The 40709-nt window shown below is 68.3% G+C and carries 41 protein-coding genes; all 41 read right to left on the bottom strand.

Annotated features, from left to right (window positions below):
* The coding region (locus AC5P7I_RS20710) for an MCP four helix bundle domain-containing protein (protein ID WP_308307060.1) at window positions 1-1437 on the bottom strand (1437 nt) is incomplete at its 3' end.
* A 371-nt stretch (window positions 1438-1808) separates the two neighbouring features.
* Window positions 1809-3797: a chemotaxis protein CheA gene (locus AC5P7I_RS20705; RefSeq protein ID WP_014647024.1), complete on the bottom strand. Its 1989-nt coding sequence runs from the start codon at window positions 3795-3797 to the stop codon at window positions 1809-1811.
* A gap of 45 nt (window positions 3798-3842) precedes the next feature.
* The gene (locus AC5P7I_RS20700) at window positions 3843-4208 is read right to left on the bottom strand and encodes a response regulator (protein WP_005409521.1); all 366 of its coding nucleotides are present in this window, start codon (window positions 4206-4208) and stop codon (window positions 3843-3845) included.
* On the bottom strand, window positions 4205-4513 hold the full coding sequence (locus tag AC5P7I_RS20695) for an STAS domain-containing protein (protein ID WP_014647026.1): 309 nt from the start codon (window positions 4511-4513) through the stop codon (window positions 4205-4207). The genes AC5P7I_RS20700 and AC5P7I_RS20695 overlap by 4 nt, the downstream gene beginning before the upstream one ends.
* 285 nt (window positions 4514-4798) lie before the next feature.
* Complete coding sequence (locus tag AC5P7I_RS20690) at window positions 4799-6064, bottom strand: chemotaxis protein CheW (protein ID WP_180834700.1); 1266 nt, start codon at window positions 6062-6064, stop codon at window positions 4799-4801.
* Window positions 6061-6843, bottom strand: a complete 783-nt coding sequence (locus AC5P7I_RS20685) for a ParA family protein (protein WP_014647028.1) — start codon at window positions 6841-6843, stop codon at window positions 6061-6063. Before AC5P7I_RS20685 ends, AC5P7I_RS20690 begins: the two co-directional genes overlap by 4 nt.
* Window positions 6844-6847: 4 nt before the next feature.
* The gene (gene motD / locus AC5P7I_RS20680; protein ID WP_014647029.1) at window positions 6848-7864 is read right to left on the bottom strand and encodes a flagellar motor protein MotD; all 1017 of its coding nucleotides are present in this window, start codon (window positions 7862-7864) and stop codon (window positions 6848-6850) included.
* A 1-nt stretch (window position 7865) separates the two neighbouring features.
* On the bottom strand, window positions 7866-8606 hold the full coding sequence (locus AC5P7I_RS20675) for a flagellar motor protein (protein ID WP_005409527.1): 741 nt from the start codon (window positions 8604-8606) through the stop codon (window positions 7866-7868).
* A 90-nt stretch (window positions 8607-8696) separates the two neighbouring features.
* Window positions 8697-10541 carry a chemotaxis protein CheA gene (locus AC5P7I_RS20670; protein WP_262088244.1) on the bottom strand — a complete coding sequence of 615 codons (1845 nt, stop codon included), beginning with the start codon at window positions 10539-10541 and terminating at the stop codon, window positions 8697-8699.
* Between the two features lie 2 nt (window positions 10542-10543).
* The gene (locus tag AC5P7I_RS20665) at window positions 10544-11149 is read right to left on the bottom strand and encodes a protein phosphatase CheZ (protein ID WP_049441909.1); all 606 of its coding nucleotides are present in this window, start codon (window positions 11147-11149) and stop codon (window positions 10544-10546) included.
* Window positions 11149-11541 carry a chemotaxis response regulator CheY gene (gene cheY / locus AC5P7I_RS20660; protein ID WP_262088243.1) on the bottom strand — a complete coding sequence of 131 codons (393 nt, stop codon included), beginning with the start codon at window positions 11539-11541 and terminating at the stop codon, window positions 11149-11151. The genes AC5P7I_RS20665 and cheY overlap by 1 nt, the downstream gene beginning before the upstream one ends.
* 57 nt (window positions 11542-11598) lie before the next feature.
* The gene (locus tag AC5P7I_RS20655; RefSeq protein WP_014647032.1) at window positions 11599-12345 is read right to left on the bottom strand and encodes an RNA polymerase sigma factor FliA; all 747 of its coding nucleotides are present in this window, start codon (window positions 12343-12345) and stop codon (window positions 11599-11601) included.
* A complete protein-coding gene (locus tag AC5P7I_RS20650) occupies window positions 12342-13229 on the bottom strand; it encodes a MinD/ParA family ATP-binding protein (protein WP_032959426.1) in 888 nt (295 codons plus the stop codon). Before AC5P7I_RS20650 ends, AC5P7I_RS20655 begins: the two co-directional genes overlap by 4 nt.
* Window positions 13216-14832, bottom strand: a complete 1617-nt coding sequence (gene flhF, locus AC5P7I_RS20645; RefSeq protein ID WP_014647034.1) for a flagellar biosynthesis GTPase FlhF — start codon at window positions 14830-14832, stop codon at window positions 13216-13218. Before flhF ends, AC5P7I_RS20650 begins: the two co-directional genes overlap by 14 nt.
* Window positions 14833-14977: 145 nt before the next feature.
* A complete protein-coding gene (gene flhA, locus AC5P7I_RS20640) occupies window positions 14978-17038 on the bottom strand; it encodes a flagellar biosynthesis protein FlhA (RefSeq protein WP_153643679.1) in 2061 nt (686 codons plus the stop codon).
* Window positions 17039-17082: 44 nt separating this feature from the next.
* A complete protein-coding gene (gene flhB / locus AC5P7I_RS20635) occupies window positions 17083-18213 on the bottom strand; it encodes a flagellar biosynthesis protein FlhB (RefSeq protein ID WP_049441911.1) in 1131 nt (376 codons plus the stop codon).
* Window positions 18214-18419: 206 nt separating this feature from the next.
* On the bottom strand, window positions 18420-20552 hold the full coding sequence (locus AC5P7I_RS20630; RefSeq protein ID WP_262088242.1) for a putative bifunctional diguanylate cyclase/phosphodiesterase: 2133 nt from the start codon (window positions 20550-20552) through the stop codon (window positions 18420-18422).
* 275 nt (window positions 20553-20827) lie between these two features.
* A complete protein-coding gene (fliR, locus tag AC5P7I_RS20625) occupies window positions 20828-21619 on the bottom strand; it encodes a flagellar biosynthetic protein FliR (protein ID WP_014037103.1) in 792 nt (263 codons plus the stop codon).
* Between the two features lie 13 nt (window positions 21620-21632).
* Entirely contained in the window at window positions 21633-21902 is a 270-nt protein-coding gene (locus tag AC5P7I_RS20620) for a flagellar biosynthetic protein FliQ (RefSeq protein WP_005413254.1), read from the bottom strand.
* A gap of 66 nt (window positions 21903-21968) precedes the next feature.
* Entirely contained in the window at window positions 21969-22748 is a 780-nt protein-coding gene (gene fliP / locus AC5P7I_RS20615; protein ID WP_014647039.1) for a flagellar type III secretion system pore protein FliP, read from the bottom strand.
* 1 nt (window position 22749) lies between these two features.
* Window positions 22750-23169: a flagellar biosynthetic protein FliO gene (gene fliO, locus AC5P7I_RS20610; protein WP_014037105.1), complete on the bottom strand. Its 420-nt coding sequence runs from the start codon at window positions 23167-23169 to the stop codon at window positions 22750-22752.
* Window positions 23166-23501, bottom strand: a complete 336-nt coding sequence (gene fliN / locus AC5P7I_RS20605; protein ID WP_005409543.1) for a flagellar motor switch protein FliN — start codon at window positions 23499-23501, stop codon at window positions 23166-23168. Before fliN ends, fliO begins: the two co-directional genes overlap by 4 nt.
* Entirely contained in the window at window positions 23498-24502 is a 1005-nt protein-coding gene (gene fliM, locus AC5P7I_RS20600) for a flagellar motor switch protein FliM (RefSeq protein ID WP_014647040.1), read from the bottom strand. The genes fliN and fliM overlap by 4 nt, the downstream gene beginning before the upstream one ends.
* A gap of 10 nt (window positions 24503-24512) precedes the next feature.
* Window positions 24513-25028 (bottom strand): flagellar basal body-associated FliL family protein, encoded by a 516-nt coding sequence (locus AC5P7I_RS20595; RefSeq protein WP_049441913.1) that lies wholly within the window; start codon window positions 25026-25028, stop codon window positions 24513-24515.
* A 192-nt stretch (window positions 25029-25220) separates the two neighbouring features.
* Entirely contained in the window at window positions 25221-26390 is a 1170-nt protein-coding gene (locus tag AC5P7I_RS20590; RefSeq protein WP_262087554.1) for a flagellar hook-length control protein FliK, read from the bottom strand.
* Window positions 26390-26857, bottom strand: a complete 468-nt coding sequence (gene fliJ / locus AC5P7I_RS20585; protein WP_014647043.1) for a flagellar export protein FliJ — start codon at window positions 26855-26857, stop codon at window positions 26390-26392. Before fliJ ends, AC5P7I_RS20590 begins: the two co-directional genes overlap by 1 nt.
* 3 nt (window positions 26858-26860) lie before the next feature.
* On the bottom strand, window positions 26861-28246 hold the full coding sequence (locus AC5P7I_RS20580; protein WP_262087555.1) for a FliI/YscN family ATPase: 1386 nt from the start codon (window positions 28244-28246) through the stop codon (window positions 26861-26863).
* Entirely contained in the window at window positions 28243-28884 is a 642-nt protein-coding gene (locus tag AC5P7I_RS20575; protein WP_014647045.1) for a FliH/SctL family protein, read from the bottom strand. Before AC5P7I_RS20575 ends, AC5P7I_RS20580 begins: the two co-directional genes overlap by 4 nt.
* A complete protein-coding gene (gene fliG, locus AC5P7I_RS20570) occupies window positions 28881-29867 on the bottom strand; it encodes a flagellar motor switch protein FliG (RefSeq protein WP_024958226.1) in 987 nt (328 codons plus the stop codon). The genes AC5P7I_RS20575 and fliG overlap by 4 nt, the downstream gene beginning before the upstream one ends.
* Window positions 29868-29874: 7 nt before the next feature.
* Window positions 29875-31521, bottom strand: coding sequence for a flagellar basal-body MS-ring/collar protein FliF (gene fliF, locus AC5P7I_RS20565; protein WP_262087556.1), 1647 nt, complete (start codon window positions 31519-31521; stop codon window positions 29875-29877).
* A 13-nt stretch (window positions 31522-31534) separates the two neighbouring features.
* Window positions 31535-31900, bottom strand: coding sequence for a flagellar hook-basal body complex protein FliE (gene fliE / locus AC5P7I_RS20560; RefSeq protein ID WP_262087557.1), 366 nt, complete (start codon window positions 31898-31900; stop codon window positions 31535-31537).
* Between the two features lie 453 nt (window positions 31901-32353).
* Window positions 32354-32770: a hypothetical protein gene (locus tag AC5P7I_RS20555; protein ID WP_262087558.1), complete on the bottom strand. Its 417-nt coding sequence runs from the start codon at window positions 32768-32770 to the stop codon at window positions 32354-32356.
* Window positions 32771-32955: 185 nt separating this feature from the next.
* Complete coding sequence (locus AC5P7I_RS20550) at window positions 32956-34461, bottom strand: sigma-54 dependent transcriptional regulator (protein WP_262087559.1); 1506 nt, start codon at window positions 34459-34461, stop codon at window positions 32956-32958.
* Window positions 34458-34835, bottom strand: a complete 378-nt coding sequence (locus AC5P7I_RS20545) for a response regulator (RefSeq protein WP_010485922.1) — start codon at window positions 34833-34835, stop codon at window positions 34458-34460. Before AC5P7I_RS20545 ends, AC5P7I_RS20550 begins: the two co-directional genes overlap by 4 nt.
* Before the next feature lie 14 nt (window positions 34836-34849).
* Window positions 34850-36259: an RNA polymerase factor sigma-54 gene (gene rpoN / locus AC5P7I_RS20540; RefSeq protein ID WP_227864560.1), complete on the bottom strand. Its 1410-nt coding sequence runs from the start codon at window positions 36257-36259 to the stop codon at window positions 34850-34852.
* A 321-nt stretch (window positions 36260-36580) separates the two neighbouring features.
* Window positions 36581-37213, bottom strand: coding sequence for a response regulator (locus AC5P7I_RS20535; protein WP_032959406.1), 633 nt, complete (start codon window positions 37211-37213; stop codon window positions 36581-36583).
* 92 nt (window positions 37214-37305) lie between these two features.
* Window positions 37306-37884, bottom strand: coding sequence for a PilZ domain-containing protein (locus AC5P7I_RS20530; RefSeq protein WP_014647052.1), 579 nt, complete (start codon window positions 37882-37884; stop codon window positions 37306-37308).
* Window positions 37881-38174: a hypothetical protein gene (locus tag AC5P7I_RS20525; RefSeq protein WP_032959403.1), complete on the bottom strand. Its 294-nt coding sequence runs from the start codon at window positions 38172-38174 to the stop codon at window positions 37881-37883. Before AC5P7I_RS20525 ends, AC5P7I_RS20530 begins: the two co-directional genes overlap by 4 nt.
* Window positions 38171-38587 (bottom strand): flagellar export chaperone FliS, encoded by a 417-nt coding sequence (fliS, locus tag AC5P7I_RS20520; protein ID WP_005416447.1) that lies wholly within the window; start codon window positions 38585-38587, stop codon window positions 38171-38173. The genes AC5P7I_RS20525 and fliS overlap by 4 nt, the downstream gene beginning before the upstream one ends.
* A gap of 127 nt (window positions 38588-38714) precedes the next feature.
* Window positions 38715-40130, bottom strand: coding sequence for a flagellar filament capping protein FliD (fliD, locus tag AC5P7I_RS20515; RefSeq protein ID WP_014647054.1), 1416 nt, complete (start codon window positions 40128-40130; stop codon window positions 38715-38717).
* Window positions 40131-40571: 441 nt separating this feature from the next.
* A partial coding sequence (locus AC5P7I_RS20510; protein WP_279923195.1) for a flagellin occupies window positions 40572-40709 on the bottom strand: 138 nt, incomplete at its 5' end.

The raw sequence follows: 40709 nt of genomic DNA, 5'->3' as shown, positions 1-40709 counted from the left end.
GTTGGCGGCCTGCTGCTCGGTGCGGCGCGACAGGTCGCTGTTGCCGGAGGCGATCTCGCCGGCGGCCAGGGTGATGCTGGAGGCGCTGGCCTGGATCTGGCCGACGATCTGGGTCAGCTGTGCAACGGTGGTGTTGGCATCATCCCGCATGCGCGCGAACACGCCATTGAACTGGCCTTCCATGCGCGCGGTCAGGTCGCCGGCGGCGATCGACTGCAGCAGCTGCGAGAGCTGGCCGAGGTTGCCGTCGGCCACCTGCATCATGGTGTTGAGATGCTCGATCATCAGCTTGAAGTCATGCTGGAAACGCTGTGCGTCGCCGCGCTGGCTGAAGTCACCGGCAGCGGCCGCCGCGGCCAGCTGCTGGATCTGCGAATTGATCGCCAGCAGGCTGGCCTTGGCCGCGTCCATCGATTCGTGCAGGATCGCGCGGCTGCCGGGCAGGCGGCGTGCATCCGGGGTGAGATTGCCGATGGCGTACTGGTTGAGCACGTCGATGGCATCGCGGATCGCATCCAGGTGCTCGAAGATCACCGTATTGATGCCGCCGGCCAGCTGGCCATAGACACCCGGGAAATCTTCCGGAATGCGATGGCTGATGTCCGGTCCCGCGTGCATCTGTGCCATCAGCTGGGTCTGCTCGCTGAAGCGGCGGAGCATTGCGGTCATCTCGGTCGTGGCGGCCAGCATCCTGCCGGCTTCGTCCTTGCTGGTGGCCTGGGTGCTGACGCTGAGGTCGCCGCGGGCAACCGCCTGGATGGCATGCACGGCCTTGCCCAGCGGGCCGGTCACTGCACGCGAGATGACGATGGCCAGCGCGGCGGCCACCAGCGACAGCAGCACGATGCAGCCGATGATGGCGATCATGCTGGTGCGATGGGTGGCGTTGGCGTCGGCGATCTTGCCGTCCATCTGCCCGGCGATGTGGGTGCCCAGTGCCTTCATCGCAGCGAACAGGTCGCGGCGCGCCGGGCGTGACTGCTCATCGGAGATCTGCTGGGCCTGCGCGCCATCACCGGCGGCCACGGCGTCGCGCATCGCCTTGTTGGCGGCGAAGTAGCGATCCAGCTGGGTGCTGGCGGCGCGATACAGTTCGCGCTCCTTGTCCAGCGCCGGCAGCGCGGCGTACGCCGCCAGTTCGTCATGTACGGCCTTGGCGGTGTCGTCCATGCGCTTGTTGTAGTCGGCGACCTTCTCCGGCTGGTCGAGCATGCTCAGCTGGGCCAGTTCGTAGGTGCGGAACTCACCGAGCTGCGAGCGCGCCTCGCCCAGGTGCTGGACCGAGGGGATATCGTTGCCGGCCATCTCGCGCAGCTGCGCGTTGGCTTCGCTCAGTCGCAGCAGGGCGAACGCGCCGAGGACCAGGGTCATCAGGGTGGTAAGGGTGAACCCCACGGCCAGCTTGCGGGCGATGGGCAGATCTTGGAACCACTTCATGCAGGGTGCTCCAGGTGGGCAGAGTGCCGGCGTCTGTGCGCCGGTTTGGGGGTGGTTGCAGAGCGAACGGTGGTGCCCGGTGGGGTTCGGTGACGGCCGTCAAAGCGAAATAGCGGCGCAGTCCGGATGGACTTTATGGACGCATGTCACATTCGGTGGCGTAGGGATGACGGCGCGGAAGTGGCGCAGCGGCGGGGCTTTCGCTTGCATGGCGTAGTTGCATGCGAAAGCACGGCGCCGACGGAGTTCACGGAAGAGGTGGGGTCAGATCCCTTTCCGCAGGAAAGGGATCTGACCCCACCGCCGGGGAGCGCGCAAACAAAAACCGCCGCCCCGAAGGGCGGCGGTCCAGTACACGCATGCAGTGTGGATCAGGCGGCCTGCGGCATCCGCAGTGAACGCACCAGCCCGCCGATGTCGACGATCAATGCGACGCGGCCGTCGCCGAGAATGGTCGCACCGGACACCCCGCCGATGCGGCGGTAGTTGTTCTCGATGTTCTTGACCACCACCTGCTGCTGGCCGACCAGTTCGTCCACTTCCAGGGCGATCTTCTGGCCATCGCCTTCGACCACCACCACCAGCGATTCGCTGCCGGGTGCACGGTTGCCGTAGCCGTAGTACTCGCTCAGCGACAGGATCGGCAGGTATTCACCGCGCACGCGCAGCACGCGGCCTTCGCCGGCCATGCTGCGGATGTCCTCGGCTTGCGGCTGCAACGCCTCAAGCACATAGGCCAACGGCAGGATCAGGGTCTCACCGGCTACCGCCACGGTCATGCCATCGAGGATGGCCAGGGTGAGCGGCAGGCGGATCAGCGTGCGGGTGCCAGCGCCGAGGCTGCTTTCAATCTGCACCTCGCCCCCCAACGCCTGGATGTTGCGGCGGACCACGTCCATGCCGACGCCACGACCGGACAGGTCAGTGACTGCATCGGCCGTGGAGAAGCCGGGCTGGAAGATCAGGTCCCAGACCTGCGAATCGGTCGGGTTGTCCGGCACCGCCAGGCCGCGCTCGGTGGCCTTGGCCAGGATCTTGGCGCGGTCCAGGCCGCGACCGTCGTCGCTGACTTCGATGACAATGTGGCCGCCCTGGTGCGAGGCCGCCAGGGTGATCGTGCCGGTTTCGTCCTTGCCTGCACCGCGGCGCACGTCGGGCATTTCCAGGCCGTGGTCGATCGAGTTGCGCACCAGGTGCACCAGCGGATCGGCGATCTTCTCGATCAGGCCCTTGTCCAGCTCGGTACCTTCGCCGACGGTGCGCAGCCGCACCTGCTTGCCGAGGCGGCTGGACAGGTCGCGGACCAGGCGCGGGAAGCGACGGAACACCGCATCGACCGGCAGCATGCGCACGCCGATCACCGCTTCCTGCAGGTCGCGGGTGTTGCGTTCAAGCTGGTCCAGGCCAGCGAACAGGCTCTCGGCGTGGACCGGGTCCAGCGCATGCGAGACCTGCTTGAGCATGGCCTGGGTGATGACCAGTTCGCCGACCAGGTTGATCAGCGCGTCGACCTTGTCGACGCTGACGCGGATGGAGGTTTCCGCTTCCTGGCTGGCGCCACCGCTGGCGGCAGGCGCGGCGGGTGCCGACGGCGACGCTGCCGCCGGAGCGGGAGCAGCCGCGGCCGGCGCCTGGGTGGCCAGGCTCGGCGGTGCGGCCGGACGGATGTCCAGCTCGCAGTCGTCCAGTACCCACGCGAAGGTGTCTTCGATCTTGCTGCGCGGCACCTTGCCGACCAGACCCAGGTCCCACGCCAGGTGGGCTTCGAGCGGATCGAGCTGCGCGAAGCCCGGCAGGCGGTCCATGCGCGCGGCGACCTGCAGCGAACCGAGGTGTTCCAGTTCGCGGATGATGCGCAGCGGGTCGTTGCCGCTCATGAACAGCGACGGCGCCGGGGTGAAGCCGATCTGCCAGGCTTCCGGCGTATCGTCCACCTTGGCTGCGGCGGCCGCCGGGGCGCTCGCTGCGGCCTGGCCGGACAGAACCGCTTCCAGGCGTGCCTTCACCGCAGCGACGGCAGCCGGATCGGCAGCCTGGCCATGTTCGGCTTCGCGCAGCAGGGCGCGCAGCACGTCCACCGAAGACAGCATGGCGTCGACGGCGTGGCCTTCCAGTGCCCGCTTGCCGGCGCGCAGCTCATCGAGCAGCGTTTCCAGCACGTGGGTCAGGCCGGCGATCGCGTCGAAGCCGAAGGTGCCGGCGCCGCCCTTGATCGAATGGGCAGCGCGGAACACCGAATTGATGATCTCCGCGTCCTGCTGCCCCGATTCCAGGGCCAGCAGGCCAGCCTCCATCGCGTCGAGGCCTTCGCGGCTCTCCTCGAAGAAGGTGGCGTGGAAGCGTTGCAGGTCCATGCTCATGGCAGTGGTGGTCCGGAAGCGAAGAGGGGGAGCGGTGCCGGGCGATCAGCCCAGCACTTTCTGCACGGTGGCGACCAGCTGTTCGGGATTGAACGGCTTGACCAGCCAACCCGTGGCGCCAGCGGCCTTGCCTTCGGACTTCTTGTCGGCGGCAGATTCGGTGGTCAGCATCAGCAGCGGGGTGAACTTGTAGTCCGGCAGCTGGCGCAGTTCGCGGATCAGCGCGATGCCATCCATGTTCGGCATGTTGACGTCGGTAACCACCGCATTGAAGCGCTGGCCCTTGGCGCGACCGAGCGCGACCGCGCCGTCTTCAGCTTCTTCGACGGCAAAACCGGCCGAGGTGAGGGCGAAGGACACCATCTGGCGCATCGACGCCGAATCGTCCACCACCAAGATACGTGCGCTCATGCAGCGTTCTCCACAGATTTCAGGTTGTCATGGGTTACGTCCAGGCCGAGGGCCTGGGTGACGCCCAGCAGGCGCGCGGCGTCACGGAAGGTTGCAGTGCAACCGTGGAAGCCGGTGCCCAGGCCTGCCTCGCGGCGGGCCTGCACGAACGCACACAGCACCTGCACGGCGGCCGTGTGGATGCGGGCGACCTGGCTGGCATCCAGGGTCAGCTCGCCTGCCTGCTCCACCAGGGGGGCAAGGCGGTTCTTGAGCTCGGTAGTGCTCTCGATGCCGAGATCCCCACCCAGTTCGACAGTGCTCATCGTTGCTCCGGACAAACGGTTCCGTGATCCATAACGGCACCCCGGTGGGGTTCTTTAGAAGAATCGACGCGGTGCGTCGATGCGGTCGCTGTTGAAAAGGGGACGGAGGGGATTAAGTCGCAAGCGACCTGGCTCTGCCGCAGCCCCCTCGGCAACGGCGACCGCGCAGTGGGGATGTAAGGTGTTGATCCAACGGATCAACTCCTTGCGTCCCCGACAGGCACCGCTCCGGCGCCAAGCGCCGAGCCACTTGCGACTTAATCCCCTCCGTCCCCTTTTTGGGGGTCAGCTCAACAGCCGTGTGGCGTCCAGCAGGATCATCGGGCGCTGGCTGACGCGGGCCACGCCACGGAACAGGTCGTTGGAGATCTGGCAGATGCGTGCGGTATCGGGAGGTTCGATCTGTGAATCGGTGAGGTTGGCGACATCTTCCACTGCCGACACGCGCAGGCCGATGGTCTCGCCGTCTTCTTCCAGCACCACGATGCGGGTCTGGGCGTCGTCCTCGGCGGCAGCCGCGCCCAGGTGCAGGCCCAGGTCCATCACCGGGACCACCTGGCCGCGCAGGTTCATGATGCCCAGCATGGCGGCAGCGGTGCCGCGCAACGGCAGCAGCGGCACCGGCAGCACGACCTCCTGGACCTTCAGCAGTTCCAGCGCATAGGCCTGGGTGCCACAGCGCAGGCGCAGCCAGCGCGAGGTGCGTTCACCGGCACGACGGTTCTGCGGATGCGGGCTGCGGGCCGGTTGGTGGGCCTGCGCCTGCAGCTCCTGCCAGGTGCCGGGGCGGTTGCCTGCGGGTGCATCGACGGCGACGCGCGGCGGCGGCGTGCCGGCGCGTGCGGCCGGGGCCGGTGCAGGGCGTGTCGCCGGGGGGGGCACCGGCGCTGCGACCACGGCGGGCGGCGGCGCAGGCACGTCTTCGCCACCAGCGGCCGCCTCGAAGGCGGCCTGCAGGCCGGGGCTGTCGGTGTGGGCGAGACGATGGCTGTCCGCCGGGTCGGTCTCGTAGATCACTTCGTCCGGCAGATCGTCCCAGGTGGGTTCCGGGCCGGTGTTCGCAGCGGCCGCAGCGGGTGCCGGCGCGGTTTCGTGGATGACCTCGTCGGGCAGGTCATCCCAGGTCGGCTCGCGTTCGGTGGACGAGGCGCTGGCCGGCGCGGCGGCGGCCTCGAAGGCGGCCTCCAGTGCAGCCTCATCCTCGGCCGGGGCCGCGACGACGGCATCCGTTTCGTAGACCACTTCAGCGGGCAGGTCGTCCCACGTGGGTTCGCGTTCGGCATCGATCACGCTGACGGGCGCGGACGCGGCATCGAAAGCGGCTTCCAGTGCGGCATTGTCCACGGCAGGGGCAGCGGCAACGCTCTCGGTTTCGGTTTCGTAGATCACCTCGGCCGGCAGGTCATCCCAGGTGGGTTCGCGTTCGGCGGCGGCTTCGGTGGCCGTGGCCGGGGCGGTGCTGATCGGCGCGGGGAGGGGAGCGGCGGCCGGGGCGATCGCCTCGCCCAGCAGTTCGTCCAGGTAGTCGTCGAGGATGCCGGTGCTGTTCATGCGGCCTGCTCCAGGGCGCGGGCATCCTCGCCGAGGATCCAGTTCAAGGCGCGCCGGTAGGCAGCCAGGCCACGCCCCGGGTAGTCTTCGCCGACGCTCGGCAGGGTCAGCCCGGCGGCGTTGCTGATGCGGGTGTCGATCGGAATCGCGTCTTCCCAGACGCGGCTGCCATGGCGGTCCTGCATGGTGCGCAGCGACTCGTTGCCGGCGCGGGTGCGGCGGTCGAACAGGGTTGGCAGGATCGAGATCGGCAGCGGCCGGCGGCGCGAACGCTCGACCATCTCGCCGGTGCGGACCATGCCATCCAGGCCGTGCAGCGCCAGCGGCTCGGCCTGGGTCGGAATGATCAGGCGATCGGCGGCAGCCAGTGCGTTGATCATCAGCAGGCCGAGCGTCGGTGCGCAGTCCAGCAGGATGTAGTCGTGCTGGCCCTGGTGGCGCGCCAGCGCGTTCTGCAGGGCCAGGCCGAGGCCGGGTTGGTTGGCGCTACGGCGTTCCAGCGTGGCCAGCGCGGACTGCGCGCAGACGTAGTCCAGGCCCTGGATGTTGCTGGCATGGCACAGGCCGGACAGGTCCGCTGGCGGTGCGCCGAACAGCTCCAGCACGCCGGCCGGCGGCGGGTCCACCGGCACGCCGAAGGCGCGGCTGAGCGAAGCATGCGGATCGAGGTCGATCAGCAGCACGCGATGGCCGAGCGCGGCCAGGCCGCGGCCGAGGGCGAGGGTGGTGGTGGTCTTGCCGACTCCGCCCTTCTGGTTGGCGACTGCCCAGATGCGCATCGGATTACTCCTTCATTGCGGGGGGAACGGCGGCGCCGACGCGGCTGCCAGCCGGCACCGGTGGCAACGTCACCGGTGCGATGGGGGAGGTGGGGGCGCTGGCCGGCGTTGCGGCGGCCTGTTCGGTGACGGTGCTGCCGGTGGCGCCGGTGGCTGCGTTCAGGCGCTGGCCGAGCGGGTCCACCGAATGCGAGGTGTCGGCCAGGATGATGACCATCACCCGGCGGTTGCGGTTGCGGCCCTGTGCGCTGTCGTTCTCTTCGCGCGGGCGGAACTGGCCATAGCCGACCATCGCCAGCCGCGACGGCTGCACGCCCTGGTCGGCGAACAGATGCACCACGCTGGCGGCGCGTCCGGCCGACAGCTCCCAGTTCGACGGGAAGGTGGCGGTGGCGATCGGCACGTTGTCGGTGTGGCCTTCCACGCGCACGCTGTTGGGCACGTCGCGCAGCACCTCGGCCAGGCTGGCCAGGGTCTGCCGTGCATGTACGTCCAGTGCGGCCGAGCCGGTGGGGAACAGGATGTCGCTGTTGATCTCGACCTCGATCCACAGTTCCGTGCGGCGCACGCTGATCATGCCGCGGTCGATCAGCGGCGCCAGGGCGGCGGTGAGCCGGTCGGCAATCGTGTTGAGCTGGCGCTCGGCACGGGCGATCTGCTCCTGGTTGTGCACCGACACCGGCATGCGCATCTGCGAGGCCATCGACGGCAGCAGCGTCGGGTCGTGCGAGGGCGCCGGCGCGGACGGTCCGATCTTGGTGCCGGACTTGATCACCGACGGGCTGTCCCAGCCGCCACCCTGCACCTGCTTGTTGCCCACCTGCACCGGATTGATCGTGCGCGGCGCGCCACCGAAGGCATCGGTGAGCGCGTCGGCCATGATCCGGTACTTGCCCTCGTTCACCGACGAGATCGCGTACATGACCACGAAGAAGGCGAGCAGCAGCGTCATCAGGTCGGCATAGGGGATCGCCCATGCTTCGTGGTTGGCGTGCTCTTCGTGGTGCTTGCGGCGGGCCATGTCAGTGCAGGAAGCCGGAGAGGTTGGTTTCGATGTTGCGCGGGTTCTCGCCCTGGGCGATCGAGATCAGGCCTTCGATGACCATTTCGCGGTCGCGCGTGTTGTGCGAGATCACGCTCTTGAGCTTGGCGGCGATCGGCAGGAACAGCAGGTTGGCCGAGGCGATGCCGTAGATCGTGGCGGTGAACGCCGCAGCGATGCCGTGGCCGAGCTTGCTCGGGTCGGCCAGGTTCTTCATCACCGCGATCAGGCCCAGCACGGCGCCGATGATGCCGAGCGTCGGTGCGTAGATGCCCATCGCTTCGAACACCTTGGCGCCGGCCTGGTCCTGGTGTTCCTGGCTGCCCAGTTCGATTTCCAGCATGTGCCGCATCGATTCGGGCTCGACACCGTCCACCAGCAGCTGCAGGCCCTTGCGCAGGAACGGGTCCTGCTGCGCTTCCACCTGCGATTCCAGGCCGAGCAGGCCCTGGCGGCGGGCGATGTTGCTCCACTCGACGATCTGCTGGATCAGTTCGCGGCGATCGCTGTGCGGCGGGCGCACGACCCAGCGCACGATCTTGAACGCATGCTTGAACACCGCCGGCGAGGTGTGCAGCAGGATCGCGGCAACGGTGCCGACGATGACGATCACGAACGCCGCAGGCGACCACAACGACGCCAGGCCGGCGCCCTTGAGGATGCTGCCACCGACCAGCGAGGCCAGGGCGAGAAAGAGTCCAATGAGGCTGAGTCTATCCATGGATCCGGTATCGGCTTGTATGAATGGGACTTGAGACACCGGTACGGGCTACTGGTGCGACTTCACGGTTTTACGGGTTCAGCAAGCGGGTCAGTCGTGCGGGCTGCGCAGGCCATCCACATCCAGGATCAGCGCCATGCGACCATCGCCGATCAAGGTTGCACCGGCGTAACCGCGCAGGCCGCGCAGGGCCTTCGGCAGTGGTTTGATGACCACTTCCTCGCGCCCACGGACTTGGTCCACGACCAGGCCGAAGCGCGCTTCGCCGGCCTGCAGCACCACGATGGTCAGCAGGGTCGATGCGGCCGGCGTCACATCCAGCCACTGCCGCAGATCGACCAGTGGCAGCGTGTGCGAACGGCGGTCGAGCACGCCACGGCCATCGAACCAGCCCAGCGAGGTGGGCGGCGCGTGCAGTACCTCCATCACGCGCGCCAGCGGCAGCGCATAGACGTCCTCGCCGGCCTGCACCAGCAGGGTCGGCAGGATCGCCAGGGTCAGCGGCACGCGGATCAGGAAGCGGCTGCCGCGGCCCAGCTCCGACTGGATCTGGATCTGCCCGCTGAGTTCGCGGATGCGCGACTGCACCACGTCCATGCCGACGCCGCGCCCGGAAATATCCGTGACCTGCTGCTTGGTCGAGAAGCCGGGCAGGAACACCAGGTGCAGGCACTCCTCGCTGCTCAGGCGGGCGGCGGCTTCCGGATCGATCAGGCCCTTCTCGCGTGCTTTCGCGCGCAGCTTTTCCGGATCGATGCCGGCGCCATCGTCCTGCACCTCGATGCTGACGTAGTCACCTTCCTGCTGCGCCGACAACCGCACATGGCCCATCCGCGGCTTGCCCTGCGCTTCGCGCAGGTCGGGCATTTCCACGCCATGGTCGATGGCGTTGCGGACCAGGTGCACCAGCGGGTCGGCCAGCGCTTCGACCAGGTTGCGGTCGAGCTCGGTCTCGGCGCCGATCAGCTCCAGGTCCACTTCCTTCTTCAGCGAGCGGGCGACGTCGCGGGCGACCTTGGGGAAGCGCGAGAATACCTTGCCCACCGGCTGCATGCGGGTGCGCATCACCGCCGACTGCAGGCGCGCGGTGGCGATGTCCAGGGTGGACACGGCGCGGTCCAGCTCCTCGTCGCGCAGGCGCGCACGCAGGGTCTTGAGCCGGTTGCGCGACAGCACCAGTTCGCCGATCAGGTTGACGATCGCATCCAGGCGCTTGGTGTCCACGCGCACGGTGTGTTCGGCTTCGGCCAGCGGCTTGGCGGCCGGCTTGGCCACCGGTGCCGGTGCGGTGGCCGGGCGCGGGGCGGCGATCGGTGCCGGCGCCACCGCAGCCGCGGGCCTGGCGCCGGGTGCGGCGCCACCGTGCAGCTGGTCGAGCAGGGCTTCGAACTCATCTTCGCTGATCAGGCCGTCGTCGGCCTTCTTTGCCGGCGCCACCGCAGTCGGTGCGTTGCCACCGTGCAGCTGGTCGAGCAGCGCCTCGAACTCGTCGTCGGTGATCAGGTCGCCGGCACCGGCCGCCGGTGCGGCGGCAGCGGCGGCAGGCGCTGCTGCACCTCCATGCACGTCGAACTGGGCGATCAGGTCCGGCGGTGCATAGCCCGGCTCGGTGCCGGAAGACACGGCATCGAGCATCGACTGCAGGTAGTCCAGCGATTGCTGGGCGGCGTCGAAGTGATGGGCCTGCAGCACGGCCTGGCCGGCACGTGCAGCGCCCAGCGCTTCTTCAGCGGCGTGGCACAGCTCGACCATGGCGGTGACACCGAGGAAACCCGCGCCGCCCTTGAGCGTGTGGTAGCCCCGGAACACCGCGTTGAGCTGTTCGGTGTCCTGCGGTGCCTGCTCCAGCGACACCAGCTGTTCGCCGAGGCGATCCAGGATTTCCTGTGCCTCGATGATGAAATCGGCAGTGATGTCGTCGGATACCGCGCTCATGCTTACAGCCCCAGATCCGACAACAGGTCGTCGGCGTCGTTCTGCGAGACCGCGTGGCGGTCCAGTCCCTTCAGTGCCGGCCCGGCCAGTTCCGGGTCGGTGCGATGCTGTTCCGGCGGCAGGCCGAGCGCGCCGAAGCCTTCATGCACGCGGCGGACGATGCCGACCACGCGACGGATGATCTGCCCGGTCAGGTCCTGGTAGCTCTGGGTCAGGGCGATCTCGGTCAGGTTGTGGCGGATGCGCTCGAGCTGCACGTCCTGGCCTGGCTGCAGGCCTTCGGCGCGCAGCTGCTCGGTCAGGCTGCGGCATTCCTCGGCCAGGTCCAGGGTGCGGTGGGTAGCCTGTTCGGTCATCGCCACCACGTGGTCCAGGCGTGCGCACGCATCGTCCAGTTCGCCGGCCTCGCTGGGCACGGTCGGCAGTTCGCCCAGGGCCTGCCCCAGCTCGCGGGCCAGCCGCGAGAGGCCGCTCATCATCGGCTGCGTGCGCAGCGCGACCAGTCCGTCGATGCGTTGCCGCCAGGCGGCTTCGTCACCGGACTCCAGGGCATCCAGGGCTTCCTGCAGGCGCAGGGCGAGGGCGTTCTTGTCGACCGTGGTATCCATCAGGCGCTGGCCGCCAGGCGTTCGAAGATCTTGCCCAGCTTCTCTTCCAGCGTCTGCGCGGTGAAGGGCTTGATGATGTAGCCGTTCACGCCGTTCTGGGCCGCTTCGATGATCTGCTCGCGCTTGGCTTCGGCGGTGACCATCAGCACCGGCAGGGTCATCAGCTTGGCGTCGGCACGGATCGCCTTGAGCAGTTCGATGCCGGTCATCACCGGCATGTTCCAGTCGGTGACGACGAAATCGAAGGGCTGGCTCTGAAGCAGCGACAGCGCGGCATGCCCGTCCTCGGCTTCGGCGGTGTTGGTGAAGCCCAGATCGCCCAGCAGGTTCTTGACGATTCGACGCATGGTCGAGAAATCGTCGACGATGAGGATGCGCATGTTCTTGTTCAAAGCAGAGTTCCTTTGTTGTTCATTCCGGGCGGCCGGGGGCAGTCGCCTCGGGGATGTTCATTCTTCCAGGCCGGCGTCGACGGCCTCGAAAATCTTCAGGCGGCCGCGCAGGCGCAGCACGGCCTGGCCATGGATCTGGCAGACCCGCGACTCGCTCACGCCGAGCACCGCGCCGATCTCCTTCAGGTTCAGCTCCTGCTCGTAGTAGAGCGAGAGCACCAGCTGTTCGCGCTCGGGCAGGTGGCCGATGGCCTTGCCCAGCTCGCGACCGAACTCGCCGCGCTCCAGCACCTGCTGCGGGGTCGGGCCGCCCTGGGCGACGGTATCCAGTTCGCCCTGGTCTTCGATGCGCGACTCCAGGCTCAGCACCTGTCCACGTGCGGCGTCTTCCATCAGCCTCAGGTACTCGGGCAGCGGCATCTCCATCGCGGCGGCCACTTCGGTGGCGCTGGCGGCACGGCCCGTGCTCTGTTCCAGGCGGCGGATGGTGGCGGCGGCGTCGCGTGCACGGCGGTGCACCGAGCGCGGCACCCAGTCGCCACGGCGGATCTCGTCGATCATCGAGCCGCGGATGCGGATCGAGGCATAGGTCTCGAACGAGGCGCCCTGGTCGGCGTCGTAGCTGCGCGAGGCTTCGATCAGGCCCATCATGCCGGCCTGGATCAGATCATCGACTTCGACGCTGGCCGGCAGGCGCGCGGCCAGGTGGTGGGCGATGCGTCGCACCAGGTCCGAATGCTGGGCGATGACCTCGTTGGCCGCCGAGCGCTGGACTTCCCTGTACTGGTGGGCTGCGCCTTTCATGCGGCCACCCCACGCTGCTTGAGGATGCGTTCGAGGAAGAACTCGACGCCACCGCGCGGTTCGGTCGGTGCCTGCCAGCGCGCGGTGCGGCGTGCGATCTCGGTGATCGCCAGCGCCGACGGGCTGGACGGATAGGCCTTCACCACCGGCTGCTGGCGCTGCACCGACAGGCGCAGCCAGTCATCCTGCGGCACGCAGCCCAGGTAGTTCAGCGAGACATCGGCGAGGAACTTCTCGCAGACGCGGGTCAGCTTCTCGTACAGCACGCGGCCCTCGTTCGGGTCGCGCACCATGTTGGCCACCACCTGGACGCGGTCCACGCCGCGCTCGCGCGACAGCACCTTGATCAGTGCGTAGGCGTCGGTGATCGAGGCCGGTTCGTCACAGACCACCACCACGGTGTCCTGCGCGGCCTGGCAGAAGGTCAGCACGCCGTCGGTGATGCCGGCGGCGGTATCGACCACCATGATGTCCAGCTCGCGTTCCAGTTCGGAGAACACGTTGACCAGGCCGACATGCTCGGCCGGGGCAAGCTCGGCCATGTGCCGGCGGCCGGAAGCGGCCGGGACCACCAGCACGCCGTTCGGGCCTTCGACGATGACGTCGTCCAGCGAGCAGCGGCCGGCCACCAGGTCGGCCAGCGTAAAGGTGGGGTTCAAGCCCAGGATCACGTCGATGTTGGCCAGGCCGAGGTCGGCGTCCAGCAGCAGCGTGCGCTTGCCCATGCCGGCCAGCGCCACCGCCAGGTTGGCGGACACATTCGTCTTGCCCACGCCGCCCTTGCCGCCGGTCACCGCGATGGTGCGCACAGGGCCGAGCGGCTCGCTGCGAGTGGCCGACAGCGGGAAGGTCTTGGTCAGCTTGGCGTACTCACGCGACGGCATGGTTCAACTCCGGGTTGCAGGGCATATCGGCCGCTCGGCGCAAATCTTCAAGGCGAAGTACAAGATTGGCTGCACTGGCCCGGTGCAGGTCCTCCGGGACGTCCTGGCCATCGGTCACCCAGGTGATCGGCAGGGCGTGGTCCACGGCCACCGACAGGGCGTTGCCGAAGCGGCCGGTCTCGTCCAGCTTGCTCAGCACCAGGCCCTGCAGGTTGGCCGCACCGAAGCGGCGCACCACCTCGTCCATGTCGCCGAAGCTGGTGTTGGCCGGCAGCACCAGCAGGGTGCGCACCTGGCGCGCGGCGCGCAGCCACTGCAGCTGGGCGGCCAGGGCACGGTCGCGCGGGCCCAGGCCGGCGGTATCGATCAGCACCAGCTTGTAGTCCTTCAAGCGTTCCAGCAGCTGGTCCAGGTCGGTGCCGCTGTTGGCCTCGTGCACGGCGATGCCGAGCTGGCGGCCGTAGCCATACAGCTGTTCACGGGCGCCGATGCGGGTGGTGTCGGTGGTGACCAGGGCGACGTCACGCGGGGCGTGCTTCTCGGCGAAGCGCGAGGCCAGCTTGGCGATGGTGGTGGTCTTGCCGGCGCCGGTCGGGCCGACCAGCGCGATCACGCCGCCTTCCTCCAGCGGGTCGACCGGGGCGATCGGCAGCTTGCGCGAGATCAGCCCCAGCATCAGGCCGCGGCCACGATGGGCTTCGGTTTCCAGCGGGATCTGCATGGCCACGTCGCGGGCCAGCCCGGCGTCGAAACCGTACTCGTCCATCAGGTCCAGCGCGGTGGCGCGCACCGGGCTGCCACGCAGGCGCTCGTCGGTGAAGCGGTTCATCTCGCGCTCGATCACCTGGCGCATGCCGGCCACTTCCTGGCGCAGCTGGCGGATCTCGGCGTCGTCCTGGGCAACCACGGTCAGCGTCGGTGCCGGGGCCAGCATGGGGGCCGGGCTGGCTTCGACGGCGGCTTCGACCGCTGCCGGTTCGCTGGCGGCGATCCCGGGCTGCGCGTCGATCACGGCAGCGGTCGGCAGCGGCGGCGGCTGCACGGCCGGGGCCACGCTTTCGTGATGCGCCTCGTGCGGCGGGTCGATCTGGAAGCGCGCGCGGTTGGCCGGCACGGTGGCGGCCGGTGCAACGATGGCCTCGGCGAACGGGGCGAAGATCTGGTCCGGCGGTGCCGGTTCGTTGACGGCGGCGCGGGCCAGGGTGGCGGCGAAGCCCGTGCTGCCCCGGGTCGGCACGATCTCGTCGGCGCTGTCCAGAGTGCGGCCGGTGGCACCGACGGCGGCGCGGGCGAGGGCGGCCACTGCCGAGGTGGTGGCCGCTACCGGTTCCGGCGCCGGGGAGCTGCTGCGGCGGCGGGTGACGGCGGCGATCACCGCGTCGGCGGCGGTGCGCGGCTTGGGTGCCGGCGGCGGTGCAACGTCACGGCGCGAGGCTTCCAGTGCACGCTGCACGGCGCTCTCGTCGTAGTTGGCGGCGGCGACGATCTCGATGCCTTCCTCGATCCGGCGGTTGGACAGGATCACGGCGTCAGGACCATGTTCCTTGCGCACCAGGTTCATGGCCGAGCGCATGTCGGCGGCGACGAATCGTTTGATTTTCATGCTGTGGTCACGGGGCGAAGACGGCGGGGTGGCGGTCGGAGAACTCGGGTGGTCGGTGGTCTGCACGGTGCGGGTTCCCCTTGGTATCTGTCTGTTGCGTTGGTTCGAAAGTGGTGTCTGTTTTCTGGCGCATCGCAGGGCGGCGTCAGCTGATCGTTCCGACCAGCTTCAGGCGCTTGTCCTCCGGCACCTCGCTGTAGGCCAGGACCGACAGCGACGGAACGCTGTGGCGGACCAGGCGGGCCAGCGCGGCGCGCACCGGGCCAGGTACCAGCACGACCGCGGGCTCGTTGCGGGCTTCCTGCTTGCTGACACATTCGGCCAGGCTCTGGTGCAGTCGCTCAGCGAGTCCGGGTTCCAGCGCGGCGCCGTTGCCCTGCGTGGACTCCTGCAAGACACGTTCCAATTGCGGGTTGAGGGTGAATACCGGCAGCTCCGCCGACATTCCGGCGATCTCCTGCACGATGAAGCGGCCCAGTGCGGTGCGAACAGCGGCGGTCAGCACGGCCGGGTCCTGGCTGCTGGGCGCATGTTCGACCAGTGCCTCGGCGATCTTGCGCAGCTGACGGATCGGAATGCGCTCGACCAGCAGGTTCTGCAGCACGCGCACCACCGCCGACAGCGGCAACGCCTTCGGCGTCAGATCTTCGACGAGCTTGGGCGCGCTCTTGGCCAGGTTGGCCAGCAGGTGCTGCACTTCTTCGTGGCCGAGCAGTTCCGGCGCGTGCTCACGGATCAGGTGCGACAGATGGGTGGCGACCACGGTCGCCGGATCGACCACGGTGTAGCCCAGCGTTTCGGCCTGGGCGCGCTGGTGCGGCTGGATCCAGGTGGCGTCCAGGCCGAATGCGGGGTCCTTGCCGGCGATGCCTTCCAGCGCACCGAGCGCGCTGCCCGGGTCCAGCGCCAGCTCGCGGTCGGGGTGGATCTCGGCGGTGGCCACCGGCACGCCGTGCACCAGCACGCGGTAGCCGTTGGCCGGCAGTTCCAGGTTGTCGCGGATGTGCACCGACGGGATCAGGAAGCCGACATCCTGGGTCAGCTTGCGGCGCACGCCCTTGATGCGCGCCATCAGTTCGCCGCCCTGGTTGCTGTCCACCAGCGGGATCAGCCGGTAGCCGACCTCCAGGCCCAGCGGATCGACCGGGCGCAGTTCGTCCCAGCTCAGTTCGGCAGTCGGTGCCGGTGCGGCCGGGCGGCCGAGTGCGTTGAGTGCGGCGGCATCGGTGCCACCGCCTGCCGCATCGGCAGCCGGCGCCTTGCCCTTGCGGTACAGCTTCCAGGCGATGAAGCCGAGGATCGCGGCCAGCGTCAGGAAAGCGACGTTGGGCATGCCCGGCACCAGGCCGACCACGCCGATGATGCCGGCGGTGATCGCCAGCGCACGGTACTGGCCGAACACCTGGCCGGTCATGGCCTGGGCCATGTCCTGCGAGCGCGAGGCGCGGGTGACCAGCATGGCCACGGCGCTGGAGACCAGCAGGGCCGGCAGCTGCGCTACCAGGCCGTCACCGATCGACAGCAGGGTGTAGGTGGCGGCGGCTTCGCCGAACGGCATGCCATGCTGCAGCACGCCCACGGCCAGGCCGCCGAGCATGTTGATGAACAGGATCAGGATGCCGGCAATGGCATCGCCGCGGATGAACTTGCTGGCGCCGTCCATCGCACCGTAGAAGTCGGCTTCCTCACGCACTTCCTCGCGGCGCAGCTTGGCTTCTTCACGCGTCAGCAAACCGGCGTTGAGGTCGGCGTCGATCGCCATCTGCTTGCCGGGCATCGCGTCCAGGATGAAGCGCGCGGTCACTTCCGAAACGCGGCCCGCACCCTTGGTAATGACCACGAAATTGATGATGGTCAGGATCGCGAACACCACGATGCCGACCGCATAGTTGCCGCCGATCACGAATTCACCGAAGGCGGCGATGACCTTGCCCGCGGCATCATGGCCGTTCTGGCCGTTCAGCAGGATCACACGGGTGGAGGCCACGTTCAGCGCCAGCCGCAGCATGGTGGTGATCAGCAGCACGATCGGGAAGATGGTGAAGTCCAGCGGGCGCTTCACGTAGACCACCGCCAGCAGCACCATCAGCGAGATGGCGATGTTGAAGGTGAACAGCGCATCGAGCACCGGCGCGGCCAGCGGCACCACGACCATGGCCAGCAGGGCCAGCACGATCAGCGGCGCGCCAAGGCCCTGGCGGATCATTTCCAGGGCGCGGCGGGTGTTGAAACCGGCGGAGGGCTGGGCGCTCACGGGCGGCCTCCCTTGCCGAATTCATCCACCTGGATGTGCGGGGCGTCCGGCATCGGGCCAGTGCGCCAGGCGCGCAGCTGGTAGACGTAGGACAGGACCTGGGCGACGGCCGAATACAGTCTCACGGGGATTTCCTTTCCGAGTTGGCCTTCCCGATACAAGGCGCGTGCCAAAGGCGGGGCGGAGACGATCGCCACCTTGTTGCCGTCGGCCACTTCACGGATGCGCAGGGCGGTTTCGTCCACGCCCAGCGCGACCACGGTGGGGGCGTTCATGGCGCCGCCCTCGTACTTCAGGGCCACCGCGTAGTGGGTGGGGTTGACCACCACCACGTCGGCAGTGGGCACCGCCTCCATCATCCGGCGGTTGGCCATCTGCTGCTGCAGCTGGCGGATGCGGCCCTTCACCTCGGGGCTGCCCTCGCTTTCCTTCATTTCCCGGCGCAGTTCCTCGCGGGTCATCTTCAGCTTGCGCATCCAGTTCCAGCGCTGGTACGGCGCATCGATGGCGGCCAGCACCAGCATCGCGCCGGCGGTGGCCAGCAGCAGGCGCAGGGTGAAGCCCAGGCCATCGGTGATGGCGGTTTCCAGCGGGTGGTGGATCAGCCCGCGCAGGGTGTCGAAGCCGGTCCAGACCACCAGCCCGGCGGCGACGCCGACGAAGGCCACGCGCAGCAGCGATTTGGTGAATTCGGCAATCGCCTCCGGGCCATACAGGCGCTTGAGCCCGCTCATCGGGTTCATGCGGTTGATGTCGGGCAGCAACGCCTTCTGCGACCAGCGCAGGCCGCCCATCACCAGCGGGGCGACGAAGCTGGCCAGCAGGCAGACCAGCACCAGCGGTGCGATCACCAGCAGGAACTGCAGCAGCAGGTCGCCGAAGTGGCCGAACAGTTCCTTCGGGTTCTGCCGCAGGCTCTGTTCGGGGCTGAGCGCGTGCTTCATCCAGGCCGTGGCGCCACGGCCGATCGAGCCGCTCATGGCCATCACCGCCAGCACGCCGGCGCCGAACACGGCGGCGGTGCCAAGTTCGCGCGAGCGCGGCAGGTTGCCCTGTTCACGGGCATCGCGCAGGCGTTTTTCGGTCGGTTGTTCGGTCTTTTCGCCGGCGGATTCGTTCTCGGACATCACGGGCACTGCGGCAGGGGGTGCCGGGGTGCGTGCAAGAACCGTTCCACGCCTGGCGTGGATCTACCGACGGCCCGTTCTGTAGAGCCGAGCCCACGCTCGGCTACGGTTGGGGCCAGGCGCGAAGCACAGCCGGGCATGAGCTCGGCTCTACAGGAGAGTGCCGCAGGAATCGTTCCGTGATGGCGGGCGCGCGTGGCCCGGTGTCAGCCGGGCGGGTATTGCGGCGGCGGGCTCTGTGTCAGTTCCACCCGCGGCCGGGGCAGGTCGTGCAGCTGCATGAAGCGCGCCGCATCCACCGGGCGGCCCAGCAGGTATCCCTGCAGGAAGTCGCAGCCCAGGCGTTCCAGGTAGGCGCGCTGCGCGGCGGTCTCCACGCCCTCGGCGACGATGTCCATGTCCAGCGCATCGCCCAGCGCCACGATCGCCGAGACGATCACCACGTCTTCGGCACTGTGTTCCAGGTCGCGCACGAACGCATGGTCGATCTTGATCTCGGTGGCCGGCAGCCGCTTCAGGTACAGCAGGCTGGAATAGCCGGTTCCGAAATCATCGATGGAGATGCCCACGCCCAGCGCCGACAGCGCCTGCAGCAGGCGAAGGCTGGTATCGGTATCGCGCATGACGGTGCTTTCGGTGATCTCCAGCACCAGGTGGCGCGGGGCAATGCCATGGCGCTCGATCAACTCGCGCACATCCTGCAGCAGGTGCGGCGAACTGAACTGCACCGGCGACAGGTTCACCGACATCGACCAGCTTTCATGCCCGGCGTCGTGCCAGCGCCGCAGCTGCTGGCAGGCCTGGTCCAGCGCCCAGCGCCCGATCTCGTTGATCGCACCGCTGCGCTCGGCCAGGCGGATGAAGCGGTCGGGGGGAATCAGGCCGTGTTCCGGATGGCGCCAGCGGATCAGCGCTTCGGCGCCGGCCACCTTCTGCGTGGCCACGCGGATCTTCGGCTGATAGTGCAGGAACAGCTGCTCGCTGCCGATGGCGCGGCGCAGGTCGGCCAGCAGCCGGAACTGCTGCTCGGCGCTGTCGTTCATCCAGTCGGCGAACAGCACGAAGGCGTTGCGTCCGGACTCCTTGGCCTGGTACATCGCCGCATCGGCGAAGGCCATCAGCTGGCGCTCGCTGGCGGCGTGGTCCGGGCAGATCGCCACGCCGATGCTGGCGGTCACCTGCAGTTCGTTGTCCGGCAGCAACGGGCCGCTGCCCACCGCCTGCAGGATGCGCCGGGCCAGGGTCGGCAGGTCCTCGTCGTGCTCGATGCGCACCACCAGCACGAACTCGTCGCCGCCCAGCCGTGCCAGCATATCGTGCGGGCGCAGCAGCTGGCGGGTGCGTTCGGCCACCGCCACCAGCAGCGCATCACCGGCCTGATGGCCATAGGCATCATTGACCTGCTTGAAGCCGTCCAGGTCCATGAACATCACCGCGAAGCGGTTGCCGCCCTGTTCGGCCTCGGCCAGTGCCTGCACGATGCGCCGCTGCAGCAGCAGGCGGTTGGGCAGGCGGGTGAGCGGATCGTGCAGCGCGGCCTGGGTCAGTTCCTGCTGCGCGTCGGTCAACGAGGTGCTCAGCATCGAATTGCGCAGCCGCAGCAGTTGCGCTTCCACGCGCTGGTCCAGCCATGAGACCACCAGCACCACGGCCAGGATCGCCACGGTCAGCACTACCACCAGCATCGCCAGCCACTCGTTCTGCAGGCCATCGCCGACCGCCGCGCCGCAGACGCTGCCTTCCGGGAAGCGCGCAGCGGCCATGCCGGTGTAATGCATGCCGACGATGGCCAGGCCGAGCAGGCCCGCCGCCGCCAGTCGATCACCGATGCGGGTGCGCTGGGCGCGCAGCCGGAACGCCACGTACAGCGCGGTCCAGGAGGCAGCCACCGCCACCATCAGCGAGAACAGCAGCCAACCCGGGTCGTAGTCGATGCCCGGCTGCATGCGCATTGCAGCCATGCCAACGTAATGCATGCCGGCGATGCCGGTGCCCATCAGCAGGGCGCCCACCGCCAATCGCGGGTGGGGCAGGGTGCGCAGCGAGACCAGCCACAGCGCGAACACCGATGAGGCGATGGCAAGCGCAAGCGAGAGCAGGGTGATGGGAAGGTCGTAGCCCAATGGAATGGGCAGGTCGAAAGCCAGCATGCCGATGAAATGCATCGACCAGATGCCCAGGCCCATGGCGAAGCCGCCGCCCAGCCGCCACCACCAGGCCGCGCCCCTGCCCGGTGCGGTCACCGTGCGCCCGGCCATCGCCAGCGCGGTGTATGAAGCCATCACGGCGACCAGCAGCGAGATCGCCACCAGCCACGGGTTGTACGTGCCTACCAGCATTCGTCAGTCTCCCGGACCTGCCTGTCGACGGAAACCACGGTGGGGCATGCATGAGGCAGGCCGACGCACGACGCCGGCCATGTGCGGCATCCCCCCGGTTGCCGCGCATTCACTCTAACGCGCAGACCGGGGGGGACTTCAAGCGGCAATACGTGAAATTGCGCCTCTGTAGAGCCGAGCCCATGCTCGGCTGCCTCCGGCAGGAGCGGCAGCCGAGCATGGGCTCGGCTCTACAGAAACAAATGCATGGCAAGCAGTAGAACGTGATGATCGGGTCAGTGTGTGACCGCGTCCGCAGCCTGGAAGGCGGCGTCGAACAGGCGCTGTACCGGCGGCCCCATTTCCCCGGCCAGCAGGGCCAGCAGGAACAGGCCCAGCAGCAGCGAGACCGGCAGGCCCAGCTGGATCGGATTCAGCGCAGGGGCGGCACGCGCCAGTACGCCGAAGGCCAGGTTCACCGCCAGCATCGCCACGGTGAGCGGAATGGCCAGCGTCAGCGCGCCGCGCAGCACGGTCAGCAGGAAGGTCGGGGCGATGCTGAAGAAGGCGTGCGGGTCCGGCAGCGGGGCGCCGATCGGCAGTGCGCGGTAGCTGTCGACCAGCAGCGAAATCAACGCCAGGTGGCCGTTGGCGGTGAAGAACAGCAGGCCGAACAGCAGGTAGAACCACTGGCCGATCACACCCGAAGTGCCACCGCGCAGCGGGTCGCTCATCTGCGCGAAGGCCAGGCCGGTGCCCTGCGCGATCAGTTCGCCGGCCATCGCACCGGCTTCGAATACCAGCCGCAGCATGAAACCGATGGAAACGCCGATGGCCAGTTCGCGCGCGATGGTCAGCACCGTAGCCGCGTCGAAGCCGGTCCAGTCCGGTACCGGTGGCAGCAGCGGGGCCAGTGCAATGGCCAGGGTGCCGGCCAGTACCACGCGCACCCGCGACGGCACCGCACGCGTGCCGACCATGGGCATGGCCATGGCCACCGCGCCGATGCGCAGCATGGTCCACAGCACGGTGCCGATCATGCCGAAGGCCTGCAGGCCGTCGGCCGCCATCTGTGTCGCGGCATCCATCGAAGCGCGTGTCCTAGCCGATCAGGTGCGGAATGCGCTGGAACAGCAGCGTGGTGAATTCAACCAGGTGGCCGATCAGCAGGCTGCCCAGCGCGAACAGCACTGCGGTCAGCGCCGCCGCCTTGGCGACGAAGGCGATGGTCGGTTCATTGAGCTGGGTTGCAGCCTGCACGACACCGACCACCACGCCCACCACCAGTACGGTGAGCAGCAGCGGGCCGGCCACCCACAGCACGGTGATCAGGCCGCCACGCAGTTCGGTCAAGGCAAGTTCGGGAGACATTCGGGTTCCACCTTCTTATATAGAGTCGAGCCATGCTCGACTGTCTTTCAATCGCGCCGGATCGCGTCACGCGGGATTGAAGCTGGCCGCCAGCGTGCCCACGGTCAGCACCCAGCCATCCACCAGCACGAACAGCAGGATCTTGAACGGTGCCGACACCAGCATCGGCGACAGCATCATCATGCCCATGGACATCAGCACGCTGGCGACGACCAGATCGATGATCACGAACGGAATGAAGATCAGGAAGCCGATCTCGAAAGCGGTCTTCAGTTCGCTGGTCACGAACGAGGCGACCAGCACCGGGAACGGGATCGCATCGGGGCTGGCGTAGGTGCCGTGCCCGGCGATGCCGGCGAAGGTCATCAGGTCGGTCTCGCGGATCTGCGCCAGCATGAACCCGCGCAGCGGCTGCGTGGTCAATGTCCAGGCGGTCTGGAAGTCGATGTCGCCGTTGAGATAGGGCGCCATGCCCGTGCTCCACGCCTTGTCCCAGGTCGGCATCATCACCATCGCGGTGAGGAACAGGGCCAGGCCCAGCAGTACCTGGTTGGACGGCGTCTGGCCGGTACCCAGTGCCTGGCGCAGCAGGCCCAGCACGATGATGATGCGGGTGAACGAGGTCAGCACCAGCAGCATCGACGGGATCAGGGTGATCGCGGTCATCAGCAGCAGGGTCTGCAGCGGCAGGCTGACCGGCTGGCCGCCGATCTTGCCGACGTTGACGTCCGGCAGCGGGGTGGCCGGGGCGCCGGGCGCGGCGAACGCCAGCACCGGCAACAGGCACAGGGCAAGCAACAGCAGCCACGGCATCAGGGTGGCAACACGGGTACGGGTGACACGCATGTCAGGGGTCCTTGCGCAGCCGCTGCTGCAGCAGCTGGGCGAAATTCGGCAGGTTCTTGAAATCCGGCACGCGCACCGGCGCCGGTGGCGGCAACGGTTCGGGCAGGGTATGCAGGGTGTTGATGCCGCCGGCAGTGACGCCCAGCAGCAATTGCTGGCCGTTGACCTCCACCACCACCACGCGCTCCTTGGCGCCGACGCTGAGGCTGGCCACCAGCTTCATGCCTTCGGCCGGGCGGAAGCCGCTGCCGGGCATGCGCTTGAGCAGCCAGCCCAGGCCGATCACCAGCGCCAGCACCGCCAGCAGCGCCAGCACCGCACCGAACAGGCTGGGTGCGGCGGCCGCGTGCTGGCCGACCTGCGGGCCGATCGGCGCTGCGGTCTTGCCGACCGCCAGCAGGGTGGAGGCCAGCAGGCTCAACGCAGTCTCCGGATCCGCTCGCTCGGGCTGACCACGTCGGTCAGGCGCACGCCGAAGCGGTCATTGATCACCACCACTTCGCCGTGGGCGATCAGGGTGCCGTTGACGAACACGTCCAGCGATTCGCCGGCACCGCGCTCCAGTTCCACCACTGAACCCTGGTTGAGCTGCAGCAGGTTGCGGATCGGCAAGCGGGCACGACCGACTTCCAGCGACAGGGTCACCGGCACATCGAGGATCACGTCCAGATTCAGGTCCGGACCGTTGGCCTCGTCGGCCTGCAGGCTGCTGAACTGGGCCGGGGTCGGTTCGAGGGCGTCGATATCGTTCATTGCGGGTCTTCCTGGATGACGGGTACGCGCGGGCGGGTGCCCGGCGGATGGGTAGCGGTGATCTTCACGGCGTTCATGCCGTTGGCGATGCCGAACTCGCCGGTGAACACCGGAATGTTCTCCACGCACAGCGGCACCTGCGGGCTCAGCTCGATCGGCAGGATGTCGCCGACCTTCAGCTGGGTCAGGTCGCGCAGGGTCATGCGCTTGCTGGCCAGCACGCTGGACAGGGTGACTTCGGCGATGTTGAGCTGCTCGCGCAGGGTCTTGCCCCAGCTCTCGTCGCGGTCGTTGCGGTCGCTCTGGATGCCGGCGTCGAGCAGTTCGCGGATCGGTTCCAGCATCGAGTAGGGCAGGGTGACGTGGATGTCACCGCCGCCGCCGTCGAGCTCGACGTGCAGGCGGCACACCACCACGTACTCGCGCGGGGTCACGATGTTGGCGAAATGCGGGTTGATCTCCGAGTTGATGTACTCGAAGTCGACGTCCATCACCGGTGCCCACGCTTCGCGCAGGTCGGCGAAGGTCTGCTTCAGCAGCAGGTGGATCACCCGCATTTCGGTGGCCGTGAATTCGCGGCCCTCGATGCGGGTCGGGTAGCGCCCGTCGCCGCCGAAGAAGTTGTCGACGATGGCGAACACCAGGGTCGGCTCGAACACGATCAGGCCGGTACCGCGCAGCGGCTTGAAGCGGATCAGGTTCAGGTTGGTCGGCACATACAGCGAGTGCATGTAGTCGTTGAACTTGATCAGTTCGATGCCGCGCACCGACAGCTCGGCCGAGCGCCGGATCAGGTTGAACAGGCCGATCCGCCACAGGCGCGCGAAGCGCTCGTGGACCATTTCCAGGGTCGGCATGCGACCACGGATAATGCGGTCCTGGCTGGCGAAGTCGTACGAGCGCGCTTCGCCTGACGGGGGTTCCGCATCGGTCTCGACCGCGCCGCTGTCCACGCCGTGGAGCAGGGCATCGATCTCGTCCTGGGACAGCAGATCATTCATCGGGGGGCCCTTACTGGGTCACGAAGCTGGTGAACAGCAGATCGTCTGCGCCGTTGCTGCCGGTCTCGGCCTTGAGCACCTTCTGCACCTCGGCCAGCGAACTGGCCTGCAGCTTCTGCTTGCCGGCGACATCGGCGATCTGGTCCGGGCTGACCTGCGAGAACAGCATCAGCAGGCGCGCGCGGATGGCCGGGGCATGGGTCTTGATCGCTTCCAGCGCGGCCGGGTCGCGGGTCATCAGCTGGACCTCCAGCTGCAGGTAGCGCGGGCCGTCGACCGGGCCATTGAGGTTGACCACGAACGCCGGGTCCAGCGCGAAGTACTGTGCCGGGGCCGGCGTCGCGCTCTTCTTCGGCGCCTGCGCGGTCTTCTCTTCGTGCTTGGACTGGGTGAAGAACCACACGCCGCCACCAGCGGCAGCGGCGGCCAGTACGGCCACCAGTGCGGTGATCAGGATCGGACTACGCGGCTTGGCGGCCTTGTCCTTCTCGGCGGTCTTCTTGGTTTTGTCAGCGGCTGCGGCCACGGGGTGAAGCTCCTGAGGGTTGCTTCACCGGGATATGCAAGGGGTGTGCCGAAGGCTGGGCCCGCAGGGTGCGACGGAATTCCGTCGGGGTGCCGGCGGGGCCGTGCGGAGCAAGCTCCGCACCCACCAACGCAATACGGGGAGGTGCCAACCGCCCGCTCTGGTGGGTGCCAACCTTGGTTGGCACACCTGTCAGGCGTAGGCGTCCAGCAAGCCGCGCTGGCGGATCAACTGCGCGGACGACACGCTGGCATCGCCCGGCGTCGGTTCTCCGTCGCCGGTCATGCCGCCGCCACCGGGTTGTCCCGACGCATTGCCGTCACCACCAGACGCGTGGTGGCCGACATCGGCGTGAGCCAGCTGGAAGCCCTGTTCGCCCAGCAGCTCGCGCAGGCGCGGCAGGCTGCTTTCCAGTGCCTGGCGCACGTCCACGTGCGGGCTGCTGAAGCTGGCATGCACCTTGTCGCCGTTCAACTGCAGGCGCACGTCGACCGGCCCCATGTCGTCCGGGCTCAGGCGGATGTGGGCATGGCCGATCTTCTGGTCGGCCAGCCAGCCCAGGCGTGCGCCGATGGCCTGGTCGAAGCCATCGTCACCCAGCACGGGCTTGGGCGTGGGTTCGCCATTGAAGATCGCGTTGCCGGTGGCGAGCGCCGCCTTCAGGTCCTGCACGGCGGCGGCTGCCGGTGCGTGCAGCAACGGTGTATTTGCGCGGTCGCCAACGGCGGCCACGTCACTGCCTTCGCCGCGCTCGCTGCGCTTGCCGGGCAGGATCATCGCCGGCAATGGCAGCGCGGCGGCATCCTCCGCGCTGGTCGCCGCCGGTTTGCCGTCGGCCGCCACGGGGGCTGCGGTTGCCGCTGCCGGCGCGGCTGCAGGCAGTGTCGGGGTCGCGGCGGGGGCAGTGGTGGATAGCGCCGTACCGTCGCTGGCCAGTGACGGTGCAGCGCTGCCCGCCAGAGCGACGGCCGGATCGGCAGGCGTCGGCATCGCCAGCACCAGGCCGGCCAGGCCGATCGGTGGCCACGGGGCGTCCTCGGTCGCGGCGGGCTTGTCCTTGTCGGTGCCGGGTCCAGCCGGGGGCGGGGCAACGGGCGGTAGCGGCGGCGTTTCGGCAGTTGCCGCTTCCGCGTCCGCGCTGCGTTCGCCCGGTGCCTGGCCATTGCTGTCGGCGGTCGATGGCTGGCTGGGCGTGGACGGCGTCGGTGTGGTAGCGCTGCCGGCAGGCGCGGGCGCGGAGGGCGCACCGCCCTGCAGCAGCTGGCTGAAGTCCTTTGCGCCTTCGCTGCGCGCGGCGCGCGCGGCACTATTGCTGGTGGCGGGCGTGGCCGGGTTGGCGCTGCTGGCGAGCGGGGCGGGCATCACGGGCGGCCTCCCTGCTCGGCGCCGTCCTGGTCTTCGGCCTGCACCAGGCGCGCGCGCCGCGCGCCAATGTCGTCCATCTCGCGCTGGTCGCGGCGGTCGGTCACCACCTTTTCCTGCGCGCGGTAGCTGGCGGCCAGCTGCTCCAGCACCGCCTTGTCACGGCTGGCCAGGATCAGCCGCGCGCGCTCGGCCTCCACTTTTTCGCGGTTGCCGTTGACCGTGGCCTGCTGCTGCTCGACCGCACTGTCCAGGCGATCAAGGAAGGCGCGGCGGTTCAGCAGCTGTGCCGGGCTGGTCGCTGCCATCTGGGCGTTGGCGTACTCCTCGGCATAGCGGCGCAGTTCGTCCAGGCGCGACAGATGGGTGTCGAGCACGCGCTGGCGTTCGGCCAGGTCGCGGGCGACCGCGTCCTCGTGTTCCTGGGCCCGCTTGAGCAGGGGATCGATGCGCTTGGACTGGTTCATGGCTTAACTCTCTTGTTCCACCAGGCGCTGCAGCGCCGCCTGGCTGTGCGGGAGATCTGCGGCCTTGGCAACGTCCTGGCCGAGGAACTCCATGATTTCCGGCCAGCGTTCCAGGGCTTCGTCGGTGGCCGCGTCGTTACCACGCTGGTAGGCACCGATCGCGATCAGGTCACGGTTGACCGAGTAGGCCGAGACCAGTCGCTTCAACTTGCGGATGCGCAGGCGCCACGGCTCGTCGGCGATTTCCGTGACCACGCGGCTGACCGACGATTCGACGTCGATGGCCGGGTACAGGCCGCTGTCGGCCACCCGGCGCGAGAGCAGGATGTGGCCGTCGAGGATCGCGCGTGCGGCGTCGGCGATCGGATCCTGCGGATCATCGCCTTCGGTCAGTACGGTGTAGAACGCGGTGATCGAGCCGCGGCCCTTTGCGCCGTTGCCAGCGCGTTCGACCAGCGCCGGCAGCTTGGCGAACACCGAGGGCGGGTAACCGCGGGTGGTCGGTGGTTCACCGACCGACAAGCCGATCTCGCGCTGCGCCTGGGCGAAGCGGGTCAGCGAGTCCATCAGCAGCAGCACGTTCAGGCCCTGGTCGCGGAACCACTCGGCGATGGCGGTGGCACGGTAGGCACCGTGCAGGCGCGCCAAGGGTGGCCGGTCGGCGGGGCTGGCCACCACCACGGCGCGGCGCAGGCCTTCCTCGCCCAGCGTGGTCTCGACGAAATCGCGTACTTCGCGGCCTCGTTCACCAATCAGGCCGACCACGATCACGTCGGCAGCGGTGTAACGGGTCATCATGCCCAGCAGCGTCGACTTGCCGACGCCGGAACCGGCGAACAGGCCGACACGCTGGCCGCGGCCGATCGGCAACAGCGCGTTGATCGCGCGCACGCCCACGTCCAGCGGCTGGGTGATCGGTTCACGCGCCAACGGATTGATCGACACGCCGGCCATGCCGACATGCCCTTCTGCGCGGATCGGGCCCTTGCCATCCAGCGGCACGCCGTCGCTGTCGATGACGCGGCCGAGCAGGCCTTCACCCACTTCCACGCCGCCACGCCGCGCCGACGGTACCACGCGGGCGTTGGGCAGCAGGCCGTGCAGTTCGGCGCTGGGCATCAGGTAGGTGCGCTCACCGGCAAAGCCGACCACTTCGGCATCGACCCAGCCACCATCGACCACTTCCACCTTGCAGCTGGCGCCCAGCGGCGCCTCGCAGCCGACCGCTTCCAGGGTGAGCCCAACCGCGCGGCGCAGCACGCCCTCGCGGATCAGCCCACGGCCATGCGCGGTATCCACGCGCAGGCCGTCCAAGCGCCGGGCCAGGCGCAGGTTGCGGACCACGGCCCAGTCGGCCGGCGGCGGCGTCGTTTGCGGTGCGGCGCTCATGCCGTCGCCCCGGTCTGGCGGATCACCGCATCCAGCGCACCGCGCAGGCGGGCCTCCAGGGTGCCGTCGATGCGTACGGCTTCGGCGTGCACGCGCAGGTCGCCACGGCTGAGGCTGGTATCCGGTACCAGGCGCTGCGCCGGCGACAGGTTCAGCAGCGGGGCAAGCGCGGCGATGTCATCCGGGTGCAGCCGCACTTCCACCTCGCGGGTGCTGCCGCCCACGGCGTCAATCGCTTCGCCGACCAGCTGCGCCAGCAGTGCCGGCTCGGCCTCGTAGGCGCGGCCGACCAGCGCGCCGGCGATGCGCACCGCCAGTTCACCAAGGGCGCCGACCACTTCGTTCTCCAGCCGCACCAGCGGCCGGCTGAAGTTGTCGAGGATGCCTTCGATCTGCGCGGCGAGGCGACGCACCTCCGCCTGGCCCTGGCCGTAGCCTTCGGCATGGCCCTGATCGAATCCTTCCTTCTCCGCGCTGTCCTGGATCGCCTGGATTTCCTCCAGGGTCGGCAGCTGCAGCGGCGGCTCCGGTTCGTGTTCCGGGTCCGGCTCGGTGAGTTCGAACGCGTCCTCCTGCTCCAGCGCCGGTTCGGGCTGGGCCAGCAGGTCCGGGGCAAGCCAGCGCACGACGTTGCTCACAGCATGGCCTCCGCGCTGCCGCCGATGGTGACGGTGCCTTCATCGGCCATGCGCTTGACGATGGCCAGGATCTCGCGCTGCGCGCCTTCCACGTCGGACAGGCGCACCGGCCCGCGGGCTTCCATGTCTTCCAGCAGGATCTCGGCCGCGCGCTGCGACATGTTGCGGGTGATCTTGTCGCGCACCTTGATGTCGGCGCCGCGCAGGGCCAGGCCCAGGCGCTCGCCGCTCACCTCGCGCAGCACCAGCTGCATCTCGCGGTCGTCCAGGTCGACCAGATCGTCGAACACGAACATCAGGTCCTGGATGCGGTTGCTCAACGGCGCATCGATGCGGGCGATCTCGCCCAGGATCGCCTGGTCCTGGCCGCTGTCCATGAAGTTCAGGATGTTGGCCGCGCACTGCACGCCACCGATGTTGGACGACTTCAGGTTCTGGTTGCCGGCGAACTGGCGCTCCATGATCTCGTTGAGTTCATTGAGTGCGTTCGGCGGAATGCCGTCGAGGGTAGCGATGCGCAGCAGCACGTCCACGCGGGTACGGTCCGGCAGCAGTTTCAGCGCGTCGGCGGCCTGGTCGGTTTCCAGGTGCGCCATCACGATGGCGATGATCTGCGGGTGCTCGTTGCGCACCAGGTCGGCCACCGCACGCGGGTCCATCCACTTCAGCGCGTCCAGGCCGGTGGTGTTGCGGCCGAGCAGGATGCGGTCGATCAGGTTGCCGGCCTTCTCGCTGCCCAGCGCCTGCACCAGCATGTTGCGGATGTAGTCGTCCGAGCCAACGCCGAGTGAGGTCTTCGAGCCCAGCTCCTGGCCGAACTGGTCCATCACCCGCTCCACCTGCTCGCGGGTGATGTCGGTCATGGTGGCCATGGCGATGCCGATCTTCTGCACCTCCTTGGGTTCCATGTGGCGCAGCACTTCGGCCGCGTCCAGCTCACCCAGCGAAAGCAGCAGTACGGCGGCGCGCTGCACGCCAGTCAGTGCGGCCTCAGTCATTTGCCACCCAACCCTTGACCACCTGGGCCACGCGCTTGGAGTCGGTCTTCACGGCTTCACGCGCCATCCGCAATCGTTCCTCATATGAATCCACCGGCAGGGCCAGTGCTTCCGGCCCGCCCAGGCTGGCCCGGTCAGCGCCCAGCGCCGGCAGCGGCATGCCATCGTCATCGACCAGCTGCACGTCCGCGGTATGCGGCTCGAGTGCCGGTTCGTCGTTCTTCCTGCTCTGGCCGGTGATCGCGCGCAGCGCCGGACGCAGCACGCCGAACAGCAGCGCCAGCACCACCACCGCGCCAAGCAGCATGCGGCCGGCATCGTGCACCCACGGCAGCTCCCACCACGACGGGCCTTCGACCGGCGTGGTGTCACGCACGAACGGGGCATTCATCACCGACACGGTGTCGCCACGCTCGGCGTTGAAGCCGACGGCCTGCTTGACCAGCGCTTCGACGCGGGTCAGTTCGGCAGCCGACAGCGGCTGCGGGCTCATCTTGCCGTTGGCGCCGGCGCGCGGCACGTTGTCCACCAGCACCGCCACCGAGACGCGCTTGATGCGGCCGGCCGGCTGGCGGGTGTGCTGCAGGGTGCGGTCCAGCTCGTAGTTGCGGGTCGCGTTCTTGCTGCTTTCGGTCGGGGCCTGCGCGGTGGCCGGTGCGGCCTGCTGGCCCGGCGGGCTGTTGCTGGTCGCACCCGGCACGCCCTGCGGGCCCGGCGTGCTGGTGGTGTTCTCGCTCATCTGCTCGCTGCGCAGCTTCTGCGGCTCGCCGTTGTAGAGCTCGCGGGCTTCCTCGGTCACCGAGAAATCCATGTCCACGCTCACTTCCGGGTTGACGCGGCCGGGGCCAGTCATCGGTTCCAGCAGTTCGCGGATGCGCTGGTTGAACGAAGTTTCCTGGCGGCGCACCTGCTCGAACTGGGCCGCGTTGACCGCCGCCTCGCTGTTCGGGTCGGTAATGCTGAGCATGCGCCCGCTCTGGTCGACCACGGTCACCCGTTCCGGCGCGAGGTCCGGAATGCTGGCGGCGACCATGTGCACGATGGCATCGACCTGGCTGCGTTCCAGCTGCTGGCCGCCACGCAGTTCCAGGGTGACCGAGGCGCTGGCCACGTCACGCTGGCGGGTGAACGCGCTGGGCTTGGGAATGGCCAGGTGCACGCGCGAATCGCGCACCGGGCGCAGCGTGTTGATGGTGCGCGACAGCTCGGTTTCCAGCGCGTGCTGGTAGCGCGCGCTTTCCACGAACTGGCTGACACCAAAGCCCGGGTCGCGTTCCATCAGCTCGAAGCCCAGCTTGCCGCTGTCGGTCAGGCCGGAGCCGGCGAGCTTCAGGCGGGCATCATGCAGGTTCTTTTCCGGCACGGTGATGCCACCGGTGGCCGGGTCGAGCGCGAACGGAATCTGCGCGGCGCGCAGCAGGTCGGTCGCTTCAGCGGTCGCCTTCTGGTCCAGGCCGGTGTACAGCGGGACCATGCCCGGCTTCTGTGACCAGAAGAACACGGACAGGCCTGCCGCCACCGCCACCGCGATCATCGCCATCAGGCCCAGCCGACGGGTGATCTGCAGACTCTGCAGGCGGTCGAACCATTGCCCGGCCTTCTCGGCGTTCAGGCTGTCCTTGGAGAGCGTCAGTGCCATGCGTCAACGTTCCTTACAGCGGCATGTTCATCACGTCCTGGTAGGCCTGGACGAGACGGTTGCGGACTTCCACGGTGGCGCGGAAGGCGATCTGGGACTGCTGCGAGGCGACCATCACCTTGGCCAGGTCGGCGCTGGGGTCGCCCATCTCGAAGGCCTTGGCGAGGGCGCCGGATTTCTGTTGCGCATCGTTGACGCCGGCAATCGCACCACGCAGGGTTTCGGTGAAGCTGGCCGGCTGCACCTGCGGCGCATCCAGCACCGTGCCCGGCAGGGGATTGCTGCGCGGCGTTTCGCCCAGCGGGTTGAGCGCCGGCTGTCCCATCTGGGTCTGATAGGAGCGGATCTGCGAAAGGATCGAAGTGACGGAGTGGGACATCTGCAACGGTTCCAGAAACAGGGATGGGGTTGTCTGCTGGAGCCAGTGCAAGTGCCGTGCCGAAACCGGTTTTCGATTCAGTGAAGTGAGGAGGTTGGGTGTGCGTGCGGGGTTGCACCCCGCGCCCCGCGGTAGTGCCGGCCGCTGGCCGGCAACCTCAACGGCAACGGCCGAAGCCGGAGCCGGAGCCGGAGCCGGAGCCGGAGCAACAGCAGAAGCGGGTCTACTGAGGGATGGCGGGGTGGGTCCGGTTACGGGGGACGCCGTAAATCCGTCCATGGAGGCTCGGTCGCGCCATCCATGGCGCTCACGCCCCCGCAACCGGACCCACCCCGCCTTCGACAGGTGGCCGCGACCTGCTGGAACCTGCTGCTGATGGTGGGTGCCGACCGTTGGTCGGCACGGGCTCTGACCCCATTGGCGGCGCCATTTAACCGGCGTCGGTTTTCTGGCCTATGGCTGCAGGGTCCATCGGCCGGAATTCTGGCGCTGGCGCGGTGCGATGGGGCCGTCATGCTGGGTGTAGATGAAACGGCCCTGGCGGTCGCTCTGGCAGGTCAGCAGCAGGGTGTAGCGGGCGGGGCCGGCCGGGTGGGCCTCGGTCATCTGGATTTCCGCGGTATGCGGGGCCAGGCGCTGGTAGCGGTAGCTGCCGCCGATGCGGAGGTCGGTGCCGAGGATGTCCAGCACGTACTGGCTGCCAGCAAAGCTGAGCTGCACCATGCGTCCGGCGTTGGGGTTGTCCGGCGCGTACAACGGGTCGCTGAGGTTGGTGAACCGGCGTTGGTCGAGCGCGGCGGGCAGGGTGCAGTTGGCCGCGGTGGCCAGGGCCGGGCAGAGCAGGACGGCGAGCAGGATCAGGTGATGCATGGTGGGACCTCCTTGGGATGTCCCTGCCATGCTCCGCAGTGCGATTCCGTTGTCTCTAGGAAAACGTGCAAATGCAATGGGGTCAGATCCCTTTCCGCAGGAAAGGGATCTGACCCCGGGCACCACAAACACCAACGCCCGGGCAAGCCCAGGCGTTCGTGCCCCCTTCATGCTGGTAGCGCGCGTCAGCCGGCCAGTTCGGCCTGCTCGCGCTCGATGCCGTACTTGCGCAGCTTTTCCACCAGGGTGGTGCGGCGCAGGCCGAGCAGCTGGGCGGCGTGGGCGACCACGCCCTGGGTGCGTTCCAGCGCTTCGTTGATCAGGCCCAGTTCGATGTTGGCCATGTGGTTGCGCAGGTCCAGGCCATCGTCGGGCAACGCCGCCGGTGCCGCCGGGCGATTGACGGCGATGCCGTGCTCCAGCGCCGGCTGGTTGCCGCTGCCGGGCGTGTGGAACGAGAAGCTGCGCAGGTCCAGGCGTTCTTCGCTGGCAACCGGCGCTGCAGGTACCGGTGCGGCCACCGCTGCCAGCGCGGCATCGCCACGATAGCGGGCCGGCAGGTCCTGCACGCGCACCGAACCACCCGGATGCAGCACCGCCAGGCGCTCGACCAGGTTGGTCAGCTCGCGCACGTTGCCCGGCCACTCGTAGCCGGCCAGGGCCTGCAGGGCTTCCGGGGTGAAGCGCACTTCGCCACGGCCGGTTCGCGCCAGCTGCGCGGCGATGGTTTCCACCAGTGCCGGCAGGTCTTCGCGACGCTCGCGCAGCGCGGGCACGTCGATCGGGAACACGTTGAGGCGGTAGAACAGGTCCTCACGGAACTTGCCTTCAGCAATGCGCGTTTCCAGATCGCGGTGGGTCGCGGCCACCACGCGCACGTTGCAGCGGATGGTCTGGTTGCCGCCAACGCGCTCGAAACTGCGTTCCTGCAGCACGCGCAGCAGCTTCACCTGCATCGGCAGGCTCATGTCGCCGATTTCGTCGAGCAGCAGGGTGCCGCCCTCGGCCATTTCGAAGCGCCCCTTGCGCGCGGTCAGTGCGCCGGTGAACGCGCCCTTCTCGTGGCCGAACAGTTCACTCTCCAGCAGATCGGCCGGGATGGCGCCGCAGTTGATCGCCACGAACGGGCCATCGCGGCGCGGCGAGCGCTGGTGGATCGCCCGCGATACCACTTCCTTGCCGGTGCCGGATTCGCCCAGCACCAGCACGGTGGTGTCGAACGCGGCCACCTGCTCGATCATGGTGCGCAGCGCGGTGACCGCCGGGCCGTTGCCGGTCGGCCCCTGGTCCTGCGCGGCGCCGGCCTGGTGCTCGGCATCCAGGCGCTTGAGGCTGGCACGGCGCAGCAGGGCTTCCATCTGCGCGTGGCGCAGCGGCGTTTCCAGTGGCCAGATGTTGGCCTCGTGCAGCCCGTGCTGCTGGGCAAACGCTGCAGCATCACCATCGGCCAGCAGCACCGGCGGCGGCAGGCTGCTGCCGCCCAGCCAGTGGTACAGCGCAGTGCTGGCGGCGCTGTCGTCCAGGCTGCCGACGATCACCGCCATCCAGTCGTTCTGGCGCTGGCGGCCCAGGTCGAAGTCGGCCGCGTCGGACACCCAGCGCGGGTTGAAGTCCATGAATTCCAGCAGGGCAACGGTGCGCTCTGCGCGCACGGCGTCGTTGTCCAGCACCAGGATGCGCGATTCGCTCACGATCGATCCTCCCTGAGGCCTTCCAGGATCGGCATGACTTCCTGGATGTAGGACAGCTTGCTGACAAAGTTGTCGGCGCCGGCGCGCAGCGCGTGTTCGCGGTGCTCGGCGTCGTCGAAGTGGCTGGCGATCACGATGTACGGTGCATCGTCCTGCGACTTGATCAGGCGGGTGGCCTGCAGGCCGCCCATTTCCGGCATCGCCAGGTCCATCAGCACCACCTGCGGGCGCAGCGTTTCCGAGCGCTCGATCGCTTCCAGGCCGTTGCCGGCACTGCCGACGATCTGCAGCCAGTCGATCTTGCGGAAATGGCGCATCGCCGCGTTGATGAAGCCCTCGTGGTCATCGACCAGCAGGACCGTGAGCTTGTTCATGTCCAACATCCTTTTCAGCCCACCCGGGCCAGCTGGGGTTGCCTGGCGCTGAGCCGGCGCCGTTCGCGGGCCGGGGCGATATCCAGTTGTTCTCGGTATTTTGCGACGGTTCGGCGGGCAATGTTCACCCCCTGGCGTGACAGCAGGCCGGCAATGGCCTCATCGGCCAGCGGGCGGCCGGCCGGTTCGGCGTCGATCAGGCGGCGGACCATGGCCTTCACCGCCTGGCCGGAGACGCTGGCGCCTTCCAGGCGCACGGCGAAGAAGTGCTTCAGTTCGAAGGTGCCGCGCGGGGTCTGCAGGAACTTGCCGGTGGTGATGCGCGAGACGGTGGACTCGTGCATGCCGATCTCCTCGGCCACTTCCTTCAGGGTCAACGGCGCCATGGCCTCTTCGCCACGGACCAGGAAGGCGGCCTGGCGCTCGACGATCACCCGCGCGGTGCGCAGCAGGGTGTCGTAGCGCATCGACAGGCCGCGGCTGAACCAGCGCGCCTCCTGCAGCATTTCGCGCAGTGCCGGGGCGGCGTCGCTGGTCTCGGCCAGGGCCTGTTCGTACTGGCTGTTGATCGACACGCGGCGGCTGGTGGCCGGGTTCAGTGCGACCTTCCACTGCCCATCAGCGTGCCAGGCGACCACGTCCGGCACCACCACGGCGTTGCGTTCGGGCAGCAGGCTGTCGCCCGGGCGCGGCTGCAGCGAGAGGATCAGGCGCACCGCCTCGCGCACGTCGTCGATCTCGGCGTCGTGCTGGCGGGCGAGGGCGGGGTAGTCGTGGGCCGCGAGCGCGTCGAGCGCGCCATCGAGAATGCGTGCGGCCAGGTGGCGGGCCGGCACCACGCCATGCAGGCTGCGCAGCTGCGCCTGCAGGCCTTCGCGCAGGTCCTGCGCGGCCATGCCGGCGGGTTCGCCATGCAGCAGCTGCTGGCGGATGGCTTCCACGCCGTCGGCGGTGATGTCGAACTGGGCACTGGCCAGCAGCTGCAGCTGGGCCAGCGGCGCCTGCAGGTAGCCGGCTTCATCGCAGTGGTCCAGCCAGAACGCGGCCACCGCCAGCTGATGGTCGTCCATGTCCAGCGCCAGGCGCTGCAGCACGCGCAGCTGCGGGTCGGTCGACTCGCCGGCGGCGATGCGCGCCATGCGATCGTCGTCGCCGTCCTGCCAACTGGCGCCGGCCACGTCCCACATCGACGGCTCGGGCAGCTCGTCGAAGGCGGCGGTATCGAGAGTGGTGGCACTCGCTTCGGTGGCGTCGGCAGCGGGCGCCTCGGCCTCTTCGATCTCCAGCAGCGGGTTGGAGTCCAGCAGGCGCTGGATTTCCTGCTCCAGGTGCAGGCCGTCGAGCTGCAGCAGCCGGATCGACTGCAGCAGTTGCGGGGTGAGGTGGAGTTGCTGGCCCAGCTGGGTCGAGAGTGCAGCCTTCATCGTGGTTCCCCGGCACCGCTCCCCGGCGCCTTGTGGAACGCATCTTGCTTTTGATCCGGCGGGGGCGGAATCGGGGGGTTCCTGATGCATTTCGTGGAACTCCCGACAGGCTGTAGGGGAATTCCCTACACCGACGCGGGAAATTGACGAAATGCGCCGCCAAGTCATTGATTTGTGGTGGCGAAGCCGCTGGGCGCGCGGCGGTCGGGGCACGGATTCCTGTCAGGGAATGTCGGGGTGACGGGATGTCGTCGCCAACGCAGGGTGTCGCGGGGTCAGATCCGTTTCCACGGGAAAGGGATCTGACCCCGATACCGGCGCCTACTCGAGCTCGTGCTGATGGCGCGCGGCCAGCAGCAGCAGGTCATTGGCGCGGCGGCAGCCCAGCGATTCCATCATCCGCGCGCGGTGGGTCTCCACCGTCTTGACGCTGATGCCGAGATCGGCGGCGATTTCCTTGTTGCTCTCGCCCTTGCCGATGCGGCGCAGGATCTCGCGCTGACGCGGTGAGAGTGCGGCGATGCCGGTGGGTTTCTCGCGGCCCAGCATCGGCGCCAGCATCTTGGCCGAGATCTGCGGGCTCAGGAACACCTGGCCGGCGTGCGCGGCCCGCAGTGCCAGTTCCAGTTCCTGCGGTGCGGCGTCCTTCACCACGAACCCGACCGCGCCGCGATCCAGTGCATCGCGCACGTGGGCGGCATCGTCGTGCATGGTCATCATCACCACCCGGGTACCGGGGGCACGCAGGCGGATGTCGCTGAGCGCTTCCAGGCCGGTGCGGCCCGGCAGCGAGAGGTCCATCAGCACCACATCCGGTGCGTGCTGCAGGGACAGTTGCAGTGCCTGTTCGGCGTTGCTGGCCTCGGCCACGAGCTGCACGTCGGCAAACCCCTGCAGCAGCCGCGCCAGGCCGGCGCGGACAAGGGTGTGATCGTCGACGATGAGAACTCGCACAGGCACGCAGCAGATCCGTGTAGGGGCATCCACCTTAACTTAGCTGAACGGGCGCGCCAAGGGTCGGCCGTACAGCGCCAAGGGGGCGGGTTTCAGCGTGCGCGGCGTGCCTCGGCCACCTGGCGGCGGTGCAGGCGGAACAGGTGCCGCTCCATCGCCATCTCCAGGCCATCGCCCAAACGCTGGAAGCGCAGCCACAGGAAGTGCCCGCCGCTACCGTCGGCGGCTTCTGCGACGACCTCCACCGGCAGGTCGATGTGGTCGGGCAGCCAGTCGCTGGGCTGCAGGCGCACCACGCCGGCCTGGCCGGGGCTTGCGCCACTGCGCGGGCCCAGCTGCAGGCGGATGCCACGGCGCGACCAGCGCACCGGGCGCAGGGTCAGCTCCTGGCCCTGCTGGCGCACCAGCCGGCCGAGCAGCACCATCGCCAGGTCCAGCTTGGCTTCCAGGCGCTGCAGCTGCAGGCTGGCTTCGTTGCGTTCGTCGTGCTCGTCGCCGCGGCTGTCCTCGACCAGTGCCAGGCTGCGCAGCAGGCCTTCGGCGCTGCTGGTGCGGCCGGCCGCGCTGCCCGCCTGGAACTCGGCCGGCAGGGCCAGTTCGCAGCTGAGCGTCTCGTCGAACAGCTCGCTTTCGGCCGGGTGATGCAGCGAGGTGGTCGGCAGCGAGGTCATGCCAGCGATTCTGCCTGCAGATAGGCATGCGCCGCGCGAAGGGAGCGCTGGCCGTCGTTCATCAGTGCGGCCACGGCATCACGGCGCTGGCGCAGCAGGCCGAGCAGACTCTGCTGGCGCTCGAACAGGGCGCTCAGCGGCGCGTGGTCCGCAGCGGTCAGCGGCTGGCTGAGCAGGGCGTGCAGGGTGCTGTCGTGGCCGTCGAGCAGGCTGTCGGCCTGGTCGAGGGATTCTTCGCCCAAGGCTCTCTCGAAGGCATCCAGCTGCGCATGCAGTTCCTGCAGGCTCATGGCGCCACCGCGGCCGGGCGGCGCTGTTCGTGCGGGATCGCGTTCCAGGCGCTGTCGATCTCGCCCAGCAGCTGCAGCGATTCATCCAGCGCGGCACGGTCGTTGTGCAGGTTGGCCTCGGTCAGGCGCTGCAGCACGTAGTCGTACAGCGCCGACAGATTTCCGGCGATCTCGCCACCGGCCTCATGGTCCAGCGAGCCGTTGAGGTGGCCGACGATCGCGCAGACTTCGCCGATCGCCTTGCCCTTGCCGGCCTGGTCACCGCGTTCAAGGCTGGCCAGGGCGCGGCGCACGCGCTCCAGCGCGCCGGCCAGCAGCATCGCCACCAGCTTGTGTGGATCGGCATCGGCGACCGCACTGGTCACCCCCACCTGGCGGTACTGCTCGGCATATTGACGGCTGGAACCGTACATTCGTGATTCTCCTTGCGCGGGGTGCCGTCGGGTGATCGCGGGGATCGGTGCCGACGGCGCGGCGATGATTGCTGTTGCGTCCGTTATCGGTGCATTGCGCGGCAAACTTGAGTGCCGTGCATGTCCGTCAGCGGTTCAACTGGGCCAGCTGCTGCTGCAGCGCGGTGTTGCTCTGCTGCAGCTTGCCCATCAGGCTGTCCAGCGCCAGGAACTGCTTCTTGTAGCGCTCTTCCACGCTCTTCATGCGCGTGTCAAGGTCCTTGCGGCGCTTGTCGATGTTGTCCAGCGTGGTGTTCAGGCCCTTGGTGCGGGCAACGAAGGCGCCTTCCTTGCCGACCGTCGTGCTGACATAGCCGTCGACCAGCGTGTACAGCTTGCCGGCACCGCCGGTATCACCGGTGATCGCCTGGCGCATCTTCTCCGGCTGGCTGGCCAGTGCGGCGGCGAACTTGGTGGTGTCCAGGATCAGCGTGCCGTCGGCATTGGGATAGCCACGGGTATCCAGGCCGATCGCCTTGGCATCGAGCTTGTCACCGGCCAGGTCCTTGAGCACGCTCGACATCACCGAGCGCAGCTGGCTGGTGGCGCCGCGCATCTGCGCATCGCCGGTCAGCGTGGAGGCTTCCTTGGTCTTGGCGTCGTACTTGGTTTCGGTGTTGATCGCCGCCAGTGCAGCGTTGTAGGCGGTGACGAACTCCTGCATCACCTTGGTGGCTGCCGCAGTGTCCGTGCTGATGGTCACCGTGCTGGTGCCCGGCATCTTCAGGTTCAGGGTCAGGCCCGGAACCGCATCGGCCACGGTGTTGCTGGCGCTGACGACCTTCACACCATCGATGGTCAGCTCGGCGTCGGCGGCGGCGGTGTTCTGCTTGAGGCTGTTGACCAGGCCGCCCAGTTTGGCGTCGCTGCCGGCGTATTCGAGCTTGATCGCGTTGGCGGCACCGGTCTTCTCCTGGGCGATCGACAGGTACTGGTTGTCGCCGGAGCTGATCAGGGTGGCCTGCACGCCTTCCTTGCGGCCGGCCGCATCGATCTTGTTGCGGATGGTGGTCAGCGTGTCGCCGTCCTCCACCTCCACGTTCATGGTCTTGGCCTTGTCGCCCACGCCAACGGTCAGCGTCAAGGTTCCGGCAGCAAACGTGTCGGTCTTGGGTACCGAGGTATCGGCGATCAGTTTGTGCGCTGTCGCCAGCGAGGTGACATTGACCACGTGCGTGCCGTTGGAGGCCGCAGCCTTGGTGGTGCCAACGTCATACAGCGCGACCGACGCCGTCAGGATCTCGTCGGTGCCCTTGTCGCCGCCCTTGCTGGCGGTCACCGTGCGCGTGTCGAACGCCGTGGTGGCCTTCAGTGCGGTCAGCGCCGTCTTCAGCTTGTCGAAGGCAGAGGTGATGGTGCCGATCGACGACAACTGCATCTTGGCCTTGGACTGCTGCAGGTTCAGCGCATTGTCGGCGGGCTTGCGGTCAGCTGCGACCAGCTGGTTGACGATGCTGGAAATATCCAGTCCCGAGCCAATGCCACCGTATCCAAAGTCTGCCACGTCGTTTCTCCTGGTATCCGGGCCCGGCCGTCGTGCGGTGGCCCGTCGTCAACGAAAATAGCGGCCTGCGCCGCTGGGTCTTGAGGACTTCGTCGATGCACGTGCCGTGCCAATCGCCTGGCGCGGGTTCTGGCACGCGGGTTGCAGGAGGGCTGGGGCAGGGTGCGGGTAGGTTCACCGCGGGCTGCCGGGAGTCTGCAAAAAGCCCTCCCCCAATGCAGGGGAGGGATCAGGCTACTGACAATCGGGGGGAGACGAAGCCGCCCGGTACGTACAGTCAAAGGTACAGCGCTGAAAGAGAGGTCCGCAGGAGCGGGCGATGCCAAGCCGGTTCGGGAGTGATCCCGGGCCGGGCATGGCCCGCGCCTTCGTGCATCGTGGCTTCCCGGTTGCCGCTACCGTCGGTTCGACCCGACGGTAGCGGCGCCTTCTTGCCGTGGATCAGCGCAGCAGGCTGAGCACGCCCTGCGGCACCTGGTTGGCCTGGGCCAGCATGGCCGTACCGGCCTGCTGCAGGATCTGGGTGCGGGTCAGTTCGGCGGTTTCCTTGGCGAAGTCGGTGTCCTTGATGCGGCTGCG

Source organism: Stenotrophomonas sp. YJH_SMC_138 (assembly GCF_059369855.1).
This window is presented reverse-complemented; position numbering and strand designations above follow the sequence as displayed.

Coding starts and splice junctions, on each gene's coding strand:
- AC5P7I_RS20705 (WP_014647024.1), bottom strand. CDS start 3,797: ATGAGCATGGACCTGCAACGCTTCCACGCCACCTTCTTCGAGGAGAGC.
- AC5P7I_RS20700 (WP_005409521.1), bottom strand. CDS start 4,208: ATGAGCGCACGTATCTTGGTGGTGGACGATTCGGCGTCGATGCGCCAG.
- AC5P7I_RS20695 (WP_014647026.1), bottom strand. CDS start 4,513: ATGAGCACTGTCGAACTGGGTGGGGATCTCGGCATCGAGAGCACTACC.
- AC5P7I_RS20690 (WP_180834700.1), bottom strand. CDS start 6,064: ATGAACAGCACCGGCATCCTCGACGACTACCTGGACGAACTGCTGGGC.
- AC5P7I_RS20685 (WP_014647028.1), bottom strand. CDS start 6,843: ATGCGCATCTGGGCAGTCGCCAACCAGAAGGGCGGAGTCGGCAAGACC.
- motD (WP_014647029.1), bottom strand. CDS start 7,864: ATGGCCCGCCGCAAGCACCACGAAGAGCACGCCAACCACGAAGCATGG.
- AC5P7I_RS20675 (WP_005409527.1), bottom strand. CDS start 8,606: ATGGATAGACTCAGCCTCATTGGACTCTTTCTCGCCCTGGCCTCGCTG.
- AC5P7I_RS20670 (WP_262088244.1), bottom strand. CDS start 10,541: ATGAGCGCGGTATCCGACGACATCACTGCCGATTTCATCATCGAGGCA.
- AC5P7I_RS20665 (WP_049441909.1), bottom strand. CDS start 11,149: ATGGATACCACGGTCGACAAGAACGCCCTCGCCCTGCGCCTGCAGGAA.
- AC5P7I_RS20655 (WP_014647032.1), bottom strand. CDS start 12,345: ATGAAAGGCGCAGCCCACCAGTACAGGGAAGTCCAGCGCTCGGCGGCC.
- AC5P7I_RS20650 (WP_032959426.1), bottom strand. CDS start 13,229: ATGCCGTCGCGTGAGTACGCCAAGCTGACCAAGACCTTCCCGCTGTCG.
- flhF (WP_014647034.1), bottom strand. CDS start 14,832: ATGAAAATCAAACGATTCGTCGCCGCCGACATGCGCTCGGCCATGAAC.
- flhA (WP_153643679.1), bottom strand. CDS start 17,038: ATGATCCGCCAGGGCCTTGGCGCGCCGCTGATCGTGCTGGCCCTGCTG.
- flhB (WP_049441911.1), bottom strand. CDS start 18,213: ATGTCCGAGAACGAATCCGCCGGCGAAAAGACCGAACAACCGACCGAA.
- AC5P7I_RS20630 (WP_262088242.1), bottom strand. CDS start 20,552: ATGCTGGTAGGCACGTACAACCCGTGGCTGGTGGCGATCTCGCTGCTG.
- fliR (WP_014037103.1), bottom strand. CDS start 21,619: ATGGATGCCGCGACACAGATGGCGGCCGACGGCCTGCAGGCCTTCGGC.
- AC5P7I_RS20620 (WP_005413254.1), bottom strand. CDS start 21,902: ATGTCTCCCGAACTTGCCTTGACCGAACTGCGTGGCGGCCTGATCACC.
- fliP (WP_014647039.1), bottom strand. CDS start 22,748: ATGCGTGTCACCCGTACCCGTGTTGCCACCCTGATGCCGTGGCTGCTG.
- fliN (WP_005409543.1), bottom strand. CDS start 23,501: ATGAACGATATCGACGCCCTCGAACCGACCCCGGCCCAGTTCAGCAGC.
- fliM (WP_014647040.1), bottom strand. CDS start 24,502: ATGAATGATCTGCTGTCCCAGGACGAGATCGATGCCCTGCTCCACGGC.
- AC5P7I_RS20590 (WP_262087554.1), bottom strand. CDS start 26,390: ATGCCCGCCCCGCTCGCCAGCAGCGCCAACCCGGCCACGCCCGCCACC.
- fliJ (WP_014647043.1), bottom strand. CDS start 26,857: ATGAACCAGTCCAAGCGCATCGATCCCCTGCTCAAGCGGGCCCAGGAA.
- AC5P7I_RS20580 (WP_262087555.1), bottom strand. CDS start 28,246: ATGAGCGCCGCACCGCAAACGACGCCGCCGCCGGCCGACTGGGCCGTG.
- fliF (WP_262087556.1), bottom strand. CDS start 31,521: ATGGCACTGACGCTCTCCAAGGACAGCCTGAACGCCGAGAAGGCCGGG.
- fliE (WP_262087557.1), bottom strand. CDS start 31,900: ATGTCCCACTCCGTCACTTCGATCCTTTCGCAGATCCGCTCCTATCAG.
- AC5P7I_RS20555 (WP_262087558.1), bottom strand. CDS start 32,770: ATGCATCACCTGATCCTGCTCGCCGTCCTGCTCTGCCCGGCCCTGGCC.
- AC5P7I_RS20545 (WP_010485922.1), bottom strand. CDS start 34,835: ATGAACAAGCTCACGGTCCTGCTGGTCGATGACCACGAGGGCTTCATC.
- rpoN (WP_227864560.1), bottom strand. CDS start 36,259: ATGAAGGCTGCACTCTCGACCCAGCTGGGCCAGCAACTCCACCTCACC.
- AC5P7I_RS20530 (WP_014647052.1), bottom strand. CDS start 37,884: ATGACCTCGCTGCCGACCACCTCGCTGCATCACCCGGCCGAAAGCGAG.
- AC5P7I_RS20525 (WP_032959403.1), bottom strand. CDS start 38,174: ATGAGCCTGCAGGAACTGCATGCGCAGCTGGATGCCTTCGAGAGAGCC.
- fliS (WP_005416447.1), bottom strand. CDS start 38,587: ATGTACGGTTCCAGCCGTCAATATGCCGAGCAGTACCGCCAGGTGGGG.